Origin of the sequence: Nocardiopsis baichengensis YIM 90130 (assembly GCF_000341205.1) — a bacterium.
Lineage (GTDB): Bacteria > Actinomycetota > Actinomycetes > Streptosporangiales > Streptosporangiaceae > Nocardiopsis_A > Nocardiopsis_A halophila.
Genome location: NZ_ANAS01000039.1, coordinates 1 through 57,671, shown reverse-complemented (window position 1 = coordinate 57,671; position 57,671 = coordinate 1). Strand labels below are relative to the sequence as shown.

Here is a 57,671-nt window from a genome sequence, read left to right as displayed (position 1 = left end):
GCAGGCGCTCCTCGGCCGGGCCCAGGTCTTCCTCCGGGTACATCGCCCGGAGCACCGGGTCGCCGGCGACCCCCTCGTAGAAGCGGCGGACGAGGCGGGTGAACGCCTCCTCGCCGCCGACGGCGTCGTAGAACGTCACTTGGTCATCGCGCGCGGAAGTCATAATCGGCTGCCAGCTTATGCGCACCTGCCGCCGAGGGCGAGTCCGGCGGCGGACGGTGCGGGGGTCGGGAAGGAACGGGAAAGGAACGGCCGCGTGCCCGCGAACGGCACGCGGCGGGCACCCCGCAGGGTGCCCGCCGCGCGTATGCCGGACCGTTCGCGCTCGTGCTCAGCCGCGGGTGAGCTTGCGGTGGGTGACGGCGTGCGGCCGGGCCGCGTCCGCCCCCAAGCGCTCGATCTTGTTCTTCTCGTAGGACTCGAAGTTGCCCTCGAACCAGAACCAGTCCGAGCCGCCCTCCCAGGCCAGGATGTGGGTGGCGACGCGGTCGAGGAACCAGCGGTCGTGGGAGGTGATGACGGCGCAGCCGGGGAAGTCCAGCAGCGCGTTCTCCAGCGACCCCAGCGTCTCCACGTCCAGGTCGTTGGTGGGCTCGTCCAGCAGCAGCAGGTTGCCGCCCTGCTTCAGGGTGAGCGCCAGGTTCACCCGGTTGCGCTCACCGCCGGACAGCACCCCGGACGGCTTCTGCTGGTCCGACCCCTTGAAGCCGAACGCGGCCACGTAGGCGCGGCTGGGGATCTCGACGTTGCCGACCTGGATGAAGGCCTCACCGTCGGACACCGTCTCCCACACGTTCTTGGTGTCGTCGATCCGGCCCCGGTACTGGTCGACGTAGGACACCTTGACGGTGTCGCCGACCGAGATGCTGCCGGAGTCCGGCTGCTCCTCGCCGACGATCATCTTGAACAGGGTGGTCTTGCCGACCCCGTTGGGGCCGATGACGCCGACGATGCCGTTGGGCGGCAGCGAGAAGGTCAGGTCCTCGATGAGGACGCGGTCGTCGAAGCCCTTGGTGAGGTTCTTGACCTCGACCACGGAGCTGCCCAGGCGCGGCCCCGGCGGGATCTGGATCTCCTCGAAGTCCAGCTTGCGCGTCTTGGCGGCCTCGGTGGCCATCTCCTCGTAGCGCTGCAGACGGGCCTTGCTCTTGGTCTGGCGCGCCTTGGAGTTGGAGCGCACCCACTCCAGCTCGTCGGAGATCCGCTTGGCCTGCTTGGCGTCCTTCTGGCCCTCGACCTTGAGGCGGGCGGCCTTGTTGTCGAGGTAGGTGGTGTAGTTGCCCTCGTAGGGGTAGAAGCGGCCGCGGTCCAGCTCCAGGATCCACGTGGCGACGTGGTCGAGGAAGTACCGGTCGTGGGTGATGGCGACGATGGTGCCGGGGTAGTTCGCCAGGTGCTGCTCCAGCCACTGCACGCTCTCGGCGTCCAGGTGGTTGGTGGGCTCGTCGAGAAGCAGCAGGTCGGGCTGCTCCAGGAGGAGCTTGCACAGCGCCACGCGGCGCTTCTCACCGCCGGAGAGCTGGCTGATCGAGGCGTCGCCCGCGGGGCAGCGCAGGGCGTCCATGGCCTGGGCGAGCTGGCTGTCCAGGTCCCACGCGTTGCGGTGGTCCAGCGCCTCCTGGAGCTTGCCCATCTCTTCGAGGAGCTCGTCGGAGTAGTCGGTCGCCATCTTCTCGGCGACCTCGTTGAAGCGCTGCATCATCGCCTTGGTCTCGGCGACGCCCTCCTCGACGTTCTCCAGGACCGTCTTGTCCGCGTCGAGTTCGGGCTCCTGGGCGAGCAGGCCCACGGTGAACCCGGGCATCAGGCGCGCCTCGCCGTTGGACGGCTGCTCCAGGCCGGCCATCACCTTCAGCAGGGTGGACTTGCCCGCGCCGTTCGGCCCCACGACACCGATCTTGGCTCCGGGAAGGAAGGAGCCCGATACGTTGTCCAGGACGACTTTGTCGCCGTGCGCCTTGCGCACGTCTTTCATCGTGAAGATGTACTCCGGCATGCCTCCAGCCTAGGGCGTTCGCGCATGTGCCCGGCACATGCACGGAGCGCGATCGGGCCCCTCGCGGGTTCAGTGCGGCGGTCCGTCCGCCTCGGGGGCCTCAGGCGGCCCGTCGGGCCGCCCGGTTCCCTCGGGCTCCGCGGACTTTCGAGGCCCTTCGGACGGCCCGAACACGGACCGCTGGGGCGCGGGAGGCCCGGACGCCGGCGGCGCAGCGGGGCCCGGCTCCGCCGGGGCGTTGCGCTCCAGCCACTCGGGCGTGACCGGCCGCCACCGCTTCGGGGACACCCCGTGCGCCAGCGCCTGGCGGATCAGCGCCGCCATCGAATAGCGGGGGGCCAGCCGGGCGACCCGGTCCAGGGCGGCCCCCGCGAGCGCGGCGTCGCCGCCGAGCCAGGCCGCGAAGGCCAGCAGGGACCCCGGGGCGGCCGCGTAGGCCGGGTCGGCCATGCGGAACACGCGGCGCCACAGGTCGGCGTGGAGGGCCGCGTCGTCGGCGCGGATGCGGACCCACGCCTCGTCGCGCACCCGCACCGACAGCAGGAGCAGGGCCAGCCAGGCCACCCGGTCGGCCCCCTCCGGGGCGCGCCCGGCGACCGCCCCGGCCACGGCGGCGCGCACCTCCCGCAGCCCTTCGGCGCGGAAGGCGGAGGCGAAGGCGGCATGGCCGCCGGGGTCGCGCGTGCTCCACATGCGGGCGCAGCGGGCCTCGGCGGCGGTGGTGGCGCGGTCCATCCGCGCGCGCTCGGGGCCTTCCACGGGGGCGACGGAGGCCGGCGCAACGGAGGCGGGGCCGGCCTCGGCGGCCCCGGGGAGCACCGTGCCCGGCGACGGCGCCTCCCGTTCCTCCGCGAGCGCGGGCGGCACCGGCACGCCGGACGGTGTCCGCAGCGCGGGCGCGGCAGAGGCGGCCGGGTCGGGGAAGGGCACCCCCTCGGCCGGGCAGCAGTCGACCGAGGGGCACAGGTAGGACCAGTAGCGGCCGTCGGTGACCCGCAGCGCGTCGCGCAGCGGGATGCCCTGGCGCAGGACCTCCTCCCGCAAGGCGTCCATGCGCGGGGTGATCCGCTCGGGAGGGCCGTAGCCGACGGCGAGCGCCGCGGAACAGCCCTCGTCGGCGAGCGTGTCGGCCACCGTGCGGGCGAAGGCGTCGCGGGGCTCGTCCGCGGGGGCGCACAGTGCCAGGCGCACCCGGTTGGAGGCACCGGTGAGGCCGAGCACGATCACGGAGTCGTCGGGACGGCGCCCGACCAGGCCGGGGACGGCGCGCAGGACGTCCTCGGGGGTGCGCAGGGACAGTACGGGGGCGGTGTCCGGAGTGGCTGCGGACGGGGGAATGCGGTCATCGGAGCTCATGCGCACCACTGTGCTCGCGTGCGCGCGCCGAGCGGGGACGGGCGCGCGCCCTGTGGACGACGGCCCGTGGACGAGCGCGCTGTGGACGACGGGCCCGTGGTGGCCCCGGGCGCTCCGCCCGGCCCCGGGTCAGGAACCGCGGGCGGTCCGGCGCGCCGGGGCCTCGTCCGCCCGGTGCTGGTCGGGGATCAGCCCCTCCCCGGTCATCGGCAGGCGCACCCGGTCGCGGCCGGCGTCCTTGGCCCGGTACAGCGCCAGGTCGGCCAGGGCCAGCAGGTCGACCAGGTCGTCCCCGTGCACGTGGAGCAGGGCCACCCCGATGGAGACCGTGACGTCGACCGGGACCCCGTCCACCTGCGGCCGCAGCACGCTCACCCGGCGGCGCAGGCGTTCGGCCACCTTGCAGGCGTCGGCCAGGTCGGTCTCGGGGAGCAGGACGACGAACTCCTCGCCGCCGAACCGGCCGATGACGTCGCGCGGGCGCAGCTGCCCGTGCAGGGCGTCCGCCACGGCGTTGAGGATCCGGTCCCCCACCAGGTGCCCGTAGGTGTCGTTGACCCGTTTGAAGTGGTCGATGTCGATGATGAGCACGGCCGCGCGCAGCCGGTCGCGGCGGGCCTGCCCGACGACGGCCCCCGCCTCGCGCTCCCAGGTGGTGGCGTTGAGCAGGCCGGTCTTGGGGTCGTTGCGGGCCGCCTCCTGGAGCTGCTGGTACATCAGGCTGCGCTGGAGCAGCAGCACCGGCGGGAGGGCGATGGCCAGGAGCAGCAGCGACAGGCCGGACAGGATGGCCACGGTGATGCCGACGCACAGCTCCACGCTGTCGACGGTGACCGCCTCCCTGTCCCACAGCAGGCGGCGCCAGGGGGCGTCGGGGGCGCTCAGGCGGACGGCGACGGTGATGATCGCGGTGTTGAGGACGGTGAACAGCGCGCAGCACACGAAGGCCAGCAGCGCGCCGGAGGGGGTGAAGAGGACCTCGGGGACGGCCCGCTCGGTCTGGCCCGCGGGGATGCCGGCGGCGGCGTGGAAGAGCCATGACGACGCCGCCCCGGCGAACGCGACCGAGGCGGCGTTGAACACCCTGCGATGCACCATGGTCCGGCGTATCCGGAACTGCATGAGCAGGTAGACGGGGACGGGGATGAGGAGCGAGTAGACGGGGGGCAGGAGCAGCAGGGTCGGTATCCACCAGGCGCCGAAGAGGTCCCGGGTGAGGCCGGAGGGGGTTCCGAGGCGGCGCATCGCCTCCACGCACAGGGCCGCGCACAGGACCAGGGCCGCGAACAGGAGCGTGTCCCGGAGCCGGAGGGGCGCGGCGGCCGCGGCGGGGACGAGCGCCCCGACGGCGGCCAGGAAGACGGCGCCCATGAAGGCCAGCATGGGGGGCGACTGGCCGAAGACGGGCCACCCGCGCACCTTCTTCACCAGGGACCGTGCGCTGGGCGCGACGCACCGCTCGGCCACCGCCACCTCGACCTCCCCCGATCGCACCCGACCACTCGCACCGCGGACGGGTGCCCCCGCCCCTGAATTACAGCCAGTGACACCATAATCGCCGCTTGTGTTGACGCGAGCGGAAACCCCTACATTCAGCGCCGCCGCCCCCTGGGAAGAGGGGGCTTTTCCCCCGAACGGGACCAATGCCCCCTGAGGAGCCGATGAGAGCTCCACCACACGGCGGCGGCACCACCGCAACCGGGCGGCCCGGTTCAGGAGCGACAGCCCCACCGAAAGACTCGACCGAGGCCCGCTCGTGCAGCGCGGTCCGCCCCGCGTCTGCGGCCCGTTCTCCCCGCCGACCGGAGTCGCCGTGCACGGACCTGCGCGCGGAGGCCGCGGGGCCCATCGACCGGGGAAAACACGAGGCCCACCGCCCCCATGCGGGGAACGGTGGGCCGATGGCCTCTGCCCGGGGCTACTCGGACTTGGTCGCCAAAGCCGCTTCCAAGGCCTCCTCGAACCGGCGGTAGCGGGCCAGCTCCTCCTCGACAGGGGCGACGACGCCTTCCACCGCGGCCTCGGCGACGACCTCCTCGGCCCTCGCCTCCACGGTCTCCCGGCGCTTGGAGGCGGCCACGCCCACGAGGTTCCTGCACCCCACACCGGTCAGCCAGCCGACCGCCAGGGCCGCGACCGCCACCGCCGCCGCGAGGCCGAGGAAGACCGGGGAGTCCAGGGCGGCCAGGCCCGTGATGCCGCCGCCCAGCCAGCTCACCAGCACGAACGCCGCCCAGGCCAGGCCGGCCCCGGCGAGGGCGACCAGCGTGTACTGCAGCGCGCGCACCGCCGACCACCAGCCCGGACCGTCGACGCCCTCCGGCAGCGACCCCGCCACGGCCGTACCGAGCCGCCCGGCCAGACCGGCGACGCCGCCGCGCGCCGCCGTGCGCAGGCGCTTGGGCCACGGCGCCGGAAGGCCCTCCCCCACGGCCTCGGCCGTGTCCACGGCCGCCTGCTCGATCTCGGCCTCCTGCGGCTCGATGGGGCGGGCCGAGACCTCGCCCTCCGTCTCGCGCAGGAAGTCCATCCGCGCCAGCCGCACCGGGTCGCGGCGCAGCCGCCCCAGCCACCGGGTGACCGGCCAGCCGACCCGGCGCGCCCCGTGCAGCTCGTAGGCGGTCTCCACCGAGTCCGCCAGCGCCGCCGCCCCGCACGCCTCCATCAGCCGGCCCACCAGCCGCGCCCGGTCCTTGTCCGGAACGCCCTGCGGCGCGGGGCCCTCCGGCCCGCGGTAGCGCTCGAACCTGCCCGCGACCCCGTCCAGGTCGGCCACCAGCCGGTCGATCAGCGCGCGGCGCCCGACCACCGTCTCGGTCAGCAGGTCCCGCAGCTCGCGGATGCCCTGCCCGGTCAGGGTCGAGGTGGTCAGCACCCGCGGGTGCACCCCCGACTCGGTCTCCAGCAGGCGGCGCAGGTCGGTCAGGAGCTCCTCCAGCTCGTCGGGCTCCACCCGGTCGACCTGGTTGAGCACGGCCACGGTCACCGCCCCGTACCCCGACATCTCGGCCAGGTACCGGTGGTGCACCGCCGCGTCGGCGTACTTCTGCGGGTCGAGCACCCACACCAGCAGGTCCGCCGCGCCGATCAGGCGGTCGGCCTCGGCGGTGTGCATCGCCCGCACCGAGTCGTGGTCGGGCAGGTCCAGCAGGATCAGCCCGGACAGCTCCGAGTCGTCCCGGTCCAGCTCGCTGGTGCGCGAGTGGCGGTGCCGCGGCGGCACCCCCAGCCACCCCAGCAGCTCGTCGGCGCCCTCGTTGCCCCAGACGCAGGCGTGCGCGCTGGAGGTGGTGGGCCGGGTGATGCCCACGCGCGAGAACTCCAGCCCGCACAGCGCGTTGAACAGCGACGACTTGCCGCTTCCGGTGCCGCCGGCCAGCGCGACCACGGTGTGCGCCGCCGACAGCCGCAGCCGCCCGCCGGCGTGGTTGAGCAGGTGGCGGGCCCGGGCGGCCTCCTCGGCGCCCAGGTCGTCCCCGCCGATCTCCAGCACCGTGGCGAGGCCGTCGAGGCGCTCGATGAGCTGCTCGCGCGTGGTCTCCGGCATCGGCTGCCAGTACTCGCGCGTGGTGGGCACGTAATCGTCGTCATCGTCGGCGAACGCCGAGACCGGGGCGGGGGCGGGCTCCTGGTCCGCCTCGTCCCACCGGGCGGGCTCCTCATCGGCCCGGTCGTCGTGCGCCGCATCGGCGAGGGGCGCCTCGGGGGCGTCGGGGGCCCCGACGCTCTCCGCGCCCTCGACGGATTCGACGGGCTCGACAGACTCGACGGGCTCGTCCACCTCCGCCGCAGGGGCGGGGGGCTCCTCGGCGGTCCCTCGCTCCTGCGCGCCCGCGACCGGGGACCCGGCCGGTTCCGCGTCCTCGGGGCGGCCGCCGGGGGCCGTGTCGCGGGCGGCGGGCTCCTCGCCGCGGTCGGCCGCATCGGCGCCGCCCGCGCCCTCTGCGCCGCTCGTCTCGCCCGTAACGCCTGTGTCGCCCGTACCGTCCGTGTCGTCCGCGCCGGAACGCCGGGCCTGGTCCGCCTCCTGCTCGACTTGGGGCCTGCCCGTCTCCGGGTCGACGGCCGGGAACGAGCCGGTGGGCCTGCGCCCGGCGATGCGCGTGTCGGCGTCGGCGTCGACCGCCTCGGCCAGGCTCCCCACCCAGCCAGCGAGGCCGTCGGGGTCGTCGAAGTCGCCCTCGCCGCGCGCGGCGTCCGCCTGCTCGGCACCGTCGCCCGCCTCGGCCCCTCCCTGCGGGGCGCCCTCGGCCGCGGGCTGCGCCCCTTCGGCCTCGGACCGCCTGCGGCGCGGGGCGGCGTGGCGGCCGCGCGAGGGGCGATCGCGCCGCTCCTCCTCCCGGTCCCGGCCGGGGGCCGGCGCGCCGCCGCCTTCCGCGCCCTCCCCGGCCTCCGGGGCGGCACCGCTCTCACGTCCCTCGTCGGCCGGTCCCCCGCCGGCCGCGGCCCGGTGCGGCGCGAAAGCGCCGGCGGGCCCGCCACCGCCCTCGTCGAACCGGTCCACGGCCCTGCGCAGCGACGGGTAGGAGCCCGAGTCGGCACCGTGGTCCACGTGCTCCGGCGGCTGCTCCGCCTCCGCGGGCGCCTCCTCCCCGGGGCCGTCCGCGTCCGCCCCTGCCGCGGCGCCGACGGGGCCCTCGTCCCGCCCGCCGTCACCGGAGCGCTCGTCGACGGCACGGCGCAGCGACGGGTAGGCGCTCTGCGGCCCGGACTCCGGCCGCGACGGCGGCCACGCATCGCCCTCGGGCTCCGCCGAGCGGGACGGGGCCGAGTGCAGCCAGCCGGCGTCGCCGCCGGCCGGTACGACGTACCCGGTCCATTCGCCCGCGCCCGGGCCGGAGGGGCGCTCGCGGTCCGCGGGCGCCTGCGGCTCCTCATCCGCCTGGGCGGGGTTCCGGTGAGTGGTCATCGCGCAATCTCAAGGTTGTACGTGGCTTGGTAGAGCTGGACGGCGTCGTCCTCGCCGGGCAGGCCGGCCGCCGAGAGCGCGTCGGTGAAACGCGCCTTCTCGGTGCTCAGCAGCCCGCCGATCCGCCCTCGCAGGTCGTCCCGGGCCGCGACACCTATGCTACGCAGCGATTCCGCTCCGAAGAGCCCTTTCAGCAGCCGTTGCGGCGAGGGGCCCGAACCGCGCCTGGCCTCGTCGAGCCGCGGGTAGCCCAGCAACTCGACGATCAGCACCAGAGTGAACGCCTCCTTGTCGAAGGTGACGAACTTGGCGACGCTGCGCTTGGTGGCCCCGTCGGCGGTGATCATCGAGGCGACGGTGTCCTGCCACTCGGCGACGGCCGTGCGCACCCGCGCGGGGAAGCCGTCGGCGCCCTCCCCTTCGCAGGCCTCGGCCAGCCGCGCCCCTCCGGGCACCTGCGCCCAGGACTCCGCGACCCGGTCGGACGCGCGCTGGGCGGCGGCCACCACCAGCGCCTCCAAGGCGCCGCGGACCGCCTCCTGGAGCGCCTCCACGCGCGGTGCCGCGGCCTCGGCGGCCTTCGCCTTGCGCTTCCCGCGCAGCCGCAGGGTGCGCATCAGCTCGCCGCTGGCGGCGATGTCCTGCCAGCGCGCCAGCAGGTTGCCGCGCAGGAGCGAACCGTCCTCGAGGGCCTCGGAGATCTCGTCGGCGGCCTCTCCGTAGGCCGAGCGCACCGAGGCCTCCAGGCCCTGGCCGACCTCCACCTGCACCTCGACCTGGCGGGCGAGCTCGGGCACCCGGTTGCGGAAGCTGTCGATCACGCCGATGAAGGTGCGCCGCGACACCCGGGCGCGCTCGCTCAGGTCCCCGGCCACGTCGGCCAGGTAGAAGCGGATCGGGTCGGCCACGTTGGAGGTGAAGCGCTCGCCCTCGATCTGGTCGGTCTCGGGGATGGTGAACCGGGACGCCCCGCCCAGGCCGTTGGCCTCCAGCATGGCGCCGAAGTGGTCCAGCAGCTGCTGTCGCCCACGCGCGGGCACCCGGGAGAGCACCACCGCCATGGAGGTGTCGCGGTCCCGGGCCACCTGCAGGAACTCCCACACCCGGGCGTCGGCGTAGCGGCGGCTGGTGGTGACGAACACCCACAGGTCGGCGGCGTCGAGGAACTTGGCGGCGAACTCGTGGTGCGCGGCCACCGCCGAGTCCACGTCGGGGGTGTCCAGCAGCGCGACGCCCTTGGGCATGGACTCGCTGGCCGCCAGCACCAGCATCCCGTCCTTGCCGGGCATGGCCAAGCCCTGCTGGCGCACCCGGGGCAGGGTCGGCAGGAAGGAGGCCTCGCTGAACCAGTCGACGTCGTCGGGGTGGCAGGCCAGCACCGGGCTGTTGGTGGTGGGCCGGCGCACCCCGGTGGTGGTGACCTGCTCCCCGACCAGACTGTTGACCAGGGTGGACTTTCCCGCGCCGGTCGACCCGGCCACGGCGATGAGCAGCGGGGTGTCGGGGCGCCGCACCCGCGGCAGCACGAAGTCCTCCAGCTGGTGCAGCACGTCGGCGCGGGCCGAGGCGCCCTCGGCCGCGCCGGGCAGGTCCTCGGCGAACTCCAGGCCGCGGATCCGGGTGCGCAGGTTCTCCAGCACCGCCTCGAAGCGGGTGTCGCCGGTACCCCTTCCGCGGTGCTTGGCCCGCCCCGGACCTCCGTCCCGCGCGGGCCCGGCCGCGGTCGGCCCCGGGGAGGCGGCCAGGGCGGAACCGGGCTCCGGCCCGGCGCCGCCGAACCCGTCGTCGGCGCCGGCCACGTCCGGAACTGCAGGCGGCCGAGACATCGCGCTTCCGCCCCTCTCGTCGTCGGTCCAGGTCGCGGATCCCGGGCCCTGGGGCCCGGAGCCCGTGGTCGTCACCGGAGGTCGCCCGCGGCGGGGTCCGATCCCGCGCGCCCCGCGGGTTCCCCCGCCCCCCAGTGCAGTATGTCAAGTTCCCGGGCCGCGTCGACCACTTCACCGATCACGAGAACCGCCGGCGGGCGGACCCCGGCCTCGCGCAGGACCGGCCCCGCGGTCTCCAGGGTGGCGGCGGTGACCCGCTGGGTGGGAAGGGTCGCGTCCTCCACGGCGGCGACCGGGGTGGAGGGCGCGCGGCCGTGCCGGACCAGGGCCTCGGCCACGGCCTCCGCCCGCTCGACGCCCATCAGGACGACGATGGTCCCGTTGGAGCGGGCCAGGGCGTCCCAGTCGACGGTGGAGCGCTCGTCCTCGGGCGGCACGTGCGCCGAGACCACGTGCACCTCCTGGGAGACGCCTCGGTGGGTGGCGGGCACGCCGACGCTGGCCGGGGCGGCCAGGGCGCTGGTCACGCCGGGCACCACGGTGACCGGGACCCCGGCGGCGGCGCAGGCGGCGGCCTCCTCGCCGCCGCGGCCGAAGACGAAGGGGTCGCCGCCCTTGAGGCGCACCACGAACCGCCCCTCCTTGGCGCGCTCGACCAGCAGGGTGTTGATGTCCTCCTGGGTCATGGAGCGGCCGTAGGGGATCTTGGCGGCGTCGACGATCTCGACGTCGGCGGGGAGCCGGTCGAGCAGGGACATGGGGGCCAGGCGGTCGACGACGACCACGTCGGCCTGGGAGAGCAGCTGGCGGCCGCGGACGGTGATCAGCCCGGGGTCGCCGGGGCCGCCGCCGACCAGGGCCACCCCGCGCAGCGGGGAGCGGCCGCGGCGGGCGTCCAGGCTGCCGTCGCCCAGGCCCTCCACCACGGCGTCGCGCAGCCCGGCGGCGCGGCGGGGGTCGCCGTCGGCGACCACGCCGACGGTGGCGCCGGCGGCCGAGCCGCTGGCGGGGGTCCAGGCGGAGGAGGCGTGCCGGTCATCGGCGCGCACGCACCACTGGCGGGCGCGGTCGGCCTCCTCGGCGACGGCGGCGTTCACCTCGGGGCTGTCGGTGGCGGCGTGCACCAGGCGGACGTCGCCGTTGGCGGGGTCGGTCACGTCGCCGTCCCGGTAGGCGCGCCGGTGCCAGGTGATCCGGCCGGCGGAGGCGAGGCCTTCGAGGGTGGCGGTGGCCTCAGGGGCGACGAGCACCACCTCGGCGCCGGCCTCCAGGAGCACCGGCACGCGGCGCTGGGCGACACGCCCGCCGCCGACGACGAGCGCCGTCCGCCCTTCCATGCGCAAACCGAGCAGATACGTCACCGAGGAAGCCCTCCAGATCCGTCGTCGCGGGACCGCGGCGGGCGGGCGCCTGCCGCGCCGGTCGGGCGCACGGCGCACCGGCGGTGGCGGCCGAGGAGACGCTCACCGGAGGACGCCCTGCGTCAGTGTCCCGAAAATACCGTGCCAAACCGGTTCCGGGTTCACGTTTCCGACCGATTCGACGCGTCCCATGCCCTGCCTCACTGTATATACACCTCTCGGGACACTCCTTCCTCGCGGGGGGACATCACACCGGCGAGCAGGAACGAGGCTCCGGAACACGCCGCCGACCGCACGGAGCCCCCGCTATCCCCTCGCCCACCCCTCAGGACCAGGGACGATGACATCCCAGCCACAGGCACACGACCCGCGGTCCATCCCCACGTGCGTGGGGATCGCGGGTGTTCTTGTCGTCGGCCACGGGGGGTTCTCCGGTCCATCCCCACGTGCGTGGGGCTCGCGGTCGAGGGGGCGCACACATGGGGCGGGTTCCCGGTCCATCCCCACGTGCGTGGGGCTCGCTGGGCGGGGCGGGTGGTGGGGGTCTCCAGGACCGGTCCATCCCCACGTGCGTGGGGCTCGCCTGCAGGCCCGGACGGGGGCAGGCGCGCCTGCCGGTCCATCCCCACGTGCGTGGGGCTCGCGCGGTGCTGGGGCGCCTGGCCGGGTGGGCCGACGGTCCATCCCCACGTGCGTGAGGCTCGCTCCCGCTGTGCCGCGACGTGCGCTGGGAGGAGCGGTCCATCCCCACGTGCGTGGGGCTCGCGCCCACGAAGTCGCCGGAGATCTTGACGACCCCGGTCCATCCCCACGTGCGTGGGGCTCGCCGGCCTTCTCGGCGGGCGTCGTCGCCGTCCCACGGTCCATCCCCACGTGCGTGGGGCTCGCCTCGACGTACTGCTGCTCGATGCGCAGTTCGCCGGTCCATCCCCACGTGCGTGGGGCTTGCCTCGCGCCGAACGCGCAGAAGTTCGTCCGCAGCGGTCCATCCCCACGTGCGTGGGGCTTGCATCGTGATCCCCGCCGACCGGTACACGCTCAGCGGTCCATCCCCACGTGCGTGGGGCTTGCCGCCCACAGTCGCCAAACCCGAGCGGTCGCCCCGGTCCATCCCCACGTGCGTGGGGCTTGCCCCGGGGCGAAGGCGAAGCCGCGGTAGATGTCCGGTCCATCCCCACGTGCGTGGGGCTTGCACTTGCTCACCTGCGAGGACTCAGGGCGTTACCATTTCTTTATCGAAAACCGCCCCCTCAGCAGGGGTTTGCGTGGTCAACCGACTACCTTCCGCATTCGCTACTCCTTCACCGTCCCTCGGGAACAGGCCACTCACCGGAATCATCCTCCATGCCTCGGCGCTCTTCCGAATCCATCCAGATGAATCCGGCCGCATGGAGTCGGTGACGGTGTCGGCGTGCATGTGCTCCTGCCCGGCCACGTTCCGGGCCGCGCGGGCGGGACGGCCGGAGGCCGTTTACGACGCCTGCCGGGGCCGCTCGTGCGGCCCCGGCAGGGCTGGTCCGGCAGTCGTGGGGCGGTGCCTCAGCGCTCGGTGACGCCGGCGTCCTCGAAGGTCGCCACGTCTCGGAGGGCCCGCGCGGAGGCCTGGAGCAGGGGCAGGGCCAGCAGCGCCCCGGACCCCTCGCCCAGGCGCAGGTCGAGGTCGACCAGCGGGCGCAGGCCGGTGTACTCCAGCACCGCAGCGTGCCCCGGCTCGGCCGACCGGTGCCCCGCGAAGCAGGCCGCCGCCGCGTCCGGAGCCAACGCCGTTGCGGCCAGCGACGCCGCGCCCGCGATCACACCGTCGAGCACGACCGGTACCCGCAGCGCCGCCGCGCCCAGGACGAACCCCGCCAGCGCCGCGTGCTCAAGCCCGCCGACCGCGGCGAGCACCCCCACCGGGTCGGCGGGGTCGACCCGGTGCAGCTCCAGCGCCCGCCGGACCGCCTGGACCTTGCGCTCGTGCATGGCCTCGTCGATGCCGGTGCCGGTCCCCGTCACCTCGGCCGGGTCGGCGCCGGTGAAGGCCGCGATCAGCGCCGCCGAGGCGGTGGTGTTCGCGATGCCCATGTCGCCGGTGATCAGGCAGCGGTTCCCGGCCGTGGCCAGGTCGCGCGCCACCTCGATGCCCGCCTCGATCGCGTACTCGGCCTGGGTGCGCGACATGGCCGGGGCCCGGGTCATGTCCGCGGTCCCCCGGGCGACCTTGCGCGGCAGCAGCCCCGGCACGGTGGGAAGGTCGCCGACCACGCCCACGTCCACGACCGTCACCTCGGCGCCCACCTGCGCGGCGAAGGCGTTGGCGACCGCGCCGCCCTCCAGGAAGTTGTGCACCATCTGCGCGGTGACCTCCTGGGGCCAAGCGGTCACGCCCTGGGCGTGCACGCCGTGGTCGCCGGCGAAGATCGCCACCGCGGCCGGCTCCGGGAGCGGCGGCGGGCACTCCCCCGCCAGCCCGGCCAGGCGCACCGACACCTCCTCCAGCACGCCGAGCGCGCCGGCGGGCTTGGTCATGCGCCGCTGGCGGTCCTCGGCCTCGGCCGTGGCGCGCGTGTCCAGCGGGCCGATCGTGGCGATGGTCTCGTCCAGCAAACTCGTCGCCTTCTCCCCCGGCAGGCCCCGGCGCCCGTACTGCTCGTGGTGGACGGCCCAGGACAGCGGGCGGCGCTTGGCCCAGCCGCCGAGGGCCAGTTCCGGCTCGGGCGGGAAGTCGTCGACGTAGCCGACGCACAGGTAGGCCACGACCTCCAGGTGCGGCGGCAGGTCGAGCAGGGCTGCCAGGTCGCGCTCGTGGAAGAAGCTCACCCAGCCGACGCCCAGCCCCTCCGCGCGGGCGGCCAGCCACAGGTTCTCCACCGCGAGCGCGGTGGAGTAGGAGGCGGTCTGCGGCTGGGCGTGGCGGCCCAGGGTGTGGCGGCCGCCGCGGGTCGGGTCGACCGTGATGACCACGTTCACCGGGGTGTCCAGGATGGCCTCGACCTTGAGCCCGGAGAAGGCGCGCGCCCGGGCCCCGGGCAGGGCGCGGGCGTACTCGGCCCGCTGCTGCTGCACCAGCTCCTGCACGCGGGCGCGCACGTCCCCGTCCTCCACCAGGACGAAGTCCCAGGGCTGGGAGAAGCCGACGGAAGGGGCCTGGTGCGCTGCGGACAGCACGCGCGTGAGCACCTCGTCGGGCACGGGGTCGGGGCGGAAGCCGGTGCGCACGTCGCGGCGCTCGGCGATGGCCCGGTAGACGGCGTCGCGATCGGCGGCGCTGTAGGCGTTCTCGTCGGGCGCCGACGCGGGCGCGGACGGCTCCGCCGGGGCGGGCGCCGGGTCCGGGGACGCGGCGGGGTCGGCGGCGGGCTGCGGGGCGAGGGCGGGTCCGGGGGCCGCGGCCGACCGGTCGGTGCCGCGCGGGGCGCCGTCGGAGGGCTCGGGCTCGGGGACCGCGTAAGCGTGTGCGTTCACGTCTGGGTTCGCAGTGCTCTCTCGGGAGGTGTCCTCGTGCTGGTCAGGCTGTTCTGTGGCGGGCCCGTACCCGGGGGCGGGCGCGGGCGCCGCGGGCGCCGCCGGAGCGGGCGCCGCCGCCGGGGCGGCCTCGGGCGCGGGAGGCGCCGGTTCCGGTTCGGGGCGCGCGGGCTCGGCCCGTGCGGGCTCGGGGGCCGGGGCGGGCGCCGGGGGCGCCGGTTCAGGCTCCGGTTCCGGTTCAGGGCGCGCGGGCTCGGGGGCCGGCGGCGCGCCGCGGAACGGGATGACGTTGGGCTTGGCCGCCGCCGACCTGCGCGGCGGGGGCGAGGGCGCGTGGAAGGGGTTGGCCCGCTGCGGCGCGGGGTCGGGGGCCGACGGCGCCCGGGCCGTGCCCCCGCGGCCCGCCTCGGGAAGGTCGTCCAGCAGCCCGCCGCCTCCGCGGCCGGGCTCGTCCTCGGCTCCCCGGTCGGCCGGAGAGCGGTCGTCGTTACCGGTCATGGCGTCCCTCCGCAGGGCCGGTGTGGGTATCGGTGCGGTGCGGTCGGCACGGGGCCGGTCGGCACACGGTGGTCGGGCACGTGGTCTCCCCCTCGGGTCCCCCGTCGGCGGTGCGGTGCCGGACCGGCGACGCGCCTCCGCCGTTCCGGACACTCCGCGACCAATGTCCTCATTCGGCTCAGAGCAACTCTGCCAGAATCCGGGCCATCGGGAGCGAGGTCCGCGGTTCCCGCACGGCGATGCGCAGCCAGTCGGCGTCCAGGCCCGGGAAGGTGTCGCAGCGCCGGACGGCGATCCCGCGCTCGCGCAGCCGCTCCCGCAGCCCCGCCCCGTCCTCGGCGCGGACCAGCAGGAAGGAGGCCGCGGCACCGGGCAGCACGTGCACGCCGGCGCCGGTGAGCGCCTCGGCGAACATCGCGCGGTGCTCGGTCAGCTCGCGGGCCCAGGCCTCGGCCTCGGCCAGCGCCCGGGTCGAGCAGCAGGCCTCGGTGGCGGCCAGGGCCGGGGTGGAGACCGACCACAGCGGCTGGGCCCCGCCCAGCAGGCGCACCGTGGCGGGGTCGGACAGCAGGTAGCCGGCGCGCAGTCCGGCCAGGCCCCAGGTCTTGGTCAGGCTGCGCACCACGACCAGGCCGGGCAGGTCGCGGCGGCCGGCCAGGGATTCGGGTTCGCCCGGCACGCAGTCGGCGAAGGCCTCGTCCACGACGAGCACCCGGCCGGGGCGGGCCAGGGCGGCGACGGTGCGCGCGGGGTGCAGCAGGGAGGTGGGGTTGGTGGGGTTGCCCAGGACCACCAGGTCGGCGTCGTCGGGGACCCGTGCGGGGTCGAGGGCGAAGCCCTCGGCGGGGTCGAGGACGACCCGGTCGACGGGGTGCCCGGCGGCGCGCAGCGCGGCCTCGGGCTCGGTGAACTGGGGGTGGACCACGGCGGCCCGGCGGGGCTTCAGGGCCCGGGCCAGCAGCACGAAGGCCTCGGCGGCCCCGGCGGTGAGCAGCACCTCTGCGGGGTCGCGGCGGTGCCTGCGGGCGACGGCCTCGCGGGCGGGGTCCGGATCGGGGTAGGCCGCCAGGCCGGTGAGGGAGGCGGCGATGCGCTCGGCCAGCCAGGCGGGCGGGGCCCCGCTCCGCACGTTCACCGCGAAATCGGCGAGTCCGGGGCCGGTCTCGGCGTCACCGTGGTGCCGAAGATCGACCTCGCCGCCGTGTCGGGCGTCCACCGCCACCGGGGCTGTTCACCTCATTCCCCTGTTCACACCATCCCCGGGAGAAACCGGGGTGTTCCGGACACATCAGGCGACCCTATACCGGCGCCCCGTCGGCGGAGGCAGTGGCCCCGACGCTCATGCCCCGGCACCTCGTGCACCCCGGCCTCATCCTGCTCATCGTGCCCGGCGGAAAGCCTCTCCTACCCGGGGCACGGCCTCCCACGGCCGAAGGTCCCACGGTCGGAGCCGTACCCTGCCACGCCGCGGCACACCTCCGCGGCGGCCGGGCGGGACACGCCTCCGCCCCGGGTCCGGCCTCAGCGGCCCCGCCGTCCCCTGAGCGGGACGGGCACGGTCCTGCCCACCGGCAGTGCTCCCCGCAGAGAAGCAACGAGCCGCGCCCGGCGAGTACCGGGCGCGGCTCAAGAGAGCGGGACGGGGTCCTCCCCGTCAGGACCGCTCAGTGACCGTGGCCATGGCCGTGTCCGTGACCGTGCCCATGCGAGGGGTCGTCCGGGTGGTGGTGCGGGACCTGGGGCGCCCCTACCTTTTCCTCGAAGCCCGGCATCGCGATCCGGTAGACGCACGTGTCGCAGTTCATCCGGATGTCGCCCTGCAGCGCCTCCTCATAGCGCTCGGCGATCATGTCGGCCAGCCCGTCGCAGTCCCCGATCACCGGCGCGCAGCGCACGTCCAGGTCCGGGTTCTCCTGCGCGTACTCCATCGACTGGTCCACGACGCGGTCCGGCAGCACCCCCGAGAACAGGAAGTACGGCAGCACCACGATGCGCTTGGCCCCCAGGCGCCGGATGCGGTCCAGCCCCTCGGGCACGCTCGGCCAGGCCAGCGAGATGAACGCCGGCTCCACGAACGCCACCCCGCGCGCCTTGGCCTGCCCCTCCTGGAGCAGCCGCGCGACCTTGCACACCTCGGAGTTGGCGTCCGGGTCGGTGGAGCCGCGCCCCACCAGCAGCACCGCCGTCTCCTCGTCGGCGCCGCCCTCCCCCAGCACGTCGTCCAGGCGCTCGCCGAGCAGCCGCAGCATCGTGCTGTGCGGGCCCAGGGGCCGTCCGTAGACGTACTCCAGACCGTCGTGGCGCTCCTGCTCCCGGGACAGCGCGCCGGGGATGTCGCCCTTGGCGTGCCCCGCCGCGACCAGCATCATCGGCACCGCCACCACCCGGCGGTGCCCCTTGGCGTACAGGTCGCCGACCGCGTCGGTCAGCGGCGGCGGGGACAGCTCGATGAACCCGCCCGCGACCTCACGGTCGTCGAAGCGGCGGCCCAAGCGCTCCACGAACGCCTTGAACTCGGCGACGCCCTTGTCGTCGCGGGTGCCGTGGCCGGCCAACAGCAGCGGGGGTCTCATCCCTGTCCTCTCCAAGCTCCAAGCTCGCGGCCCGCGCGCGTCTCACGCCGGGCCGTCCTCCTCGCGCCCCTCGTACAGCAGCGCGTTCAGTGCGGCTGCGGCCACCGCCGAGCCGCCCTTCTCCGACACGTTGCTGACCTGCGGAAGACCGCTGGCACGCAGCGCCTCCTTGGACTCCGCGGCGCCGACGAACCCCACCGGAAGCCCGATGACCAGCGCCGGGTCCAGCCCGCGGGCGCCCAGCGCGATCAGCTCCTCCAGGGCCGTGGGGGCGCACCCCACCACCCACACCGCACCCGGCCCGACCTGCTCGAAGGCCAGTCGGACGGCGGCGGCCGAACGGGTCAGCCCCTCCTCGCGGGCCAGCCGGGCGGCCTGCGGGTCGGTGATCCGGCACACGCACTCGCGCGCCGTGATGCCCGAGGCGACCATCGCCACGTCCGCCACCACCGGGGCGCCGGCCGCCAGCGCGGCGGCCGCCCTGCGCACGGCGGCGTCGTCGATCGCCAGGTCCTCGGCGTAGTCCAGGTCGGCGCTGGCGTGGATGACCCGCTCGGCCACCGCGCGGCTGAGCCGGGGCAGGTGCCCCAGGTCGATGCGGGAGCGCAGGATCCGGTAGGACTCCTCCTCGATCGGGTGGACGGTCCGGGGCGTCCTGGTCACCTGCTCTCCTCACCTTCGGTCAGTCGCACGATCGCGTCGGCCGGGCAGACCTCGACGCACTCCAGGCAGCCCGTGCACCGGTCCGCGAGGATGTCCAGGGGCCGCCCGTGGGGGCGGATCGCGTGCTCGGGGCAGGTCAGCAGGCACGCCCCGCAGCCCGTGCAGTCCCAGGTCACGGCGACGGGGGCGGGGCCGGTGGCCTCGTGCACTGGCCGTCCCCCTCATGTCGCCTCGTCCTCGGGCCGCGCCGGGACAGAGTACACGGGCACCGGTCGGAGCCCGCCCGACCGGGGGTGCGCTCCACCCCGAAAAGCCGTGCCCGCGGGGCCTCCGGACCCGTGCCCGGCCTTCTCGCGACCGACCCGCCATTGCGAACCGTGTGCGATCGCCGTACGGTCGAAGAGCCGTGGTGATCGGGAAGTCCGGTGCGAATCCGGCGCGGCCCTCGCCACTGTGAACGGGTAGCCCTCCGCCCCACCGTCCGTCCCCCGCGGACGGCGGCGCAGGCCACTGAGGCGTGCTCCGGAACCCACCGGAGCCCGTCGCGGGAAGGCCGGCGGTGAGGCGGCGACCCGCGAGCCAGGAGACCGGCCACGGCGCACGACGTCCGTCCACGAGGTGCTGGAAGCGGGTCTTCTCACCATGCATATCGCCGAAGGGTTTTTACCCCCGGTGCACGCGGCGGCCTGGACGGCCGCCGCCGCGCCCTTCGTCGTCCACGGCGTGGCCTCCCTCACACGCGCGGTCCGCGCCGACCCCGACGCCAAGCTGCTGCTCGGCGCGTCCGGGGCGTTCTGTTTCGTCCTGTCGGCACTGAAGATCCCCTCGGTGACCGGCAGCTGCTCGCACCCCACCGGGGTCGGGCTGGGGGCGGTGCTGTTCCGTCCCCCGGTGATGGCCGCGCTCGGCACCATCACCCTTCTGTTCCAGGCGCTGCTGCTCGCCCACGGCGGCCTGACCACCCTCGGGGCCAACGTGTTCTCGATGGCCGTGGTGGGCCCGTGGGTGGGGTACGCGGCCTACCGGGCGGTGCAGGCGCTGACCTCGCGCATGTCCGAGCAGGCCTCACTGGGCGCCGGGGTGTTCGCGGCGGCGTTCGCCGCCAGCCTGAGCACCTACACGGTCACCAGCCTCCAGCTGGCCCTGGCCTTCCCCGACGCCGCAGGCGGTGTCGGGGGCGCGTTCGTGAAGTTCGCGTCCATCTTCTCCATCACCCAGGTCCCGCTGTCGGTCATCGAAGGGCTGGTCACGGTGGTGATCGTGCGACTGCTGACGACCGTGGGGCGGGACCAGCTGCTGCGGCTGGGCGTGCTGCGCGGCTCCGGCCCGGCGCAGCCGGCGACGAGCGGGGAGGCGGTATGAGCACCGAGACCGAGGGGCGCGCCCGCCCCCGTGCCTGGGCGACCTGGGCCCTGGTGGCGGTCGCCGCCGCCCTGGCGGCCCTGCCGCTGCTGATCGGCGCCGGGTCGCACCTGGAGGAGCCCTTCGCCGGGGCCGACGGGCAGGCCGAGGAGACGATCCAGGAGATCGCCCCCTCCTACGAGCCGTGGTTCTCACCCCTGTACGAGGCCCCGTCCGGGGAGATCGAGTCCGGACTGTTCGCGCTGCAGGCGGCGGTCGGCGCCGGGATCATCGGCTACGCCCTCGGGGTGCTGCGCACCCGCCGCCGGACGGGCCCGGCCCCGGAGCCGGCCGACCCGGGCGGCGGGGACGACCGCGCCCCGGCCGCCGGCTCCTGATCGGAGGGGCGGCGCGGTGCTCACCATCGACGCCGAGGCCTACCGGAGCCCGTGGCGCACCGTCCACCCGGCCGTCAAAGGCGTGCTCTTCGGCGGCCTGCTGGTGTGCGCCCTGGTCCTGCCCGCCTGGCCCGGCGCCGCGCTGGCCGGGGCGGTCGCCCTCGCGTTCGGCCTCGGGCCGGCGCGGGTGCCGCCCCGGCGCCTGCTGCGCACGGCCGCCGCGCCGCTGGCGTTCATCGCCACCGGCGCGGTGACGCTGCTGGTGACCGTGGGCGGGCCGGAGGCCCCGGTGGCCTGGGACCCGCAGGGCGCGGGGCGGGCCGCCGAGATCGTCGGCCGCGCCTCGGCCGCCCTGGTGTGCCAGCTGCTGTTCGCGTTCACCACCCCGCTGGCCGAGGTGCTGCCCCGGCTCACCCGGATCGGGCTGCCCCCGGCGCTGGTGGAGGTGGTGGCTCTGATCTACCGGATGCTGTTCGTGGCGCTGGACACCGCCCGCAGGATCGGGTCGGCGCAGGCGGGCCGCCTCGGCTATGCGAACCGGCGCAACCAGGTGCGCTCGCTCGGGGCGCTGGGCGCGGCGCTGTTCGTGCGCTCCTACGACCGGGCCGCCCGCCTGCAGCGCGGGCTGGAGTGCCGGGGCTACACCGGGGCGCTGACGGTGCTGGTCGACCAGGCCCCGCTGCGGGCCGCACCGGTGGCCGCGGCCGCCGTGCCCGCGGTCCTGGTGGCCGCCGTGACCCTGAGCAGAGGAGTGTGGACATGACGGCCCCGGCCCCCGCCTCCACCGGCACCGCGCCGGTCCTGGCCGTGCGCGACCTGGAGTTCGGATACGCGGACGCCCCGCCGGTCTTCCGCGGTCTGGAGCTGGATGTGCCCACGGGCGGCGTGCTCGCGGTGCTGGGCCCCAACGGCGGAGGCAAGACGACGCTGCTGCGGCTGCTGGCCGGCAGCCTCCGCCCGCGGCGGGGGCGGGTGCTGGTGGACGGCGACCCGGTGCGGCCGGGCCGCCGCGGCCTGGCCGAGCTTCGCCGCCGGGTGCAGCTGGTCTTCCAGGACCCCGACGACCAGCTGTTCTCGGCCAGTGTCCGCCAGGACGTGTCCTTCGGCCCGATGAACCAGGGGCTGGAGCCCGCCGAAGCGGCCGAGCGGGTCGACGGCGCGCTGGCTGCGCTCGGCCTGGACGGGCTGGCCGACCGGCCGGTGCACCTGCTCTCCTACGGCCAGCGCAAGCGGGCGGCGCTGGCCGGGGCGCTGGCGATGCGGCCCTCGGTGCTGGTGCTGGACGAGCCCACGGCGGGGCTGGACCCGATGGGGGTCGAGGCGATGCTCGACACCCTGGACGGGCTGCGCGCCGACGGAGCGACGCTGGTGGTCTCCACGCACGACGTCGACCTGGCCTACCGCTGGGCCGAGCGGGTGGCCCTCATCGACCACGGGCTGCTGGCGGAGGGGCCGGCCCGCGAAATCCTGGCCGACCACGACCTGTTGTCGGCGGCCCGCCTGCGCTCGGCCTGGGGCCCGGCGGTGGAGCGGACCCTGCGCCGGTCGGGTCTGCTCCCCGACGGCGAGGACCCCCCGGCGACCCCGGAGGCCCTGGCCGCCCTGCTCAAGCACGCCCGTACCTGAGGAGCCCTGGCCCGGACCCTGATCCTGGCTCTGGGCCTGGGCCTGGGCCTGGCCCTGGGCCAGGGAACGGGGCGGAGAACGGGGCGGGTCCGGGGGCGCCTACCACCGAGACGCGGCCGACCGCCGGCATCGCGCCGGTCCAAGTGATCGGCGGCGACGGGGCGGCCCGGTGCCCCACTCCGGCCTGCTTGCCGGGCGGCGGGTCGTCGGGGCGCCAGGGGAAGGGCGGCGACGAAGAGGAGGGGCGGTTCCCTGGGGCCTCCGGTCAGCCGTCGGGCCTCTCGCGGTCCGGGGACAGCGGCGACGACGGCACGGCCGGTGCCCCGCTCACGCCTGCCGGCCGGGCGCCGGGTCGCCGGGGTGTCAGGGGAAGGGCGGCGACGAAGAGGAGGGGCGGTTCCCCGGCGCCGGCGGTCGGCTGCCGGGTGGCCCGCCGCCTGGGAGGTCCCTCCCATTTTCGCGTTCCGGGCATACCGGGCGTGCGAGGCGCTGCTCGGGTATCGAGAGTGGAGATACCGCCACGCAATGTGCAATCGGGTGGCAATGTCACCACTCACGATGGGAAACGGCCCCTCCGGGCCGGTCTCCGGCGGGCACGGGCCGCCGGGCGTCCCGTTCGTCCGGATCGCACGGGGGTGCGGGCCTCGTGCGCGCCTCGAGTGCCGCCCGGGACCGGGCGGGTGTACGGCGGCGGCCAGACCAGAACCGGATTCGGTGCCCGAGACCCCTTCTACCGGCACCCCGGCCCCGTTTACGGCACCCCCGGTCACTCCGGGTAGCCGGAGGCGGGTCGGCGGCGGCCCGAGACCCGGGGCGGGCGGGCGCCCCGCCCCTGCTCCTCCGCCCGCCCCCTCTCGACAGGCGGACAATCGGGGGCATTGCGGGCACCGTGGAACCGAACCCCGTTCTGGTCTGGCCGGGATCGCGCCCGGGAGCCGCCGTGGGGCGTCGATCGGCGCGCTTCGACCCTCCCTGAGTCGTGACGGCGCGTATTCACCCAGGTCAGAAGGGGGTGCTGGTCGAAGGGGGCGCCCGGCGCGGGCCGGGCGGGGCGCTGCGGGCGCGGGCCGGCGACACCCGGCCCCACCGCGCCCTGCCCGGACCGAGAGAGGCCCGACGACCGACCGGAGGCCTCGGGGAACCGCCCCTCCTCTTCGTCGCTGCCCATCTCCCTGGCACCCCGGCGGCCCGCCGCCCGGCCAGCAGGCGTGAGCGGGGCACCGGCCGGGCCGTCGTTGCCATCGTCCCGGACCACGAGGGGCCCCGCGGCCGACAGCGAAGACCGGGGAACCGCCCCGCTTCGTCGTCGCCGCCCATCTCCCTCGCGCCCCGGCGGCCCGTCTCCCGGCCGGGGGCCGTGAGCGGGGCACCGGCCGTACCGTCGCCGCTGCTCACTGCCGGTACACCGGAGAGGCCAGGCGGCCGACCGGCAACACCGGGGAACCGCCCCACCTTCTCGTCGCCGCCATCCCCCCTGGCACCCCGGCGGCCCGGTGCCGGCCAGCAGGCGTGAGCGGGGCACCGGCCGCGCCGTCGCCGCCATCTGCCCGGACCACCGGCGGCCCGGCGACCGAGCCTCGGCGCCTGGGAACCGCCGCGCCCATTCGTCGCCGCCCTCCCCCTGGCACCCCGGCGGCCCGCCACCCGGCAAGCAGGCCGGAGCGGGGCACCGGCCGCGCCGTCGCCGCCTATCCCCTGCACCTAAGGGCGCTGCCAGCCGACGAGCAGGCCGCTTTGAGTCGAGACGTGTCCACCGCTCGAAAGGGAACCGTCCCCGGCCGTCGGCCACGCACGGCGTCCGCCCGCTTCTTCCCGTGGTCGTCTCCCGGCGGGGCCCGCCGGGAGACGACCACGGACCGTTCCTGCACCGTCGCCCGGTGCTCAGTCCTCGGACGCCCCGCGCCAGGTGTAGCCGCGCGGGGTCACGAACCGTCCCGCGACGTCCCTGGAGGCCGAGCTGCCGACCAGGACCACGGTGAACATGTCCACCTGGTCGACCTCCCCGTCGAGCATCGCGCGCAGCGTCGTCAGGACCGTCCGCTCACTCTCCCGGGTCGCGTTGTGCACGTACCCCACGGGCGTGTCCTCGGGCCGGTGCTCGGCCAGCATCTCCAGCGCCCTGGTCAGCTGCCAGTCCCGCTTCTTCGACCGCGGGTTGTAGAAGCAGACGGTGAAGTCGCCCTCGGCGGCGGCGCGCACCCGCCGCTCGATCGCCTCCCACGGGGTGTGCAGGTTCGACAGGGAGATGTAAGCGTGGTCGTGCCCCAGCGGCGCCCCGAGCAGGTTCGACGCCGCCACCGCCGCCGTGATCCCCGGGACGCCGACCACCTCGATGTCGGCCCCCGCGAAGTCCAGCGCCGGGCTCGCCATGGCGTACACCCCCGCGTCGCCGGACCCGATCAGCGCGACCGCCGCCCCGGCCTGCGCCTCGCGCACCGCCGTGCGGGCCCGCTCCTCCTCCTGGCCCAGCCCGCTGGAGACCACCCGGGTGCCCGGCCGCAGCAGGTCCCGCACCTGGTCCAGGTACTGGTCGAGTCCCACGACCACCGAGGCCCGGCGCAGCTCCTCCGCGGCGCGCGGAGCCGTCAGGTCGCGGGCCCCCGGCCCCAGCCCGATCACGGCCAGCCGCCCCCGGAACGCCGCCCGGGCCACCGCCGCGGTGGCGTTGGCGGTCTTGGACTTGGCCGCCACCAGCTCCGGGGCGCCGCCGACCGCGCCCGCCGCGTGCAGCGCCGCCGCCTCGGCCACGCTCGGCGTGCCGACCTCGGCGCGCACCTTCTCGCTCGGGTTGGGCACCTCCACGGCGGCCAGCTCCTCGGCGGGGAAGGTGAGCACCTCCCACCCGCGCTCGCGTGCGGCGCGCAGGATGCCCTCCTCGTCGGCCTTCACGTCGACGGTGGCCACCGCACGCACCGACGCCGGGGAGAGCCACTGCTCGGCCAGCACCCGGTCGATGAGCTCCCCGACCTCCTCGGCGGAGACGCCGCGCGCCGAGCCGACCCCCACCACCAGCGACGGCGGCCGGTAGGTGAGGGTGGGCAGGCCGTAGGAGGCGCACTCATGGCACAGCTCGGTGCGATCCGTGACCCGGATCACCGCCGCCGCCTCGGACGAGGGCACCTGCGGCGACACGTTCTCCGGCAGAGGCGGCAGCGGGAGCCCTTCGGCGCCCTCCAGGCGCACCGGGTCCCCCGAGAGCACGGCGGTGCCGACGGAGGCCAGCGGGCCCCGTTCGGCGATGCGCAGCCCCAGGTCGGCGCCGTAGGAATCGAGGGAGACGGCCGAGACCGCGTCGCTGGCGGTGGTGACCACCGGACGGGTGCCGAGCACCGAGGAGACGCGGGTCGCCAGGGTGTTCGCCCCGTAGTGGCCGCCGAGGACGGCGACGGCGTGCTCCAGCCCCTCGTCGACGCAGACCACCGCCGGGTCGGTGGTCTTTCCGCCGAGCAGCGGGGCCAGCACCCGGACGGTGGCTCCGACGGCGAGCATGCTCACCACCGCCCCGCACTCGGCGAAGGCGGTGCGCAGGGCGTCGGCCGGCCGCTCGGCCTCGACGATGCGCACCTCATCGGGCCAGGCCTGGGCCAGGCTCTCGGCGGCCACCCGGCCGCGTGCGGTGACGGCGATGACGCCGATGTCGCTCATGTCCACCTTTCCGGAGGGGGTCGGGGAATCAGGATCGGGGTGCGGTCAGGGGCCGGAGGCCGCAGAGCCGTCCGGGGCCGCGGTCCCCCACAGCAGTGTCACCGGGTTGGCGGCGGCCAGCCGCAGCGACCCGTTGGGCAGCGGGGCCAGGCGGGAGGCCTGGAGCTGGGTCCCCCCGACGTCGTACCCCGCGTCACAGAGCAGTGCGTGCACGGTCCCGACCCGGTCGACCGAAGCCAGGGCCGCCACCGCGCGCGCGGGGCGGAAGCGGCGCAGGGCCTCGGCGGCCACGCGGTCGTCGCCCCCTCCGAGGAACACCGCGTCCGGGGCGGGGACCCCGTCGTCGCCGGGGGCGCCGGGGAAGGCCTCGGGGAGGCGGCCGTGGCGGACGTCCACGTGCACGCCGTGCTCACGAGCGTTGGCCCGGATGCGCGCACAGTCCTCGCCGCTCTGCTCGAAGGCGACGGCGTGCGCGCCGAAGCGGGCGCACTCGACGGCCACCGATCCGCTGCACGCGCCCACGTCCCAGACCACGGTGCCGGGCCGGGGGGCCAGGCGGGCCAGGGCCAGGGCGCGCACCTCGGGCTTGGTGACCATGGAGGCACGGTGCTCGAAGGCGTCCTCGGGCAGCGCCCACCCGTCGGGGGCGCCCTGGTGGCCGGGCATCCACGCCATGGACGGGGCGACCGCGCGGGCGGGGTCGACCGACAGCACGACGTTGGGGTGCGCCCAGTCGGTGCGGTCGGCGTCGTCCGCTCCCGCCTCGACCACCGACTCCTCGGGGGTCTCCAGCCGCTGGGCCACGTAGACCGTGCGGCCGGCCCGCAGCAGGGGGCCGACGAAGGCCTCGGGGCCGGCGCCGCCGGGGGCGGTGAGCACGGCGGCCTTGGGGTGGGCGAGCGCGGCGGCCAGAGCGCGCTCTGCGGAGCGGCCCGATTCGGCGCGGCCGTGCGCCGAGACCACGACGGCGTCGTCCCACGGCAGTCCGGCGCGGGCGAAGGCCGCGGCCACGGAGGAGACGGCGGGGTGCACCCGGGGGGTCAGGCCGCGCTCGCGCAGGGCACGGACGATCCCGAAGAAGCCGGGGTCGCCGGAGGCCAGGACGGCGGCGGGCTCGCTCGAGGCGGCGATCCGGTCGAGGACGGGGTCGAGCCGCCCGAGCTTGACCAGCTCGGTCCCGGAGGGGACGAGGTCGGCGACGGCGTCCAGGTGGCGTGCGGCCCCGGCGACGGTCCGCGCGGTCCACAGCGCCCGCCGGGCCTCGGCGGGGAGCCGGCGCCCGTCCATGCCGATGACGGTGATGCCGGGCCCGGCGGCGGATTCCGCCGTCCGCCGGGCGGCCCCGGCGACGGTCCGCACGCTCACTGCCCCTCCTCCCGGGGCGGGTAGGCGGCCATGATGCGCTTGCCGGTGAAGTCGACCATGGCCACCTCGGCCTCCATCGCCCCTTCGGTGAAGCGGGACAGCACATCGGCGACCCTGTGGCACAGGACGTCCCCGGCGGTGCGCAGGAGCCCGGCCTCCTCCCACAGCTCGTAGGCGTGGCGGCCGGTGTTCGCGACGTCCACCCGGGCGGCCAGCTCCTCTCCCCCGCCGACCTCGCGGGTGATGTCGCCCAGCAGCCGCGTCGACACCTTCGACCGGGTGTAGTGGGTCATCAGCACCCCGGCGGCCAGCTTGGTCAGCTTGCCCGCCATGCCGACGAAGACCACCTTCGACAGCCCGTACCCGGCCGCGCGCCGCAGCGCGGCGCCGGTGAAGTCGCCCACCTCGACGAAGCACACCTCGGGCAGGTGCGGCAGCATCTGCATGGCGCCCTTCTCGGTGCGCCCGCCGGTGCACAGCACCAGGGTGTCCTCGCCCTGGGCCGCCATCACCGACACCGCCTGCTCCACGCTCGCCCGCCAGGACGCGGTGGAGAACGGGCGCACGATGCCGGTGGTGCCCAGGATCGAGATGCCGCCGATGATCCCCAGCTTGGCGTTGGTCGTCTTGCGCGCCATCCGCTCGCCGTCGGGGACGCTGATCACCACGGTCAGCTCCTGGCCGTCGGCGTCGGCGGCCTCGCGCACCGCCTCGCCGATCATCTGCCGGGGCACCGGGTTGATCGCCGCCTCGCCCGGCTCCAGCCCCAGCCCGGGCCGGGTGACCACGCCGACGCCGATCCCGCCGTCCAGCCGCAGCCCGCTGCCGGGGGCGCGGGTCACGGTGGCGGTGATGTGCGCCCCGTGCGTCACGTCCGGATCGTCCCCGGCGTCCTTGACCACGACCGCCTCGGCCCGGTCGGCGGAGAGCAGCGCGCACCGCTCGGTGGCGAAGGTCACCCGCCGCCCGGAGGGCAGGCCGATCTCCACGACCTCGACCGGCTCCCCGGTCGCCAGCGCCTGCGCGGCGGCCTTGGCGGCCGCCGACGCGCACGCACCGGTGGTCCAGCCGGTGCGCAGGGCCTTCTGCCGGACCTTCGCGGTGCGCGGCAGGTCGGGTTCGCGCAGTTCGGGTGCTGCGGCCCCGGGGTCGGCGGCGTCCGGTCCGGAGCCCGGACCGCCCCCGGCCCCGGCCCCGGTCCCGGCGTCGGTCCCGGTCCCGGTCCCGGTGTCGGCGGTCCGGGCATCGCCGCCGCGCCCGGGGCGGGTGCCGCTCGTGCGCTCAGGCTCGTCCGTACTCACCGTGGACGCCCTCCTGCGGTCGCCTCTGGTCTGCCGGCACCCGTGCCGGGGCCGGCGTTCGGCCGGCGGGGCGCCCCATGGCCGCCCTCGTCCGGTCCTCGTGCCCGCACTCACGAATGTGAGCGGTCCGGGGGAGCATCCGCCCCGCGGCCGGCGGGAGCGGGCCGGGGCGTCCCCCTTGCGTGGTTCCCGTGCTTCGGCGGGGGACCGCGGTCGCCACGTCGTGCGGCCGGGTCCGAGGACCGCTCCCGCGCCGCGCCGCCGCGCGCGGGCCGCCCGCTCCACCGCGGGGTCCGGCGGCCGCCGGACCCCGTGCGCCTCCGGCCGCGCCGGAGGTCACGACCCCGCCCGCGACGCGCGCAGGGCGCGGCGGGCGTCGCGGTCGGCACGGCGGTAACCGTGGAAGTGGCCCGGGTGGTACAGGTGCGAGCGGGTGCCGCCCGCGTTCAGCGCCGGGCCGACCAGCACCAGGGTGTGCTTCCACAGCCGGTGCTCCTTGATCGTGGCCTCCAGCTCGCCCAGGGTGCACCGCGCGATCAGCTCGTCCGGCCAGGTCGCCTGGTAGGCCACCACGCACGGGGTGTCCTCGGGGTAGCCGCCCTCCAGCAGCTCGGTCTGCAGCTGCCCCGAGCGCGCCGCCGAGAGGAACAGCGCCATGGTGGTGCCGTGGCGCGCGAACTCGCGCACCTCCTCGCCCTCGGGCATGGGGGTCTTGCCCCCGCCCAGGCGGGTCAGCACCACGGACTGGGCCACCTCGGGGATGGTCAGCTCGCGCCCGGCGATGGCGGCGACGGCGCTGAACGCCGGCACCCCGGGGATGATCTCGGTGTCCAGGCCCATCCGCTCGCACTGGTCGAACTGCTCCTGGACCGCGCCCCACAGCGACGGGTCGCCGGAGTGGATGCGGGCGACCTGCAGCCCCTCGCGCGCCGCCCGCTCGTAGTAGGGCATGACGCCCTCCATGGGCAGCTTCGCCGAGTCGACGATCTCCGCGCCCTCGGCGGCGTGCTCCAGCACGTCCTCGTGCACCAGGCTGGCGGCCCAGATGACGATGTCGGCCTCGGCGATGGCGCGGGCCGCGCGGAGGGTCAGCAGGTCGGCGGCGCCCGGCCCGGCCCCCACGAAGACCACCCTGCCCCGGGCCCCTCCGGGGGCCTCCGGTCCGGTGTCCGCGTCCGTTCCGGCGGTGCGCGCCGGGTCCTCCATCACAGCTTGCCTCCACGTCCGTTGCGGGGCGCCGGGGCGATCAGGGTCGACAGGTACGGCAGCTCGCACGCCCTGTCGCCGAGGTCGCCCACCGGCGCCACCTCCTCGTCGGGCAGTCCCAGCCGGGAACCGTACACGGCCTGGTCGTCGCGCCCCGAATCACGCAGCGCCTCGACGGTGTCGGCGGCGAACCGGCCGAACTTGTAGGCCACCACCGTCGCATCGCCGTCCAGCGCCTCCCGCAGCCGCTCCACTCCGCCGGTGACCGGCATCAGGGTGAGCGGCTCGGTCCCCTCCACCAGCACCCGCCCCGACCGGGCGGCCAGGTCCTGCATGGCGGTGATGCCGGGCAGGGTCTCGACCCGCGTGCGCGGGTCGCCCTCGCGCACCGTCTGCGCCAGGTAGGTGAAGGTGGAGTAGATGTTGGGGTCGCCGATGGTGGCGAAGGCGACCGTGCCCGCGCCGCGCTCGAAGCGGTCCAGCACCGTGCGGGCGGCCTCGTCCCAGGCGCGCACCCGGCGCTCGCTGCGGCCGCCGCGGTCGTTGAGGGCGAACACCACCCGCTCGATCCGGTCGGCGGGAACGTGCGCGCGCACCGTCGCCTCGGCCCGTCCCGGCTCGTCCGGCGCCATCACCGGCACCAGGACGACGTCGGCCTCGCGCATGCGCCGCACCGCCTTGACCGTCACCTGCTCGGGGTCTCCGGGGCCGACGCCGACCCCGACGAGCGTCCTGCTCGCGCCCATCCCACCGCTTTCTGCTCGGGTTCTGGCGGCCTGCGCCGCCTCCGTGTCCTGCGGTCCGGCCGCACCGCGGCGGGCCGGACCGCAGGACAGCGTATCGGTGCGGCCCGCGCGCGCCGTCGGCCGCCCTGCGCGTACCCTTGGCGGTCGCCGCCGGGGCCGGGTCCCGGGCGGCGCACGGTCGGCGGAGCGAGCAGGAGGGAGGCCCGGGTGGCGGTACCGCGTGTGGTGGTCGCGGCCCCCGCGTCGGGGAGCGGGAAGACCACGGTGGCCACAGGGCTGATGGCGGCGTTCGCCGCGCGGGGGGACCGGGTCTCCGGCCACAAGGTGGGCCCGGACTACATCGACCCCGGGTACCACGCGCTGGCCACGGGGCGGCCGCCGCGCAACCTGGACCCGGTGCTGTGCGGGGAGGGGCGGGTGGCCCCGCTGTTCCTGCACGGGTCGGCGGGCGCCGACATCGCCGTGGTGGAAGGGGTCATGGGGCTCTTCGACGGGGCCTCCCGGCCGCGGCACCACGCCGGCGCGGGCGACTTCGCCTCGACGGCGCACGTGGCCGGGCTGCTGCGGGCGCCGGTGGTGCTGGTGGTGGACGCCGCCCGCGCCTCCCGCTCGGTGGCGGCGCTGGTGCACGGGTTCTGCACCTACGACACCCGGGTGCGGGTCGGCGGCGTGATCCTCAACCGGGTCGGCTCCGACCGGCACGAGGAGCTGCTGCGCACGGCCATGGAGGACGCCGGGGTGCCGGTGCTGGGGGCGCTGCGCCGGCACGACTCGGTGGAGACGCCCGCCCGCCACCTGGGGCTGATCCCGGCGGCCGAGCGGGCCGCGGAGGCGTCCGAGGCGGTGCGGGCGCTGGGGAGCCTGGTCGCCGACTCCTGCGACCTGGACGCGGTGGCGGCGCTGGCGCGCACCGCCGGCCCGCTGGACGGCCCGGCGTGGAGCCCCGCGGACGAGGCGGCGGCGCTGGACGCGGTCCCGGGCACCGGTCCGGCCCCCGTGGTGGCCGCGGCCGGCGGGGAGGCGTTCACCTTCGCCTACACCGAGAACACCGAGCTGCTGCGGGCGGGCGGCGCCGAGGTGCGCACGGTCGACCCGCTGCGGGACGAGAGGCTCCCGGAGGGGACGGCGGGGCTCGTCGTGGGCGGCGGGTTCCCCGAGATGCACGCCGAGCGGCTGTCGGCCAACGCGCCGCTGCGCGGGCGTGTGGCCTCCTTCGCCGCCGCCGGGGGCCCACTGGCCGCCGAGTGCGCGGGGCTGCTGTACCTGTCGGAGAGCCTGGACGGGGCGCCCATGTGCGGGGTGCTCCCGGCCAAGGCCCGGATGACCGGGCGGCTGACGCTGGGCTACCGGGAGGCGGTCGCGGTCGGCGACTCGGTGCTGGCCGCGGCGGGCACCCGGGTGCACGGGCACGAGTTCCACCGGACGGCGGTGGACCCGGCCCACGGGTCCGCGCCCGCCTGGCAGTGGAGCCCCGACGCCCCGGAGGGGTTCGGCGGGGCGACGATGTGCGCGTCCTACCTGCACCTGCACTGGGCCGGCGCGCCGGGTATCGCCGCCCGCTTCCTGGAGGCGGCACGCACCCACGCGGAGAGGGGGCGCTCGTGAGCACGGGCGGTGCGGGGACCGAGCGGATGCCCATGGTGGTCTTGGAGACCGAGCGGCTGGTCCTGCGGGCGTTCACCGAGGCCGACGTGGACGGCGTGCTGGAGGCGGCATCGGCTCCGTCCACCCAGGAGTGGGTCCCGATGCCCGCGCCGGGGGTGCCCTACACCCGGGACGAGGCGGAGAAGTGGTGCACGGTCACCGCCCCGGCGCTGCGGGCCTCGGGCGACGGGCAGCAGTGGGCGGCCTGCGACGCCGCGACGGGGCGGTTCGTGGGGGCGATCGGCCTGCTGCGGACGCTGTGGAAGGCGCGCACGACCGAGGTCGGGTACTGGTTCTCCCCCTGGGCCCGCGGCCGGGGCATGGCGACCGAGGCGGTGCTGGCGGTGAGCCGGTGGGCCATCGCCGACCAGGGCTTCGAACGGGTGGAACTGAAGGCGGCCACGGGGAACCGGGCATCGAGGAGGGTGGCCGAGAAGACGGGCTTCACGTTCGAGGGCATCGAACGCAACGCCATGCCCCTCCACGGGGGCCGGACCGACCTGGCGGTGTACAGCCTGATCCCGTCCGACCTGGTCTGAAGGGGGCGACCGCTGATCGCTCGCCCTCCTTCCTTGTTGATCTCGGGAAAGTCGGGGTAATACTCGCCGGTATTACCCCGACTTTCCCGAGATCAACAAGGTGTCGATGCGGGCGGCCAGCGGCTGACAGGCCCGGGCCCCACCCCCCTTCGTCGCTGCCCGCACGCGGGACCGCTGCCGGCCTGGCGCCCGGCAGGCCGCCGAGGGGCGCGGTACCTGCTGCTCCGTCGCCGCTCTCGTCCGCGACCGTCCGCACGCCCGGTACCCGGCGGCGCTGCCCGGACATCCGCGGCCCTCGTCCTCGTCGCCGTCCCCTTGCACTCCGCCGGCCCGACACCCGGCCGACAGGCGTGAGCGGGGGACCCTGGGCTGCGGTCGGTCCGACGGACGGCGACGGTCGGGAAGAAGCACAAACATCGCCGCCCGCCGGGCGCGGCGAACCGAGCGCGCGCCCGGCCAGGCGGCCGAAGGCCGACCGGGGGCCGGAACCACCGCAGCCGGGCAGGGTGCACCGGTGCACCGGACGCGCTCCCTGCGGTGCGCATTCACCTTCCCGGGGCTCACGGTTCGTAGGTGGCCGGGGCCGTCCCGGAGGCGTCTCCGGCGTCTTCAGTGCCTCCGGGACGGCGGGGTCACCACTCGATGCCGCGCTGGCCCTTCTGGCCGTTGTCCATCGGGTGCTTGACCTTGGTCATCTCCGTCACCAGGTCCGCCGCCTCCAGCAGGCGCGGGTCGGCGTCGCGGCCGGTGATCACCACGTGCTGGGTCCCGGGCCGGTTGCGCAGGGTCTCGACGACGTCCTCAGGGTCCACCCACCCCCACTTCATCGGGTAGGTGAACTCGTCCAGCACGTACATCCGGTAGGTCTCGGCCGCCAGGTCGCGCTTGATCTGGGCCCAGCCCTCGGCGGCGTCGGCGGCGTGGTCCTGCTCGCTGCCCGGGCGCTGGATCCAGGACCACCCCTCGCCCATCTTGTTCCAGGTGACCGCGCCGCCCTCGCCGGTGGCCCCCAGCACCTGCAGCGCCTTCTCCTCCCCGATGCGCCACTTGGCCGACTTCACGAACTGGAACACGCCGATGTCCCACCCCTGCGCCCACGCGCGGGTGGCCAGCCCGAAGGCCGCCGTCGACTTGCCCTTGCCCGGCCCGGTGTGCACGACCACCAGCGGCCGGTGCCGCCGCTGCCGCGTGGTCAGCCCGTCGTCGGGGACGTAGTTGGGTTTGCCCTGAGGCATGTGCTCTTCCTGCTTTCTGTTCCGATGCCCGGTGGTGGGTGCGGGGTCGAGGCCGGTCTCGGGCCGCCCTCAGGCGACGCGGCCGCGTGTGCCGCGCACCAGCCCGGTGAGGGCCTCGGCCCCCAGCTCCTCCAGGCGGACCGCCTCGCCTCCGGCCTGGGCCGCCAGCCGCTCGGCCAGCCCCAGGCGGACCGGCCCCGACTCGCAGTCCACGACCACCGTCTGCACGTCCTGGGCGCCGATCCACGCCGCCGCCCGCAGTGCGTCGTCGAGGCCGCCGTGGGTGGCGCGCCCGTCGGTGACGAGCACCAGCAGCGGCCGGCGGCGCGCGTCGCGCAGCCGCTCCACGCGCAGCACGTCCGCCGCCTGCAGCAGCCCCGCCGCCAGCGGGGTGCGCCCCCCGGTGCGCAGGTCGTGCAGCCGCCGTGCCCCCGCCTCCACCGAAGAGGTGGGCGGCAGCTCCACCCGGCCCTCACGGCCGCGGAAGGTCACCAGCCCGACCTTGTCACGCCGCTGGTAGGCGTCCAGGAGCAGGCTCAGCACCGCCCCCTTGACCGCCCGCATGCGCTGCCGCGCCGCCATCGACCCGCTGGCGTCCACGCAGAACAGCACCAGGTTGCCCTCCCGGCCCTCGCGCACCGCCTCGCGCAGGTCGCCGCGGCGCAGGACCAGGCCGGCACCGGTGCGCCCGCGCGCCCGCTGGTGCGGTGCGGCCGCGCGCAGCGTCGCGCTCAGGTGCAGCGGCCCGCGGCCCTCGCCGGGCCGGCGGGCGCCGGAGGCGCGGCCGAACGGGGTCTCCGCCCGCGAGCGGCGGCCGGGCGCGCCCGCGCCGATCCCCTTGACGCTGAACAGCCGGGGACGGAAGGTCTCGCCGGCCTCGGAGGACTGCTCGCCTCCGGCGCCGGCGCGCTTCCGCTGCTCGTTCTCCCCGTCCTCCCCGTCCGGCCGCTCCTGCGGCCGGCCGGGAGGGGGGTCGGCGGGCGCCTCGCCCTCCTGCGCGGACTCCTCGGGGCCGCCGTCGCGGCCGTCGTCGTCCTCACGGGCCTCGCCGGCCTCGGGCGCCGGGCCCTGCCCGCCGCCGTCACCGCCGTTCCCGTCACCGCCGTCGTCGCCGTCACCGCCGTCGCCGCCCTGTCCGCCGCCGTCTGGACTCCCCGGGCCGTCCGGGTCGTCCTCAGAGCCTTTTGGGTCCTGCTCACCCGCCTCCTGCAGGGCGTCGGAGAGCCGGTCCTCGTCCAGGCCCGGAGCGTCGAAGGGGTCGCGGCGCCGGCGGTGCGGCAGCGACAGCCGGGCGGCGTCGCGCACGTCGTCGGAGGTGACCTCGGTGCGGTCCCGCCAGGCGGCCAGCGCCATCGCGGCGCGCGCGGTCACGATGTCCGCACGCAGCCCGTCCACCTCGAAGGCCGCGCACACGGCGGTGACCTGGCGCAGCGCCGCGTCGGTGAGCACCACGCCGGGCAGCCGCTTGCGGGCCGCGCGGATCCGCTCGGCCAGCTCGCGCTCCTCGTGCTGGAAGCCCGCCGCGAACCCGGCGGGGTCGGTCTCGAAGGCCAGGCGGCGGCGCACCACCTCGGCCCGCTCGGCCGGGTCGCGGGTGGCGGCGACCTCCACGGTCAGCCCGAAGCGGTCCAGCAGCTGCGGCCGCAGCTCCCCCTCCTCGGGGTTCATGGTGCCGACCAGGATGAACCGGGCGGCGTGCCGCACCGAGACGCCCTCGCGCTCGACGTGGCAGGTGCCCATGGCGGCCGCGTCCAGCATGAGGTCGACCAGGTGGTCGTGGAGCAGGTTCACCTCGTCCACATACAGAACCCCGCGGTGCGCGGCGGCGAGCAGGCCGGGCTCGAAGGCGGTCACGCCCTCGGTGAGGGCGCGCTCGATGTCGAGGGAGCCGACGAGCCGGTCCTCGCTGGCGCCCACCGGCAGCTCCACCAGCCGGGCCGGGCGGTCTTCGGGGACCGCGCCGGCGGGGTGCGGGCCGTCCGGGCACTCGGGGTCGGGGGCGTCGGGGTCGCAGCCGAACCGGCACCCGGCCACCGCCTGCTGGTCGGGCAGCAGCGTGGCCAGTGCGCGCACCGCGGTCGACTTTGCGGTGCCCTTCTCGCCGCGGACCAGGACCCCGCCGACCGCCGGGGAGACCGCGTTGACGAGCAGGGCAAGTTTCAGGTCGTCCATGCCGACGACCGCGCTGAAGGGATAGCGAGCGGTAGCGCTCACGCGGGTCAGTCCTTCCTCGGGAGTCCACGCCCATAGGGGTCGGTCGCGGCGCCGTGCAGTGTCCTGGCTCCCGGATCGGCGCTCGCCCGCCGCCTTCCCGCCGCACACATCGGCGGTGGCGTCCTCCCGCGGGTCCGCTCCCCGGTCACAGTGGCGGGTCCGCCCCGGCTTCACACCGGCGTTCCTGCCTCGGCACCGCCCTACACAGTCTCATACGGCGTGTTCCGGGCCGTTTCCGGCCAGGGGTCGAACCGGCGCCCGGCCCGCCCCGGCCGCCCCGGACGGCGCCCTCCGGCACAGGCCCTTCCCCCCGAAATGGAACGCGTTCTACCATGCAGGCCACCCGACCCCCTGGGGAGGCGCCGTGGCCGCGGACATGAGGATCGGGCTCGCCCTCGGCTACTGGGGGGCCGAAGGCGACGACGCCTCCGCCACCGTGCGCACCGCCGAGGCGCTCGGGTACGACTCGGTGTGGACCGCCGAGGCCTACGGCTCCGACGCCTTCACCCCGCTCGCCTGGTACGGCGCGCAGACCCGGCGGATCGGTCTGGGGACCGCCGTCGCACAGATCTCCGCCCGCACCCCCACCGCCACCGCGATGCACGCCCTGACCCTCGACCACCTCTCCGGCGGGCGCCTGCGCCTGGGCATCGGCGTCTCCGGACCTCAGGTCGTGGAGGGCTGGTACGGCCGTCCCTTCCCCCGCCCCCTGGAGCGCACCCGCGAATACCTCGACATCATGCGCCAGGTCTGGCGCCGCGAGGGCCCCGTCGTCTCCGACGGGCCGCACTACCCCCTGCCGCTGCCCGGCGGCACCGGGCTCGGCAAGCCGCTCAAGCCCATCACCCGCCCGCTGCGCCCGCGCATCCCCGTCTACCTGGGCGCCGAGGGCCCACGCAACGTCGCCCTCGCCGCCGAGGCCGCCGACGGCTGGGCGCCCATGTTCTTCCACCCCGAGCGCAGCCCCGCCCTGTACGCCGACGCCCTGGCCGCCGCTCCCCCCGGCTTCGACATTGCCTGCACCGTCACCGTCGTTCCGGGCACCGACACCGCGGCCGCGCTGTACGCCGCCAAGGCGCCGCTGGCCTTCTACATCGGGGGCATGGGCGCCGCCCGCCGCAATTTCCACCTCCAGGTCTTCGTCCGCCTCGGCTTCGGCGACGCCGCCCGCAAGGTGCAGGAGCTGTTCCTGGCGGGCCGCCGCGGCGAGGCGGTGAGCGCCGTTCCCGACGAACTCGCCGACGCCCTGTGCCTGGTGGGCCCGCTCCCCCGGATCGCCGAGCGGCTGGAGGCCTGGCGCGGCACCCCCGTCACGACGCTGGTGGTGGCCGGCGTGCGCGACGAACCCACCCTGCGCGCCCTCCGGGACATGGTCCTGGGGTGAGCCCGCCCATCGACCGGAGCAGGGAGGGGCGTCACCCGCGGGGGCGCGCATTCCGTTCCGCCTCCGGCCGCCGAAGCGGATCGGCGACCGGACCGCGGGCGCCTCCCGCCGGCCCTGCCCATGCCGCGCACGCACTCGACGGGCCCCGCGCCCGAGGCCCCGGAGGGCAGCACCGGTGGGCCCCTGCGGATCAGTCCAGCACCCGCACCAGCGTCCAGGACCCCGCGACGACATCGTGCCGCAGCTCGTAGACGCCCAGCGAGCGGTCCGAGCCCGCCTCGACCCGCCAGTGGCGCCGCTGCGGCAGCCGCTCGCCCGCCTCCGCCGCCCACTCGGCCCGCAGGGTCACCCAGTGGTCGATCACCCGGCGCACGGTGTGGATCCGCCCGCTCCAGGTGAAGCGGACCGGCCGCCCCTCCTTCTCCACCACGTCGATCTGCGCGCCGTACACCCGGCTCATCGGCCTCCTCCCCTTCCGGCGCCGGCACCGCTGCGCCGACAGCACGACCAGAGCCTGCGGGGAAGGACAGGCTTCGAACACGTGTTCCCATCATAGCGGCGCCGGTCCGGCCGCGGGGACCGAAGCACCGATACCCGGGCGGTCGCGGCGTCGGTACGCTATGACGGCGAATCGCGACCCGCAAAGGAACTTCGGAACAGTGACGTCTAACGGGCACGACAGCGCCAGACCCCTGCGCACCGGCGACCCCCGCGAGCTCGGCGACTACACGGTCCTGGGCCGGCTGGGGCGCGGCGGCATGGGCACCGTCTACCTGGCCCGCACCGCACAGGGCCGACGGGTCGCGGTCAAACTCATCCACCCCGGCCTCGCCGACGACGAGGACTTCCGGCGGCGCTTCGGCCGGGAGGTGGAGTCGGCCCGCCGGGTGGCCCGGTTCTCCACCGCCGGCGTGCTCGACGCCCGCCTGGACGGCGAGCCGCTGTTCATCGTCTCCGAGTACGTGCCGGGCCCCAACCTGGCCGAGGCGATCGCCGCCGAGGGGCCGATGGTCGGCGGCACGCTGGACGGCCTGGCCATGGGCGTGGCCGCGGCGCTCACCGCGATCCACGGCGCCGGGGTGATCCACCGCGACCTCAAGCCGGCCAACGTGCTGCTGTCCTCGGTGGGCCCCAAGGTGATCGACTTCGGCATCGCCCGCGCCATGGAGGACGAGGGCGCGGTCACCCGCTCCAGCCAGCTCATGGGCACCCCCGCCTACCTGGCCCCCGAGCTCATCGCGGGCGACGACATCACGCCCGCCTCCGACATCTTCTCCTGGGGCTGCCTGGTCACCTTCGCCGGGACCGGCCGCGCCCCCTTCGACGCCCCCAGCGTCCCGGCGGTGCTGCACCAGATCTCCTCGATGGCCCCCGAGCTGGGCGACCTGGAGCCGCCGCTGCGGGACATGGTCGCGGCCGCCCTGTCCAAGGACCCGGCCGGCCGCCCGACCGCCCAGCAGCTCCTCAACCGCCTGGTCGGCAAGGAGGACCCCAGCGCCTCGGTGGTCGACCAGACGCTGGTGCGCTCCTGGACGCCGCCGTCTACCGCGCGCCCCACGCAGGCCGTGGCCGCACCGTCGGCGGAGGAGGACACCCCCACCGCCGACCTCCAGGCCCAGCCGACCGCCGCGCTCCCGCCGCAGGGGCCGAGCCCGCAGGGCCCGTCCCCGCAGGAGACCGCCGCGGCGCCGCCGACCGCGCCGTACGCGCCGCACCCCCCGTCCGGCCCGCAGCAGCCCGTGCCGGGCGTCCCGCACGGGGCCGTCCCCTCCGGGCCGCAGCAGCCGCCGTACGGGGCTCCCCCGCAGGCGTACGGCCCCGGCGCCCCCGCAGGCCCGGGTGCGCCTCCCGGTGCCGGCGGCCCGGGTGCGCCCTCGCCCCCGCACGGTGGGCCCGCGCCCTTCGCGGCGGCCGGTGTCGGCGGTCCGGGCGGTCCCGGAGGCCCCGGCGGACCGGGAGGACCGGGAGGACCGGGAGGACCGGGCACCCCGCCCGGCGGCCAGGTGCCGCCCGGCGGGCGCAAGCGGCGCTCCAAGCCCGTCATGGCCCTGATCGGCGGGGGCGCGGTGCTCGTGCTGCTCGCCGCCGGCGGGGCCGCCCTCTACCTGAACCGCGACCCGGCGTTCCCCGCCGAGGCCCGCAGCGTCTACCAGCAGGACTTCGACAGCGGCGAGACCTCGTGGACCGACAAGTACGACTACGAGTTCGAGGACGACTCGACCACCGGCCACACCGACCAGGCCTTCGCGATGCGCGCCGACGAGGACGAGCCGTGGGTGCGGGCCTACGCGCCGCTGGGCGACAAGCACCCGGTGCACATGGCGGCCTCGGCCGACCTGCGGTGGGACTCCGGCCCCGAGTACGCCGAGGCGGGGATGTACTGCTTCAGCTACGACGCCGACGAGGACCGCTACGACGAGGACTACCGCCAGTACGAGGTCATGCTCCGCAAGGACGGCAAGGAGCTGGTCATCCGGCGCAACGGCGGGTCCGAGGAGGGGCAGGGCACCCTGGCCGGCATCACCGAGGTCCCCGGGTACGAGTCGGGCGACGAGGCCGTCAACACCCTGCAGATCACCTGCGACCGCACCGTCGAGGAGGGCCAGGACCTCGAGGACGGCGTCGTGACCGTCCGCGCCTGGCTCAACGGCGAGTTCGTGGCCGAGGCCACCGACGAGCAGCCGATCCTGGGCCGCGGCACCGGCCTCCTGCTGACCCGCTCCGGCGGCAGCGGCGACGACGCGGTCGCCCTGTTCGACGACTACAAGCTGATGGAGACCGCCCCCGCCACGGAGGACGAGGAGCCCCAAGAGGACTCCGAATCGAGCGAGGGCTGATGCCCGGGGCCGCGGTTCCTCGAGGTCTTGGGCAGAGACCGGCCCCGGCCCCCTATGGCGTCATCGGTACGGGGCCGCCTCGTCCACTGCCGGAGGGGACGGTGACCCGCTCAGGCCGCCACCTCCGCGTCCGGCCGGGTCCCTGGCGTCACGACCCGGCGTATCGAATGGGCACGGTGTGCGCCCCATGCCCGCAGGCGGTGCGGCGAAACGGTCGCCCGCACCGGACCGGGCCCCGCCGACGGCACCGGCGCCCCGGCGTCCTCGTCCGTGGCCGGGCCCCGTAGCCCGCGCGCCCTCGTCCGTGCTCTTCACCCCCGACACGGCAGCGCCGCCCTGGCGTCACACACCGGCGGCCGCCGTGGCCTCCCTACCGGTGCACCTGTCTCTCCCCGCCGGAAGTCCCTCCCCCGTCACCACCCGGGAACCCGGCACACCCGGCGCCCCGGCGAGGGGCGGGACTCACCGCCGTCCTGCCCGGGCGCTCCGGCGCCCCCGTCCCGGTGTCGGAGGACTCAGCGCTCACCGCCGCTCTGCTCCGGGATGCCGGAGTCGGAGACCGTCCCTCCGGCCGCGGCCGCCTCCGCCGCCCTGCGGGCGCTCTCCACCGCCTCGGCCGCGCTCTGGGCGGCCTCGTCCGCTGCGGACCGGGAGGCACGGTCGCCGTACACGCCCGAGGTCAGCTCCGGGGTCGCGCCCTCCTCCAGCTCGTCCGTGCGCTCGGAGCGCCCCGCGCTCTCGTCGCCGCCCTGTTCGCCGCCGCCGTCGGACGCGGCGCCCGCCTCCCCGGCGAAGGCCCGGGTCACGTTCTGCACCGCCGAGGTCAGCTCGCCCGGGATCACCCAGAAGGTGTTGCCCTCGCCGTTGGCCAGCGCAGGCAGCGTCTCCAGGTACTTGTAGGCCAGGAGCTTGGGGTCGGCGTTGTTGCGGTGCACCGCCTGGAAGACCCGCTCGACGGCCTGGGCCTCGCCGTCCGCACGCAGGATCCGCGCCTGCTGGTCGCCCTGCGCCTCCAGGATCGCCTGCTGGCGGGCGCCCTCCGCGGTGAGGATGCGCTGCTGCCGCTCGCCCTCCGCGTGCAGGACCACGGCCCGCTTGTCGCGCTCGGCCCGCATCTGCTTCTCCATCGCCTCCTTGATGGTGGGCGGCGGGTCGATCGCCTTGATCTCCACCCGGTTGACGCGGATGCCCCACTTGCCGGTGGCCTCGTCCAGCACGCCGCGCAGCTTGGTGTTGATCTCCTCCCGGGAGGTCAGCGTGCGCTCCAGGTCCATCCCGCCGATCACGTTGCGTAGCGTGGTGACGGTCAGCTGGTCGATGGCCTGCAGGTAGTTGGCGACCTCATAGGCCGCCGCCTTGGGCTCGGTGATCTGGTAGTAGAGCACCGTGTCGATGTTGACGACCAGGTTGTCCTCGGTGATGACCGGCTGCGGCCGGGAGGAGAACACCTGCTCGCGCAGGTCGAACTTGGTGTTGACGCGGTCCACCACCGGGATGATGAAGTTCAGCCCGGGCTGGAGGGTGCGCTGGTAGCGGCCGAAGCGCTCGATGTTGTAGGCGCGGGCCTGCGGAACGATCCGCACCGTGGAGACCACCAGCAGTACCGCGATGGCCGCCAGGACGATGAAGAGGATGTCGGCTCCCATGATGTACCTGCCCTGCGAGTCGGATCTAGGGGTCGGTGCGTGGGGCTCACGGCAAGGCCTCGCGCGGATAGACCACGGCGGTGGCGCCGTCGATCTCCATGACGTCCACGTGCACGCCCGCGGGGATCACATGGTCCTCGTCCAGGGCGCGCGCGGACCACTCCTCTCCGAGCAGCTTGATGCGCCCGTCGTCGCCGGTGACCTCCTCGATGACCACGGCGGAGCGGCCCACGAGGGCGTCGGTGCCCGACGGCAGCAGCGGCGGCTGGCGCATGTGGCGGCGGGCGATGGGGCGGATCACCAGCAGCCCGGCGGCCGACGTCACGATGAAGGCCAGCACCTGGGCCACCACCCCCATGCCCGCGGCGCCGACGACACCGGCGACCAGCGCCGCGACCGCCAGCAGGCCGAGGGAGAGGGTCAGGGTGAAGGCCTCGGCGACGCCGAGCGCAACGGCGGCGATCAGCCAGAGGACCCATAGCGGCATAAACGGCCTCCCGTCCAGCGGGTACCCCTAAACTACCCGCGCCGTGGTGAGGAAGCACACATCTTTCGGGCACGGGATCCCCTCCGTTCCGGAGGTTTCCGGCCCGCCGCACCGCACCCGCACCGCCGCCTCTCCGAAGAGGCCCGGGAGATCGGCGCAGCGTCCGCCGCGCGCGCCCCGCGCCGCCCCGGAGAAGGGCCCCCGGACAGGCGCGCGGGGGCGGGCCGGCGGCCCGCCCCCGCGTCCGGCGCGGGTCAGCCCCGCCGGCTCTCGAACTGCATCACCATCTGGTAGGTCGGCCGGTTCTGCCAGGCGATGGGCCACATGTTGATGCCGCCCAGGGCCTGGTGCACGACCGTGTCGGCGCACAGCTGGTCGCCCGCGTCGCAGCCGCCGGCGGCCGGGTAGACCTCCTCGGCGGGCACCGCCGCCGCCTCGGCCAGGGTGTCGGCGAGCACCTGGGCGCAGGCGTCGGCGTCGCCGCCCCCGCAGTAGGGGCCGCCCAGTCCGCCCTCGACGTCCTCGCCGAGCACGGTGCGCAGGTCCTTGTCCACGTAGGACCACCAGCCGTACTGGAACGCCGAGCCCTTGTGCTCGCCGTCCCCGTGGGGCGTCTCGCCGAGCTGGACCGCCCTGCCGATCTCGCCGTACAGGGCCTCGCCCAGCCCCGGCTCGAACTGGGCCTCCACCAGGCGCGGCCACCAGGCGTCCATGACCCGGATCGCGTCAGCGTGCGCATAGGACCCGGCGTCGCGCTCGGGCTCGAGGCGCGGAGCGCCCGCCTCCTCCCAGGCGGTGAGCGCCTGCAGGGCCTCGGCCGCCTCCGGGTCGGAGGTGTCGGCGCGCTCCAGCACCTCCAGCAGCACCGGCAGCACCTGCTCACCGCGCAGGTCGGTGTGGCCGGCCTCCATCATGGTGGCGGTCAGGGAGGCCCGGGTGAAGGCGTGCCCGTCCTCGATGAGGCCGCGCACCCGCCCGTCGAGCAGGTCGCCGCGGTGCACCGACCCGGTCCCCCAGCCCGAGGTGTAGCCCCGGCCGGCCTTGTTGTTCCAGTTGACGTAGTAGTCCTGGCCAACCGAGTTGGGGTGGTCCTGCCGGGGGTGGTACTCGGCGCCGTTGTCGGCAGGGTCCCACCCCTTCCACCCGGCCTCGGAGCCGGCGGCGATGGGCAGGTCGGGGTCGGTGCCCTCGGTGCGCACCGGGTTGGCGCCGGAGTTCTGGAAGGCGACCTCGCCGGCGTCGGCGTAGTGCCAGTTGAAGGCGTAGCCGACGTCGGCGGCGGCCTCCTGGAAGTCGGCGGCCGATCCGATCTCGCCGGGGTCGTTGAACCGCTGGAAGCCGATGATGGAGTCGACCTCCCGCATGTAGGTGGAGCGGCGCACGGTGAAGGCGACGGGGGCGCCGTCGACCGTGCCGAACGACTCCACCAGCCCGTACTCCGAGCGCAGCGAGGTCAAGCGGTAGGACCCCTCGGGCGTCTGGTCGGCGACCGTGGGCTCCCAGGAGTTCTCCACGGTCAGCTCCTCGAAGCCGGTGCAGGAGCCGTCCCGGGCGACGTAGGACCGCGAGCCGGTGTCGGGGTCGGACCCGTCGGACTCGCACAGCTCCACCGCGAAGGTGTCGGTGATGTCCTGCCCGGCGGAGGTGGCGCTCCAGGCGTAGTCGGCGCCGCGCCCCATCTGCACGTAGAAGCTGGTTCCGGCGAAGGAGGCGCCGCGGGCGCTGATGCCCGGCCCCTGCAGCTCCTGCACCATGAGCAGCTGCGGGGAGAAGTAGCCGGTCTGGGGTCCCATGACGGCGATCGGGCTGCCGTCGGCGGTGTGCTCGCCGGAGACCATGAGCGCGTTGGACATGCCGCGCGGCTCGGCCAGGTCGGCGGGAAGGACGCCGTCGTTGAAGATGCCGGCGGCCTCCTCCAGGTCGCCCTCCTCGGCCTTCTCCTCCAGTTCGGCCTCCTGGTGGGCGGGCAGCTCCTCCACGGTGCCGCCGTCCTTGTCGGCACTGGCCGCCGAGGCGGCCTCGGGTGCGCTCTGCGGGGCCGCCTGGCCGGAGGCGGCCGATCCGGACTCGTCGTGGACGATGTCGTAGGGCTCGACCGACCCCTCGTCGGGCATGGCGCGCCCGACCGGCTCCTCGGGGGTCCGGGCGTAGGGGAAGTCCCCGTCGACCGTGGCCACGGCCTCCGGGTCGTTCTGCATGCGCCAGGCCTGCCAGCGCCGGTCGCCCTCCTCCTGGCCGTACCGGTTCTGGAAGGACAGGCGGATCAGCGCGGACTGCACCTCGCCGCCGCCCCCGCCGCCGAACAGCGCGCCCACCAGGGAGGCGATGCCGACGACGTCGGTCGGGCGGAAGTGCTCGATCTCGCCTTCCTGGGTGATGGCGTTCTTGTGCCCGGTCAGCACGTACTCGCCGGGGTAGTCGCGGCGGTCCTGGGAGCGGTCGATGTAGGCGTTGATGCCCTCGACGTAGGACTCCACGTCGGCCAGGGCCTGTGCGCCCCGCTCGCCGGAGGCGGCGACCCGGTCGATCTGGGCCTGCTTGTCCTCCTCGGTGTAGGGGGCCGTGCGCCAGAGCATCTGCTCGAAGGAGCGGTTGCCCGGGGCCCCGCCGGCGAAGGGGGTCAGCTCGCCGCGGCCCAGGTTGCGCAGCACGTCCATGAGGAAGAGCCGGTCCTCGGCGGCGGCGTAGCCGGCGCCGTACATGGTGCCCTCGCGCGTCTCGCCGTAGATGTGGGGGACGCCGAAGCCCTTGTCGCGCTGGATGGTCACGTCCCCGCGCGGGCTGTACTCGCGCTCGACGTCGCCGGGGTCGACGCCGAAGGAGGCGTCCATGAAGTAGTCGTCGAGGCCGGAGTCGTCCAGGCCCTCGTAGTCGTGCAGCAGGTCGTCGTACCGGTCGAGCTGGTCCGAGGAGTGCGCCGGGCGGGTGCCGAAGGCCTGGTTGCCGAGGATCTCGACCAGGGTGGCATCGCCGTTCTGGCCGGGGGGCAGGACGTCGCTGCAGCCGTCCTCGCCGCAGTGGTCCTCGATCGCGGCCATGATCTCGGCGGGGTCGGGCCCGTCCGCGGCGGCCGCCGGCGCGGCTCCGCCGAACGGGCCGGGGGCCAGGGCGAGCGCGCAGGCGATCGCCAGCCCCGCGGCGGGGATGCTGCGTCGGGGGTGCTGGAGCATGTGTCGTACCTCGATCGGCAGGGGGATCACCAGGGGGTCGGTACGGGTGGTGTCGAGGGTCGTGGTACGCGTCGGGTCGGCGGCAGGTTACGCACCGCAGCGGTGATTGCGAAAGAGTTTCATGTTCCCCTCCGCCGTACGTGCGGCCGATCGGTGCGGCGCGCGCCCGCGGGCGCCCGGTCCGGCCCGCTTCCGCTACCAGCGGTAACAACACTGAACGGGCGGCGCCGGGCGTCATCGGTGCCACATGCGGCAGGGATGGCCACATCCGGTCACGACGGCCCCGGGGGAACGCGACCGCTCGGAAGAGGACGGGGCGGCCCGAGCGCGGAGCCGGCCCCGGGCCCTTCGCATCCGGCGCCGGGCCACCCCGAAGAAGCAGGTGAGCAGGCCCGCGGTACGCTCACCGGCGAATTGGGGACGCATTCACCCTCCGGGGCGGTATCCCCCGGACCTGAGCGGAGACCCGATTGCGATTCCGTCACCGGCCGCGGCGCCTTGCCTCGGCGGCCCTCATCACCGTGACCGCGCTCGTTGCCGCCGGCTGCGGCATTCCCACCGAGCTGCTCTACGCCGACCCGGAAGGGCGGATCTTCCGGGACGACGTGATGGGCACCTGGGAGGACGACCAGGGCCGGACCATCGAGTTTCGGGACGACCACACCTACACGGCCATGGGCGACGCCATCGGTCCCGGTGAGGGGCAGAAGGTCGAGGGCAGGCGGCTCGACGGGGACTGGGACCTCTGCTACTACCTGAATGAGCTGGAAGAGCAGAAGCCCGGCGACCCCACCGGGCTCGGGGAGTGCGAAATCAATTCGACGGGCCATTGGATCACGATGGACTCCCCGGACACCTGGCAGGGCTACATGGTCGTCTCCTTCGAGGAGGACATCCGGTTCTACCTGTACACGCCCGGGGAAGGCCGCCACGACGCGCACTTCTACACCAAGGTCTGATCCGGACCGCTGAAGAAGAGAGCAGACCCTCCCGGCTCCGCAATCACCGCCGAGCGCGACGCGACGCGTCTTCCCGCCTCTCCTCACCGCGCCCTTCAGGACCCGAACACGGGCCGCGCAGGCCCCGCCGTTCGCTCAGCCCCTCCACTCCGGCTCACCACGCGCCGCCCCTGAGGGCGGATCGGTCGGGCGAGGCCGTACGGCTCCACGGGACCCGCCTCACGCGATCGGGCCGGTGCCGCTGCTGCGCCACCGGCCCGATCGCATCAGGGGCCTCCGGCGGTCGCCGACCGCCGTCAGTCCTCGTCGTCGCCCTCCAGGTCGCCCTCCAGGCGCAGGTAGGTCTCGCGAAGGCGGTCCAGGACCTCCTTGTCGGGCTCGGCCCACAGGCCCCGGTCGGCCGCTTCCAGCAGGCGCTCGGAGATCCCCCGCAGCGCCCACGGGTTCGAGTCCTCCAGGAACTCGCTGTTCTCCGGGTCGAACACGTAGGTCTCGGCCAGGGTCTTGTACATCCAGTCGTCCACGACCCCGGCGGTGGCGTCGTAGCCGAACAGGTAGTCCACCGTGGCCGCGAGCTCGAACGCGCCCTTGTAGCCGTGGCGGCGCATCGCCGCGATCCACCGGGGGTTGACCACGCGCGCGCGGAACACCCGGCGGGTCTCCTCCCCGAGGGTGCGGGTCTTGACCCGCTCGGGGACCGCCGAGTCGCCGATGTAAGCGGCCGGGGACTCGCCCGTCAGGCGGCGCACCATCGCCACCATGCCGCCGTGGTACTGGAAGTAGTCGTCGGAGTCGACGATGTCGTGCTCGCGGGTGTCCTGGTTCTTGGCCGCCACCGAGATGCGGCGGAAGGCCGACTCCATGTCGGTGCGGGCCTCGGCCCCGTCCAGCCCGCGGCCGTAGGCGTAGCCGCCCCACACCGCGTACACCTCGGCCAGGTCGGCGTCGTCGCGCCAGTTCCGCGAGTCGATCAGCGGCAGCAGGCCCGCCCCGTAGGCGCCCGGCTTGGAACCGAAGATGCGGGTGGTGGCGCGCCGCCAGTCGCCGTGCTCGGCGAGGTCCGCCACCGCGTGGGCGCGGCAGTAGTTGGACTCGGCCGGCTCCTCCAGCTCCGACACCGCCGCGATGGCATCGTCGACCAGGCCGATCACGTGCGGGAAGGCGTCCCGGAAGAAGCCGGAGACGCGCAGCGTCACGTCGATGCGCGGGCGGCCCAGCTCCTCCAGCGGGATCACCTCGAAGCCGGTCACCCGGCGCGAGGCGTCGTCCCACACCGGGCGGCAGCCCAGCAGCGCCAGCACCTCGGCGATGTCGTCGCCCTGGGTGCGCATGGCGGCGGTGCCCCACACGGTGATGCCCACCGAGCGGGGGTAGGCGCCGGTGTCGGCCAGGTGGCGGGCCACCAGCGAGTCGGCCAGTGCCTGGCCCACGTCCCAGGAGTTGCGCGCGGGGATCGCCTTGGGGTCGACCGAGTAGAAGTTGCGGCCGGTGGGCAGCACGTTGACCAGGCCGCGGGTGGGCGAGCCGGAGGGGCCGGCGGGGATGTGCCCGCCGTCCAGGGCGTGCAGGACCGCGTCGATCTCGGCCCCGGTGGCGTCCAGGCGCGGCACCACCTCCTCCGCGGCGAAGACCAGCACCCGCACCATGTCGGCCGTCGCCTGCGCGGCCTCCCCGCCGTCGGCACCGGCGGCACTGTCGGCGCTGTCGGCCCGGTCGCCGCCGAGCACCGCGGCCACGGCCGCCTCGGCGCGGTCGGCCCGCCAGCCGTCCTCCTCCATGTACTCGACCATGCGCCGGGCCAGCGTCTCGATCAGGTCCACGGCGTCCGAGGCGGTCCGGGCGGGCCCGTCGACCAGGGCGCTCAGCTCCCCGGGCACCTGCACCCGGGCGCCCGGCTCGGCCAGCAGCTCCTTCTCGTCCAGCCCGAACCGGCGGGCCAGCGCCGCGCGCAGCCCCGGCAGCGCCCCCACGCGCCCGCCCCACACCTGGGTGGCCCGCAGCACGGCGAGCGCGAGGTTGACCCGCGCCTCCCCCTGCGGGGCGGCGCCCAGGATGTGCAGGCCGTCGCGGATCTGCACGTCCTTGATCTCGCACAGGTAGCCGTCGACGTGCATCACGAAGTCGTCGAACTCGTCCTCGGAGGGCATCTCCTCCTGGTGGAGGTCGTGGTGCAGCTCGGCGCTCTTGATCAGGGTCCAGATCTGCGCGCGCAGCGCCGGCCCCTTGTCCGGGTCCAGGTCGCTGACCAGGGCGTACTCGTCGAGCAGCTGCTCCAGCTTGGCGATGTCGCCGTAGGTGTCGGCGCGCGCCATGGGCGGCACCAGGTGGTCGACCACGGTGGCGTGGCCGCGCCGCTTGGCCTGGGTGCCCTCGCCCGGGTCGTTGACGATGAAGGGGTAGACCAGCGGCAGGTTGCCCAGCACCGCGTCGGGCGCGTCCTCGGCCGCCATGCCCAGGCCCTTGCCGGGCAGCCACTCCAGGGTGCCGTGCTTGCCCAGGTGCACCACGGCGTGGGCGCCGAAGCCGCCGTCGGCGGGGGCGGCCTCCATCCACCGGTAGGCGGCCAGGTAGTGGTGCGAGGGCGGCAGGTCGGGGTCGTGGTAGATGGCGATCGGGTTCTCCCCGAAGCCCCGCGGCGGCTGGATCATCAGCACGACGTTGCCGAAGCGCAGCGAGGCCAGCACGATCTCGGGGCGGCCGCGCGAGTCGTCGACGTACAGCTCACCGGGCGGATCGCCCCAGTGGCCGCGGACGGCCTCGCGCAGCTCCTTCGGCTGGGCCTCGAACCAGCGCCGGTAGTCCTCCAGCGGCACGCGCACCTCGGCGGCGGCGAGCTGGTCCTCGCTCAGCCACTCCACGTCGTGCCCGCCGGCGGCGATCAGCGCGTGGATGAGCGGGTCCCCGTCGTCCTCGCGCCGGCCCTCCTCCGGGGCGGGCACGCGCCACAGCGCGTCGTCGGAGCCCAGGTCGTAGCCGCGCTCGGCGAGCAGGCGGAACAGGCGCACCGCCGAGGCGGGGGTGTCCAGGCCCACGGCGTTGCCGACCCGGGAGTGCTTGGTGGGGTAGGAGGAGAGCACCACGGCCAGCCGGCGGTCGGCGTGCGGCACCGAGCGCAGGCGGCCGTGGGCCACGGCGATCCCGGCGATGCGGGCGGCGCGCTCGGGGTCGGCCCGGTACACGGCGATGCCCGCCTCGCCGACCTCCTTGAAGGAGAAGGGCACGGTGATCAGCCGGCCGTCGAACTCGGGGATGGCGACCTGCATGCCCGCGTCCATCGGGGTGAGCGCGGCGTCGGAGGCCTGCCACTGCTCGCGGGTGGAGGTCAGGACCAGGCCCTGGAGCACCGGCACGTCGAGCGCGGCCAGGGCGCCGGCGTCCCAGGCGTCCTCGTCGCCGCCGCCGCTGGCGTCCGCGGCCACGGCGCCCCCGGCGGCCAGCACCGTGGTCACCACGGCGTCGGCCCGGCCCAGCAGGGTGAACAGGCCCGGGGCGTTGTCGGTGTCCAGGCCGCGCAGCGAACCGGAGAAGACCGGCAGCGGGTGGCCCCCGGCGTCCTCGACTGCGCGGCACAGCACGTCGACGAAGTCGGTGTTGCCGGCCAGCTCGTGGGCCCGGTAGAAGACCACGGCGACGGTGGGGCGCCCGGCCTCCGGCTCCGGGTCGGCCTCCTCGCGCCACGGGAGGCGGTGCACCCCGAACTCGGGCATCTTCGCCGGCGGCTCGAAGCCGTCGCCGGTGAGCAGCACCGTGTCGGACAGGAAGCGGGCGAGCTGGCGCAGGTTGCCCACGCCGCCCTCGGCCAGGTAGGCGTGGGCCTCGGTGGCCACCCCGGAGGCGACCGTGGACAGCGCGATCATCTCGGCGTCGGGGGCGGCCTCGCCGCCCAGGGCGACCAGCGGGACGCCGCTCGCGCGCAGCGCCTCCAGCCCCTCCTTCCAGGCCTCGCTGCCGCCCAGCAGGCGCACCACCGCGATGTCGGCGCCGTCGAGCAGTGCGGGGACCTCGGAGGCGGGGGTGCGCGCCGGGTTGGCGGTCCGGTAGCCCGCCTCCGCGGCGCGCGCGGCCAGGAGTTCGGTGTCCGCGGTGGACAGCAGCAGGATCGTTGCCACGCGTGGCCCTTCGTGTCGAGCCGGGGTCCGCGCCCCGGTGCCGAGCGTTCTTCGAGCGCCGCGAAGTCTCCTGGCTCGGGGATCGACGCCCGGCCCGTGCCTTCCCGCCGGCGGACCGGCAGTGGCCTGCGTCGGGGCGGGCTCCTCCCTCACAGTTGCGGGACAGCCACGGCTTCGCACCCCGCCGCGGCGGGGCTCCGTGTTCCTCGGCGGCGCAGGCCCATCTTCGCAGAGGCGGCGGGACCGGACCCGGCCAGGGTTGTCGTCCCGTCCTGTGCAGGGCCGGGGTTTGCGAGAATCGGCGCATGAGCGACTATCCCCAACCCCCTTCGGACCCGGGCGACCCGTACGGCAGGCCGGCCGACCAGGCGTACGGCGGACAGCCCTACCCCGGCGGGGACCTCCCTTACTCCCACGGCGAGATGGTCCCGGCCGGCACCGGCGGGTGGGACGCCGCCCCGCAGCCCGCGTCCGGTGAGCCGATCCTCACCTCGATCGGGGACATCACCCTCACGCAGAGCGAGGTCATCACCCCCTCGGGGCGCTTTCCCATCCGGGGCGCGCAGTGGAACGTGACCGACATGAGCCACGTGGAGGAGAAGCTCTCCACGACCGGGCTGGTCCTGACGATCGGCTCCATCGTGCTGTTCATCTGGTTCTGCGGTCTGGGGCTGCTGGGTCTGTTCTTCCTCCTGATGAAGGAGAAGGTGACCACCGGGAACATCCAGGTGACGGTGTCCAACGGCAACTCCCACTACGCCACGGTCATCCCGGCGCGCACCCCGGAGACCATGCAGCAGGTCACCCAGCAGGTGAACTACGCGCGGTCGCTGTCGGCCATGTAGAGCGCCGCCGGCCGCGAAGAGCGCGCTGGGCCGGTGGCCGGGCCGCCCGAGCGGTCCGGCCACCGGCCCGGCCGGCGACCCGGGCCGCTCAGGCGGGAGCGCCCGGGACCGCCCCTACGGTGCGGCGCGGTCGCTGTCGGCCGGTCGGTCACGCTCGGTGGAGCGGTCACCGGAGCCGTCGGCACGGACGCCGTCCGAGGTGGAGGGCGCCTCCGAGGTGAGGCGGTCCAGGACGGCCTCGCGGACGAACAGGGCCAGGGGGCGGCCCTCGGCGGACATCTCCAGCTCGGCGAACTCCTCCTCGGAGAAGGCCACGCTCAGGGTGCGGCCAGCGCCCCGGACGGGGGTCAGCCCGAGCATCCGCCGGTGGACCCGCTCCAGGGCCTCGGCGGGCACGGAGCCGTAGCAGGACTCCAGGTGGCCGAGCCAGTCGCGCATCTCGTTCCAGCGGGCGTAGCGCCCGGCGAGGACGTACAGGTAGGAGCCGACGGTCCGCCCGGCGGCGGCCCGTTCGAGCTCGGCGTGGGTCATGGGGTCGAGCTCCAGGACGACCCGGTGCGCCGGGTCGGCCGCGCTGCGGGGGCCGTCGGCAGGGGACGCATCGGGGCGCCCGTCCGGACGGCGGTCGCCGGCGGGCTCGGTGGTCGGGACGTGGTCGGCGCTCATGGAACCTCCGTGGGCACGGGCCGTGGGCCCCTCCGGACACGTCCGGAGGGCGTGGCGGCCGCATTCCCTCGAGGGCCGCGTCCGCGTCGCGCGTGTGCTTCGGGCCCGTGTCCCCGGTCCGCCACCGGTCGCCCACCACGGTAGAGCGCGCCGCAGGCCCCCGCCACCCGTCGTCCACAGGCCCGGTCTCGGGAGATGCGCGCCCGGATGCCCTTCATTGACCTCACCGCCGGTACGGCTCCATGACACGCACGTCCCAGAACGCACCCGGACCACACGCACAGCCTTGCGGCCGAGCCGCCCAGCCCTCCTGACGGAAAGAGCACGGGGCGCGCGCATGACGCGCGGCTGTCGGACGTGGCGGCTAGTGTTCCGCCATGGTCCAGGTCACGGTCGCACCGGATTGCGGCAACGCACCCAGGAAACAGCTCCTGCGCGACTTCACGATCGCGCTGGCGAAGCGTGATGCGCAGGCGCTGCTGCCGACCGTCGCCGACGACGTCGTCTGGGAGATCGTCGGACGGCGCACCGTCCGCGGAAAGGCCGATTTCGCCGATGCGGTGGCCACGGCCGTCGAACGGCAGGCGGAGACCCTGCAGCTGGACAGCATCCTCACGCACGGGAGCGAGGGAGCGGTCAGCAGCCGCCTGGCCTTCCCCGGTGGAGGCGCAATGCGCTGCTGCGACGTCTCCGCCTTCAGCGGCCACAGCAAGACCGCGAAGATCAAGCGGATCACGTCCTACTGGATCGAGGAGTGAGCGGCGGCCCGTCATCACCGTCGGCAGACCGGCGAACGCGCGTTCCACGCCCCGAATCCGTGCTCTGCCCAGCGGGCGACCGGAGTCATGTCCCGGTCGAAATGGGGACGCCCGGCTCAGGCGACACCGCTCCGACCACCCTGCTCAGCCGAGTGGCGTCGTCGTGTTCGCCGCCCGACGGCGTTACAGCGATCCCGGCGAGCGGACCACGAGCAGTTCCTTGACGTTCGGATACACGAGCCGCCGATCGCTCCCCGGAAGCGGTCCAGCACGCGACCTCTACGCAGCCGGAGCCACACTCCTCCCCTGCCTGGGGCGCTGCCAGGCGACCCCGATGTGCAATACGGGCAGGACGCCCCAGAACGCTGGCAGGTCCGGACGTGCTCGCCGCCCGGCGGCCTCGACTCCCCCGGCTTCGACCGTGCCTCCGTCCCACACCCGGCTCTTCCCTCCAGGGTGGGCCGCCCGCCTCGAAAGATGTTCCCTCAGGAGGCCTTACAGCGGTGGCCCGGCCGGCGGGATCACCGGCAGTCCCTCTGGCGCGCCCTCCTCCAGCAGCCGCCACACGGCGTCGGTGTCCATGTGCTCCTCGACCAGGTCGCCCAGGGCGTCCAGCCGGGACGCGCGCGCCTGCGCGAAGTCGGTGTCGGGCGCGGGGCGGAAGTCGCGGCCCGCCACGGCCGCCACGTCGGCCAGGAACGCCCGCCGGAAGGCGTCGTTCTCCAGCGCGCCGTGCCAGGTCGTGCCCCACACCGCTCCGGCGCGGCAGCCGTCCAGGAACGGCTCGGGCGCCGACCCGTCCCCGTCGGCCTCCCGCGGGGTCCCCTGCCAGTCGACCTCGGCCACCCCGTGGTGGATCTCGTAGCCGAGGACCTCCTCGCCGTATGCGGTGCCCCGGGGATTGCCCAGCGTCTTGTCGGCGGCGAAGCGCACCCGGACCGGCAGCAGCCCCAGCCCGTCCACGCTGCCCGCGCCCGACTCCACCTCGTCGTCGATGCGGTGGGCGAGCATCTGGTACCCGCCGCAGATGCCCAGCACCGGAAGGCCGCGGCGGGCGCGCTCGACCACCGCCCGGTCCAGTCCGCGCTCGCGCAGCCAGGCCAGATCGGACACGGTGGCGCGGCTGCCGGGCAGCACCACCAGGTCGGCGTCGTCCAGCTCGTGGACGCCGGTGACGAAGCGGACGTCGACGCCCGGCTCCACGGTCAGCGCGTCGATGTCGGTGAAGTTGCTGATCCGGGGCACCCGCACCACGGCCACGCGCAGCGACCGGCCGCCCACCGGGGCCTGCACGGGGCCGCGGTCCACGCTCAGCGCAAGCGAGTCCTCCACGTCCAGCCACAGGCCGTCGAGCCAGGGCAGGACCCCGTGGACCGGGCGGCCGGTGAGCCCTCGGACCATCTCCAGGCCCGGCTCCAGCAGCTCGGGGGCGCCGCGGAACTTGTTCACCACGAAACCGGCGACCAGCGCCTGGTCCTCGGGCTCCAACAGCGCCAGGGTGCCGTACATCGAGGCGAACACCCCGCCCCGGTCGATGTCGCCCACGACCAGCACCGGCAGGTCGGCGGCGCGGGCCAGGCCCATGTTGGCGATGTCCCCGGCGCGCAGGTTGATCTCGGCGGGACTTCCGGCGCCCTCGCAGATCACCGCGTCGTAGCGGGACCGCAGCTCGGCCAGGGACTCGGCGGCGACGTCCCGCAACCGGTCGCGGTAGGCGCGGTAGCCCACGGCGTCGGCTTCCCCCTCGGCGCGGCCGCGCACCACGACCTGGCTGGTGCGCTGCCCGCCGGGCTTGAGCAGGACCGGGTTCATGGCCGCGGAGGGCTCGATGCCCGCGGCCGCGGCCTGCATCGCCTGGGCGCGGCCGATCTCGGCGCCGTCGGGGGTCACCACGGAGTTCAGCGACATGTTCTGCGCCTTGAACGGGGCCACCTTGACGCCCTGGCGGGCCAGCCAGCGGCACAGCCCGGCGGCGACGACGCTCTTGCCGGCGTCGGAGGTGGTGCCCGCCACCAGCAGCGCCGGGGCCTGCCCGGCACGCCGGGTCACTTCCGGCCCCCGGGGAGCGCGGCGACGGCCGCGGCGACGGCGGCGGCCCCGGCGTCGACGGCGCGCGCCAGGGCGACGGCGCGGCGGATGTCGTCGGGTTCGGGGTGGCGGCCCTCCCCGAGTTCGGGGCGGTGCTCCACCCGGTCGCCGTACCGGTTGGCGCCGCCCAGGCGCAGGTCGAGCGCTCCGGCGAAGGCCGCCTCGCAGTGCCCGGAGTTGGGGCTGGGGTGGTTGCGGCCGTCGCGGGCGGCGACGCGCGCCGCCCTGCGGGGGTCGCCGCCGACGATGGGGGCCGCGGCGCAGGCCAGGAGCGCGGTGAGGCGGGCAGGGGCCCAGTTCGCCACGTCGTCCAGACGGGCGGAGGGGGCGCCGAAGCGCTCGTAGCGCTCCGAGCGGTGTCCGACCATCGCGTCCAGGGTGTTGGCGGCGCGGTAGCCGAGCAGGCCGGGGAGGCCGAGCAGGGCGCCCCAGACGAGGGGGGCGACGACGGCGTCGGAGGTGTTCTCGGCGACCGACTCCACGGTGGCGCGGGCGATGCCTTTCTCGTCCAGCACGGAGGGGTCGCGCCCGCAGAGGCCGGGCAGGCGGCGGCGGGCCTCGTCCAGGTCGCCGGCGTCGAGGGCGTCGGCGATGGCCTCGGCCTCGCGGGCGAGCATCGCCCCGCCGAGCGCGGCCCAGGTTCCGGCGGCGGTGGCCACGGCAGTGGCGGTCGCCGCGGCGGCAGAGGTCGGAGCACTGGCGATCGACGGACTACTCCGCCCGGCAGTCCCCGTGATCCGCTTCCTCCTCGCCCGCTCCCTCACCGAGCCGAAGGCGCGGTCCAGGACGGCACCCACCCCGGCGGCCGCCCCGACGGCGACGGCGCAGAAGAGGCCTCCGCGGGCTCGGGAGGGGGCGTAGAGGGCCCGCTCCAGCCGCGCGGCGGCCGACCCGAACAGGGCGACGGGGTGGCCGCGCCGCGGGTCGGGCACCAGGCGGTCGAGCACGGCCCCGGCGACCAGCCCGGCCGACGTCGGCCACGCCGGTGCCTGCCGCGCCTGTGCCGCCTGCACCGCAGCCGGGCGCACCGGGCGCCCGCGACCGGCGGGCCCTGGGGCGGACCCGGGGACGGCCCCAGAAGCAGGAACGGACACGTGCACGGGCTCGCGCCGTCGCGGCGACGGCCACGGCGACAGGGCCAGGGCGCGCGGCGCTGCGGAACGGGATCGAGGCGAAGTCACGGTCACAACCGTAGCGTCGCCGGTCACGGGGCCCGACGCCAGGCCGACCGCTATCTCTCCGCCCCTCCGGCCTTCCGCGACCGTGTCCGGGATCGGCCAAGACATCGGCAACCGGCGTTTGCCCTGCCCAGAGCACGAGCATCCTCCGGGCCCGCTTCCCCTCTCCTCCCCCGCCCCGGGCTCCCCGATGGGTGGATGCGCAGATGAGAGAGGGGGGATGATGGGGATCCTGACGGCCCTGACCTGGCTGGCCTACGTCGGCGTGTTCTGGGCCTTCTGAGGCCGTCCGGCCCGCCGCCCGGCCCACCGCGGCCGGGCGGTCCCGGCGGCCTCGGCGGTTCCCGCTACCCCCGACACGGCACCCGACTTCGCGAAACGCGCCGAGGGTACGCCACACGCAGGGTTAATCACGGGTAACGTGTGGTCAGGCACCGATAGCAGTCGATTTGGTGGAGCCCGCGTGGTAACGAGACGCAACTACGATTGTCCGTAGTTGTTATATTTTTGCCCGACCATGGGGGACATCGCCCGAATACCGTAGGATGTCGCCTCGAGGTCGACGGCAGGCCGCGATACGGACCCCGCCACCCGATCGCAGGATCATGGGCCCCGCCCCACCCGGCCCCTGCAACCCCGCAGGTCACCTGGCACGGGCGCCGCACGCACCACGCCACAATTGAATCGGGCACCCGTAGCTCAGTGGATAGAGCACCGGACTTCTAATCCGACGGTCGCAGGTTCGAATCCTGCCGGGTGCGCAACAAAACCGCAGGTCAAAGCCATGTCTGGGCGCCGACAGGGAGAGCTGTCCTGCCGGTGGGACCAGGGTGGGACCGAGGTGGGGCCGACACCGGCCCCCGTCGGCCCCTGCGTCCCCGCACGGGCCGACGGACACGCCCCGCGTCCTTGAGCACCAGCGATGCCGTGCGCTCCGCCGCTTCACGTGCCACCTGGGGAAGCACGGTGGAGTAGGTGTCCGCGGTCAGCACGATGCTCGCGTGCCCCAACATCGCTTGCACCACCTTCAGCTCCACCCCTGCCGCCAACGCCAGCGTCGCCGCGCCATGGCGCAGGTCATGCAGCCGCACCGGCGGCAACCCACTCGCGGTGTTCAGCTTCCGGAACAGGCGCGACAGCCGCTCCGGAGCCAGCGGGCCGCCGCCCACCGCCGTGAACACATAGCCGCCGCGATCCCACTCACGACCGCGCCCCTCGGCCTCCTTCTGCTGGCGCCACCGGTGACGGCGCAGAACACCCACCGTGGCGTGGTCCAACATCACAGTGCGACGGCTCGCCGCGCTCTTGGGCGCCGACTCCACCAACCCCCGGCCCCGGTGGGCCTGGAGCTGGCGCACCACCCGAACCGCCCCCTGATCAAGGTCGATGTCGGGCCACCGCAGGCCCAGGACCTCGCCACGGCGCAGCCCGCACATCGTCACCAGGTGGAACAGGCCGTACAACCGCTCCTCGGACACGAAGTCCAAGAACGCGCGCGTCTGCTCGAGGGTCCACACCGCCACTGCAGGCCGCACCCCCGTGTGACGCCATTCCTCCACGGCCTGCTCGGTCCACACCACCGGCCGCGCACTCTGGCCGGCCTCCAAGTGAGCTGAACCGGGTTTTGTAGAGTCAGTTGTCCTTGTTTCAGGCCG

At 75.3% G+C, this 57,671-nt stretch carries 38 protein-coding genes, 1 tRNA gene, 1 pseudogene, 1 CRISPR repeat array and 3 riboswitches (1 of these 44 running past the window's edge); of the genes and pseudogenes, 12 read left to right on the top strand and 28 right to left on the bottom strand.

The genetic code is table 11. The annotated features are described in order from the left end of the window. The 12 genes from C892_RS0126005 to C892_RS0125950 form a co-directional block, all read right to left on the bottom strand. Positions 1-139 carry the 5' end (the start) of a globin gene (locus C892_RS0126005; protein ID WP_017559611.1) on the bottom strand. 356 nt of this gene lie to the left of the window's left edge, so only the first 139 of its 495 coding nucleotides appear in the window; it begins with the start codon at positions 137-139; the stop codon falls past the left edge of the window. 192 nt (positions 140-331) lie between these two features. Continuing rightward, complete coding sequence (gene ettA, locus C892_RS0126000) at positions 332-1,996, bottom strand: energy-dependent translational throttle protein EttA (protein ID WP_017559610.1); 1,665 nt, start codon at positions 1,994-1,996, stop codon at positions 332-334. 69 nt (positions 1,997-2,065) lie between these two features. Continuing rightward, positions 2,066-3,352 (bottom strand): DUF4192 domain-containing protein, encoded by a 1,287-nt coding sequence (locus C892_RS29625; RefSeq protein WP_152513476.1) that lies wholly within the window; start codon positions 3,350-3,352, stop codon positions 2,066-2,068. Between the two features lie 129 nt (positions 3,353-3,481). Further along, positions 3,482-4,825, bottom strand: a complete 1,344-nt coding sequence (locus C892_RS0125990) for a GGDEF domain-containing protein (RefSeq protein WP_026124646.1) — start codon at positions 4,823-4,825, stop codon at positions 3,482-3,484. Positions 4,826-5,270: 445 nt separating this feature from the next. Beyond that, the gene (locus C892_RS32675; RefSeq protein ID WP_017559607.1) at positions 5,271-8,261 is read right to left on the bottom strand and encodes a GTPase; all 2,991 of its coding nucleotides are present in this window, start codon (positions 8,259-8,261) and stop codon (positions 5,271-5,273) included. Further along, positions 8,258-10,087 (bottom strand): dynamin family protein, encoded by a 1,830-nt coding sequence (locus tag C892_RS0125980; protein ID WP_026124645.1) that lies wholly within the window; start codon positions 10,085-10,087, stop codon positions 8,258-8,260. Before C892_RS0125980 ends, C892_RS32675 begins: the two co-directional genes overlap by 4 nt. Before the next feature lie 71 nt (positions 10,088-10,158). Further along, on the bottom strand, positions 10,159-11,424 hold the full coding sequence (gene cobA / locus C892_RS29620; RefSeq protein ID WP_017559605.1) for a uroporphyrinogen-III C-methyltransferase: 1,266 nt from the start codon (positions 11,422-11,424) through the stop codon (positions 10,159-10,161). A 393-nt stretch (positions 11,425-11,817) separates the two neighbouring features. After that, positions 11,818-12,641: direct repeats of the CRISPR family, unit length 30 nt; unit sequence CCGGTCCATCCCCACGTGCGTGGGGCTCGC. A 346-nt stretch (positions 12,642-12,987) separates the two neighbouring features. Then, positions 12,988-15,393: a nicotinate-nucleotide--dimethylbenzimidazole phosphoribosyltransferase gene (gene cobT / locus C892_RS0125970; RefSeq protein ID WP_017559604.1), complete on the bottom strand. Its 2,406-nt coding sequence runs from the start codon at positions 15,391-15,393 to the stop codon at positions 12,988-12,990. Positions 15,394-15,571: 178 nt separating this feature from the next. Then, positions 15,572-16,615 (bottom strand): Rv2231c family histidinol phosphate aminotransferase CobC, encoded by a 1,044-nt coding sequence (cobC, locus tag C892_RS0125965; protein ID WP_017559603.1) that lies wholly within the window; start codon positions 16,613-16,615, stop codon positions 15,572-15,574. A gap of 442 nt (positions 16,616-17,057) precedes the next feature. Then, positions 17,058-17,966 carry a sirohydrochlorin chelatase gene (locus tag C892_RS0125960; protein WP_017541463.1) on the bottom strand — a complete coding sequence of 303 codons (909 nt, stop codon included), beginning with the start codon at positions 17,964-17,966 and terminating at the stop codon, positions 17,058-17,060. A 42-nt stretch (positions 17,967-18,008) separates the two neighbouring features. Next, positions 18,009-18,629 carry a precorrin-8X methylmutase gene (locus tag C892_RS0125955; RefSeq protein ID WP_017559602.1) on the bottom strand — a complete coding sequence of 207 codons (621 nt, stop codon included), beginning with the start codon at positions 18,627-18,629 and terminating at the stop codon, positions 18,009-18,011. Further along, positions 18,626-18,838, bottom strand: a complete 213-nt coding sequence (locus C892_RS0125950; RefSeq protein ID WP_017541461.1) for a ferredoxin family protein — start codon at positions 18,836-18,838, stop codon at positions 18,626-18,628. The genes C892_RS0125955 and C892_RS0125950 overlap by 4 nt, the downstream gene beginning before the upstream one ends. Before the next feature lie 159 nt (positions 18,839-18,997). After that, positions 18,998-19,239: riboswitch (cobalamin riboswitch) on the top strand. Positions 19,240-19,271: 32 nt separating this feature from the next. On the opposite strand from C892_RS0125950, the gene C892_RS0125945 reads away from it, so the two are divergent. From C892_RS0125945 to C892_RS0125930, 4 genes are read left to right on the top strand one after another with little or no spacing between them, the layout of a single operon-like run. Then, positions 19,272-19,991: an energy-coupling factor ABC transporter permease gene (locus C892_RS0125945; protein WP_026124644.1), complete on the top strand. Its 720-nt coding sequence runs from the start codon at positions 19,272-19,274 to the stop codon at positions 19,989-19,991. Then, the gene (locus C892_RS0125940) at positions 19,988-20,368 is read left to right on the top strand and encodes an energy-coupling factor ABC transporter substrate-binding protein (protein WP_017559600.1); all 381 of its coding nucleotides are present in this window, start codon (positions 19,988-19,990) and stop codon (positions 20,366-20,368) included. Before C892_RS0125945 ends, C892_RS0125940 begins: the two co-directional genes overlap by 4 nt. 16 nt (positions 20,369-20,384) lie before the next feature. Next, complete coding sequence (cbiQ, locus tag C892_RS0125935; RefSeq protein WP_017559599.1) at positions 20,385-21,131, top strand: cobalt ECF transporter T component CbiQ; 747 nt, start codon at positions 20,385-20,387, stop codon at positions 21,129-21,131. Continuing rightward, positions 21,128-21,994 (top strand): energy-coupling factor ABC transporter ATP-binding protein, encoded by an 867-nt coding sequence (locus C892_RS0125930; protein WP_017559598.1) that lies wholly within the window; start codon positions 21,128-21,130, stop codon positions 21,992-21,994. Before cbiQ ends, C892_RS0125930 begins: the two co-directional genes overlap by 4 nt. Positions 21,995-23,875: 1,881 nt before the next feature. Here the strand turns inward: C892_RS0125930 and cobJ are convergent. The 5 genes from cobJ to cobI form a co-directional block, all read right to left on the bottom strand. After that, positions 23,876-25,639, bottom strand: a complete 1,764-nt coding sequence (cobJ, locus tag C892_RS0125925) for a precorrin-3B C(17)-methyltransferase (protein WP_017559597.1) — start codon at positions 25,637-25,639, stop codon at positions 23,876-23,878. Between the two features lie 45 nt (positions 25,640-25,684). Further along, positions 25,685-27,004, bottom strand: a complete 1,320-nt coding sequence (gene cbiE / locus C892_RS0125920; RefSeq protein ID WP_017559596.1) for a precorrin-6y C5,15-methyltransferase (decarboxylating) subunit CbiE — start codon at positions 27,002-27,004, stop codon at positions 25,685-25,687. Further along, positions 27,001-28,305: a cobalt-precorrin-5B (C(1))-methyltransferase gene (locus tag C892_RS0125915; RefSeq protein WP_017559595.1), complete on the bottom strand. Its 1,305-nt coding sequence runs from the start codon at positions 28,303-28,305 to the stop codon at positions 27,001-27,003. Before C892_RS0125915 ends, cbiE begins: the two co-directional genes overlap by 4 nt. A gap of 336 nt (positions 28,306-28,641) precedes the next feature. Beyond that, positions 28,642-29,511 (bottom strand): precorrin-4 C(11)-methyltransferase, encoded by an 870-nt coding sequence (gene cobM, locus C892_RS0125910; protein WP_017559594.1) that lies wholly within the window; start codon positions 29,509-29,511, stop codon positions 28,642-28,644. Next, positions 29,511-30,257 (bottom strand): precorrin-2 C(20)-methyltransferase, encoded by a 747-nt coding sequence (cobI, locus tag C892_RS0125905; RefSeq protein WP_017539063.1) that lies wholly within the window; start codon positions 30,255-30,257, stop codon positions 29,511-29,513. Before cobI ends, cobM begins: the two co-directional genes overlap by 1 nt. 222 nt (positions 30,258-30,479) lie before the next feature. Here cobI and C892_RS0125900 point away from each other — a divergent pair, with 222 nt between their 5' ends. Continuing rightward, positions 30,480-31,862, top strand: a complete 1,383-nt coding sequence (locus C892_RS0125900) for a cobyrinic acid a,c-diamide synthase CobB (protein ID WP_017559593.1) — start codon at positions 30,480-30,482, stop codon at positions 31,860-31,862. Beyond that, positions 31,859-32,440, top strand: a complete 582-nt coding sequence (locus tag C892_RS0125895; RefSeq protein WP_017559592.1) for a GNAT family N-acetyltransferase — start codon at positions 31,859-31,861, stop codon at positions 32,438-32,440. Before C892_RS0125900 ends, C892_RS0125895 begins: the two co-directional genes overlap by 4 nt. A gap of 632 nt (positions 32,441-33,072) precedes the next feature. Here C892_RS0125895 and cobO read toward each other — a convergent pair. Further along, positions 33,073-33,678 (bottom strand): annotated as a pseudogene (gene cobO, locus C892_RS0125890) (cob(I)yrinic acid a,c-diamide adenosyltransferase); the annotation flags it as partial. A 66-nt stretch (positions 33,679-33,744) separates the two neighbouring features. Continuing rightward, positions 33,745-35,889 (bottom strand): putative cobaltochelatase, encoded by a 2,145-nt coding sequence (locus C892_RS0125885; RefSeq protein WP_017559591.1) that lies wholly within the window; start codon positions 35,887-35,889, stop codon positions 33,745-33,747. A 56-nt stretch (positions 35,890-35,945) separates the two neighbouring features. Then, a riboswitch (cobalamin riboswitch) is annotated at positions 35,946-36,076 on the bottom strand. Between the two features lie 177 nt (positions 36,077-36,253). Between C892_RS0125885 and C892_RS0125880 the strand changes: the two genes are divergently transcribed. Beyond that, positions 36,254-37,273 carry an LLM class F420-dependent oxidoreductase gene (locus C892_RS0125880; protein ID WP_017559590.1) on the top strand — a complete coding sequence of 340 codons (1,020 nt, stop codon included), beginning with the start codon at positions 36,254-36,256 and terminating at the stop codon, positions 37,271-37,273. 190 nt (positions 37,274-37,463) lie between these two features. Here the strand turns inward: C892_RS0125880 and C892_RS0125875 are convergent, their stop codons facing one another. Beyond that, on the bottom strand, positions 37,464-37,733 hold the full coding sequence (locus tag C892_RS0125875) for a DUF6504 family protein (RefSeq protein WP_017559589.1): 270 nt from the start codon (positions 37,731-37,733) through the stop codon (positions 37,464-37,466). A 199-nt stretch (positions 37,734-37,932) separates the two neighbouring features. Here C892_RS0125875 and C892_RS0125870 point away from each other — a divergent pair, with 199 nt between their 5' ends. Next, positions 37,933-40,110 (top strand): serine/threonine-protein kinase, encoded by a 2,178-nt coding sequence (locus tag C892_RS0125870; protein ID WP_017559588.1) that lies wholly within the window; start codon positions 37,933-37,935, stop codon positions 40,108-40,110. Between the two features lie 515 nt (positions 40,111-40,625). On the opposite strand, the gene C892_RS0125865 is transcribed toward C892_RS0125870, so the two are convergent. From C892_RS0125865 to C892_RS0125855, 3 genes are all read right to left on the bottom strand, one after another. After that, positions 40,626-41,756: an SPFH domain-containing protein gene (locus tag C892_RS0125865; protein ID WP_017559587.1), complete on the bottom strand. Its 1,131-nt coding sequence runs from the start codon at positions 41,754-41,756 to the stop codon at positions 40,626-40,628. Positions 41,757-41,802: 46 nt separating this feature from the next. Then, the gene (locus C892_RS0125860; RefSeq protein WP_017539054.1) at positions 41,803-42,243 is read right to left on the bottom strand and encodes an NfeD family protein; all 441 of its coding nucleotides are present in this window, start codon (positions 42,241-42,243) and stop codon (positions 41,803-41,805) included. Between the two features lie 254 nt (positions 42,244-42,497). Continuing rightward, the gene (locus C892_RS0125855; RefSeq protein WP_017559586.1) at positions 42,498-45,413 is read right to left on the bottom strand and encodes a penicillin acylase family protein; all 2,916 of its coding nucleotides are present in this window, start codon (positions 45,411-45,413) and stop codon (positions 42,498-42,500) included. 521 nt (positions 45,414-45,934) lie between these two features. Between C892_RS0125855 and C892_RS0125850 the strand changes: the two genes are divergently transcribed. Continuing rightward, positions 45,935-46,372, top strand: coding sequence for a hypothetical protein (locus C892_RS0125850; RefSeq protein WP_239647541.1), 438 nt, complete (start codon positions 45,935-45,937; stop codon positions 46,370-46,372). 296 nt (positions 46,373-46,668) lie between these two features. Here the strand turns inward: C892_RS0125850 and cobN are convergent, their stop codons facing one another. Further along, positions 46,669-50,481: a cobaltochelatase subunit CobN gene (gene cobN / locus C892_RS0125845; protein WP_017559584.1), complete on the bottom strand. Its 3,813-nt coding sequence runs from the start codon at positions 50,479-50,481 to the stop codon at positions 46,669-46,671. A gap of 63 nt (positions 50,482-50,544) precedes the next feature. Then, positions 50,545-50,689, bottom strand: a riboswitch (cobalamin riboswitch). A gap of 97 nt (positions 50,690-50,786) precedes the next feature. Between cobN and C892_RS0125840 the strand changes: the two genes are divergently transcribed. Further along, positions 50,787-51,326 (top strand): hypothetical protein, encoded by a 540-nt coding sequence (locus C892_RS0125840; protein WP_017539050.1) that lies wholly within the window; start codon positions 50,787-50,789, stop codon positions 51,324-51,326. Positions 51,327-51,440: 114 nt separating this feature from the next. On the opposite strand, the gene C892_RS0125835 is transcribed toward C892_RS0125840, so the two are convergent. Beyond that, positions 51,441-51,992 (bottom strand): hypothetical protein, encoded by a 552-nt coding sequence (locus C892_RS0125835; RefSeq protein WP_017559583.1) that lies wholly within the window; start codon positions 51,990-51,992, stop codon positions 51,441-51,443. A gap of 377 nt (positions 51,993-52,369) precedes the next feature. Between C892_RS0125835 and C892_RS0125830 the strand changes: the two genes are divergently transcribed. Then, a complete protein-coding gene (locus C892_RS0125830) occupies positions 52,370-52,750 on the top strand; it encodes a nuclear transport factor 2 family protein (RefSeq protein ID WP_017559582.1) in 381 nt (126 codons plus the stop codon). A gap of 495 nt (positions 52,751-53,245) precedes the next feature. Here C892_RS0125830 and C892_RS0125825 read toward each other — a convergent pair whose 3' ends face one another. Together C892_RS0125825 and C892_RS31075 are read right to left on the bottom strand one after the other, a co-directional pair. After that, a complete protein-coding gene (locus C892_RS0125825) occupies positions 53,246-54,799 on the bottom strand; it encodes a cobyric acid synthase (protein ID WP_017559581.1) in 1,554 nt (517 codons plus the stop codon). Beyond that, positions 54,796-55,851, bottom strand: coding sequence for a cobalamin biosynthesis protein (locus C892_RS31075; RefSeq protein ID WP_017559580.1), 1,056 nt, complete (start codon positions 55,849-55,851; stop codon positions 54,796-54,798). The genes C892_RS0125825 and C892_RS31075 overlap by 4 nt, the downstream gene beginning before the upstream one ends. Positions 55,852-56,704: 853 nt before the next feature. Here C892_RS31075 and C892_RS0125815 point away from each other — a divergent pair. After that, positions 56,705-56,777 (top strand) — tRNA-Arg (locus C892_RS0125815). A 15-nt stretch (positions 56,778-56,792) separates the two neighbouring features. Here C892_RS0125815 and C892_RS29615 read toward each other — a convergent pair. Beyond that, the gene (locus C892_RS29615) at positions 56,793-57,596 is read right to left on the bottom strand and encodes a site-specific integrase (RefSeq protein ID WP_239647540.1); all 804 of its coding nucleotides are present in this window, start codon (positions 57,594-57,596) and stop codon (positions 56,793-56,795) included. Between the last annotated feature and the right edge of the window lie 75 nt (positions 57,597-57,671).

Coding starts and splice junctions, on each gene's coding strand:
- ettA (WP_017559610.1), bottom strand. CDS start 1,996: ATGCCGGAGTACATCTTCACGATGAAAGACGTGCGCAAGGCGCACGGC.
- C892_RS29625 (WP_152513476.1), bottom strand. CDS start 3,352: ATGAGCTCCGATGACCGCATTCCCCCGTCCGCAGCCACTCCGGACACC.
- C892_RS32675 (WP_017559607.1), bottom strand. CDS start 8,261: ATGACCACTCACCGGAACCCCGCCCAGGCGGATGAGGAGCCGCAGGCG.
- C892_RS0125980 (WP_026124645.1), bottom strand. CDS start 10,087: ATGTCTCGGCCGCCTGCAGTTCCGGACGTGGCCGGCGCCGACGACGGG.
- cobA (WP_017559605.1), bottom strand. CDS start 11,424: ATGGAAGGGCGGACGGCGCTCGTCGTCGGCGGCGGGCGTGTCGCCCAG.
- cobT (WP_017559604.1), bottom strand. CDS start 15,393: ATGACCGGTAACGACGACCGCTCTCCGGCCGACCGGGGAGCCGAGGAC.
- C892_RS0125960 (WP_017541463.1), bottom strand. CDS start 17,966: ATGAGACCCCCGCTGCTGTTGGCCGGCCACGGCACCCGCGACGACAAG.
- C892_RS0125945 (WP_026124644.1), top strand. CDS start 19,272: ATGCATATCGCCGAAGGGTTTTTACCCCCGGTGCACGCGGCGGCCTGG.
- C892_RS0125940 (WP_017559600.1), top strand. CDS start 19,988: ATGAGCACCGAGACCGAGGGGCGCGCCCGCCCCCGTGCCTGGGCGACC.
- C892_RS0125930 (WP_017559598.1), top strand. CDS start 21,128: ATGACGGCCCCGGCCCCCGCCTCCACCGGCACCGCGCCGGTCCTGGCC.
- cobJ (WP_017559597.1), bottom strand. CDS start 25,639: ATGAGCGACATCGGCGTCATCGCCGTCACCGCACGCGGCCGGGTGGCC.
- cobM (WP_017559594.1), bottom strand. CDS start 29,511: ATGGAGGACCCGGCGCGCACCGCCGGAACGGACGCGGACACCGGACCG.
- cobI (WP_017539063.1), bottom strand. CDS start 30,257: ATGGGCGCGAGCAGGACGCTCGTCGGGGTCGGCGTCGGCCCCGGAGAC.
- C892_RS0125875 (WP_017559589.1), bottom strand. CDS start 37,733: ATGAGCCGGGTGTACGGCGCGCAGATCGACGTGGTGGAGAAGGAGGGG.
- C892_RS0125865 (WP_017559587.1), bottom strand. CDS start 41,756: ATGGGAGCCGACATCCTCTTCATCGTCCTGGCGGCCATCGCGGTACTG.
- C892_RS0125860 (WP_017539054.1), bottom strand. CDS start 42,243: ATGCCGCTATGGGTCCTCTGGCTGATCGCCGCCGTTGCGCTCGGCGTC.
- C892_RS0125855 (WP_017559586.1), bottom strand. CDS start 45,413: ATGCTCCAGCACCCCCGACGCAGCATCCCCGCCGCGGGGCTGGCGATC.
- C892_RS0125840 (WP_017539050.1), top strand. CDS start 50,787: ATGAGCGACTATCCCCAACCCCCTTCGGACCCGGGCGACCCGTACGGC.
- C892_RS0125835 (WP_017559583.1), bottom strand. CDS start 51,992: ATGAGCGCCGACCACGTCCCGACCACCGAGCCCGCCGGCGACCGCCGT.
- C892_RS0125830 (WP_017559582.1), top strand. CDS start 52,370: ATGGTCCAGGTCACGGTCGCACCGGATTGCGGCAACGCACCCAGGAAA.